The organism is Streptococcus sp. 1004_SSPC, from assembly GCF_001069025.1.
Lineage (GTDB): Bacteria > Bacillota > Bacilli > Lactobacillales > Streptococcaceae > Streptococcus > Streptococcus vestibularis.
The window spans coordinates 1-57,671 of record NZ_JWGQ01000015.1 but is presented as its reverse complement, the minus strand read 5'-3'; the positions used below and the strand labels follow the sequence as shown (position 1 = coordinate 57,671).

57 protein-coding genes and 1 pseudogene (1 of these 58 running past the window's edge) are annotated in these 57,671 nt (G+C 39.7%); 42 read left to right on the top strand and 16 right to left on the bottom strand.

Annotated features, from left to right (window positions below; all coding sequences use genetic code 11):
- From ADF62_RS01735 to ADF62_RS11315, 3 genes and pseudogenes are all read left to right on the top strand, one after another.
- A protein-coding gene (locus ADF62_RS01735) for an energy-coupling factor transporter transmembrane component T family protein (RefSeq protein ID WP_003092123.1) crosses the window boundary here: on the top strand, positions 1-150 show its end. The gene continues 681 nt to the left of window position 1, outside the view; 150 of the gene's 831 nt are visible here — the last part of the coding sequence; its start codon lies off the left edge, out of view; the stop codon is at positions 148-150.
- Positions 151-359: 209 nt separating this feature from the next.
- A complete protein-coding gene (gene tkt, locus ADF62_RS01730) occupies positions 360-2,336 on the top strand; it encodes a transketolase (RefSeq protein WP_048787928.1) in 1,977 nt (658 codons plus the stop codon).
- A gap of 52 nt (positions 2,337-2,388) precedes the next feature.
- Positions 2,389-2,559: pseudogene (locus ADF62_RS11315) on the top strand (ascorbate 6-phosphate lactonase); the annotation flags it as partial.
- A 16-nt stretch (positions 2,560-2,575) separates the two neighbouring features.
- Here the strand turns inward: ADF62_RS11315 and ADF62_RS01725 are convergent.
- From ADF62_RS01725 to rsmG, 3 genes are all read right to left on the bottom strand, one after another.
- Positions 2,576-3,247: a potassium channel family protein gene (locus ADF62_RS01725; RefSeq protein WP_003092220.1), complete on the bottom strand. Its 672-nt coding sequence runs from the start codon at positions 3,245-3,247 to the stop codon at positions 2,576-2,578.
- Positions 3,248-3,286: 39 nt separating this feature from the next.
- Positions 3,287-4,651, bottom strand: coding sequence for a TrkH family potassium uptake protein (locus tag ADF62_RS01720; protein WP_082162571.1), 1,365 nt, complete (start codon positions 4,649-4,651; stop codon positions 3,287-3,289).
- Between the two features lie 68 nt (positions 4,652-4,719).
- On the bottom strand, positions 4,720-5,433 hold the full coding sequence (gene rsmG / locus ADF62_RS01715) for a 16S rRNA (guanine(527)-N(7))-methyltransferase RsmG (protein WP_048787927.1): 714 nt from the start codon (positions 5,431-5,433) through the stop codon (positions 4,720-4,722).
- Between the two features lie 299 nt (positions 5,434-5,732).
- Here rsmG and ADF62_RS01710 point away from each other — a divergent pair, with 299 nt between their 5' ends.
- The 9 genes from ADF62_RS01710 to ADF62_RS01670 all read left to right on the top strand — a co-directional run bounded on the left by ADF62_RS01710 (position 5,733) and on the right by ADF62_RS01670 (position 14,010).
- Entirely contained in the window at positions 5,733-6,269 is a 537-nt protein-coding gene (locus ADF62_RS01710) for a DUF177 domain-containing protein (protein WP_003092254.1), read from the top strand.
- 156 nt (positions 6,270-6,425) lie between these two features.
- Complete coding sequence (locus ADF62_RS01705) at positions 6,426-7,115, top strand: response regulator transcription factor (protein ID WP_003097952.1); 690 nt, start codon at positions 6,426-6,428, stop codon at positions 7,113-7,115.
- On the top strand, positions 7,112-8,629 hold the full coding sequence (locus tag ADF62_RS01700) for a HAMP domain-containing sensor histidine kinase (RefSeq protein WP_003092189.1): 1,518 nt from the start codon (positions 7,112-7,114) through the stop codon (positions 8,627-8,629). Before ADF62_RS01705 ends, ADF62_RS01700 begins: the two co-directional genes overlap by 4 nt.
- 121 nt (positions 8,630-8,750) lie before the next feature.
- On the top strand, positions 8,751-9,230 hold the full coding sequence (nrdR, locus tag ADF62_RS01695) for a transcriptional regulator NrdR (RefSeq protein WP_003092257.1): 480 nt from the start codon (positions 8,751-8,753) through the stop codon (positions 9,228-9,230).
- Positions 9,227-10,402, top strand: coding sequence for a DnaD domain protein (locus ADF62_RS01690; RefSeq protein ID WP_048787926.1), 1,176 nt, complete (start codon positions 9,227-9,229; stop codon positions 10,400-10,402). The genes nrdR and ADF62_RS01690 overlap by 4 nt, the downstream gene beginning before the upstream one ends.
- 3 nt (positions 10,403-10,405) lie before the next feature.
- Positions 10,406-11,308, top strand: coding sequence for a primosomal protein DnaI (gene dnaI / locus ADF62_RS01685; RefSeq protein WP_003092212.1), 903 nt, complete (start codon positions 10,406-10,408; stop codon positions 11,306-11,308).
- Between the two features lie 105 nt (positions 11,309-11,413).
- Complete coding sequence (gene der, locus ADF62_RS01680; protein WP_048787925.1) at positions 11,414-12,724, top strand: ribosome biogenesis GTPase Der; 1,311 nt, start codon at positions 11,414-11,416, stop codon at positions 12,722-12,724.
- Between the two features lie 64 nt (positions 12,725-12,788).
- Entirely contained in the window at positions 12,789-13,436 is a 648-nt protein-coding gene (locus ADF62_RS01675) for a hypothetical protein (protein ID WP_048787924.1), read from the top strand.
- Between the two features lie 19 nt (positions 13,437-13,455).
- The gene (locus tag ADF62_RS01670; protein WP_048787923.1) at positions 13,456-14,010 is read left to right on the top strand and encodes a cysteine hydrolase family protein; all 555 of its coding nucleotides are present in this window, start codon (positions 13,456-13,458) and stop codon (positions 14,008-14,010) included.
- Between the two features lie 301 nt (positions 14,011-14,311).
- On the opposite strand, the gene serS is transcribed toward ADF62_RS01670, so the two are convergent.
- From serS to ADF62_RS01625, 9 genes are all read right to left on the bottom strand, one after another.
- Positions 14,312-15,589 (bottom strand): serine--tRNA ligase, encoded by a 1,278-nt coding sequence (serS, locus tag ADF62_RS01665; protein WP_003092210.1) that lies wholly within the window; start codon positions 15,587-15,589, stop codon positions 14,312-14,314.
- Positions 15,590-15,798: 209 nt separating this feature from the next.
- Positions 15,799-16,173 carry a DUF956 family protein gene (locus ADF62_RS01660; protein ID WP_003092275.1) on the bottom strand — a complete coding sequence of 125 codons (375 nt, stop codon included), beginning with the start codon at positions 16,171-16,173 and terminating at the stop codon, positions 15,799-15,801.
- Positions 16,174-16,251: 78 nt separating this feature from the next.
- Positions 16,252-17,163, bottom strand: coding sequence for a PTS system mannose/fructose/sorbose family transporter subunit IID (locus ADF62_RS01655; RefSeq protein WP_003092230.1), 912 nt, complete (start codon positions 17,161-17,163; stop codon positions 16,252-16,254).
- Positions 17,164-17,177: 14 nt separating this feature from the next.
- Entirely contained in the window at positions 17,178-17,993 is an 816-nt protein-coding gene (locus tag ADF62_RS01650; RefSeq protein WP_003092137.1) for a PTS mannose/fructose/sorbose transporter subunit IIC, read from the bottom strand.
- A gap of 67 nt (positions 17,994-18,060) precedes the next feature.
- Complete coding sequence (locus ADF62_RS01645) at positions 18,061-19,053, bottom strand: PTS sugar transporter subunit IIB (RefSeq protein WP_003092204.1); 993 nt, start codon at positions 19,051-19,053, stop codon at positions 18,061-18,063.
- Positions 19,054-19,317: 264 nt separating this feature from the next.
- Positions 19,318-19,704 (bottom strand): DUF956 family protein, encoded by a 387-nt coding sequence (locus ADF62_RS01640; protein ID WP_048787922.1) that lies wholly within the window; start codon positions 19,702-19,704, stop codon positions 19,318-19,320.
- Positions 19,705-19,716: 12 nt separating this feature from the next.
- Positions 19,717-20,631 carry a PTS system mannose/fructose/sorbose family transporter subunit IID gene (locus tag ADF62_RS01635; protein ID WP_002889176.1) on the bottom strand — a complete coding sequence of 305 codons (915 nt, stop codon included), beginning with the start codon at positions 20,629-20,631 and terminating at the stop codon, positions 19,717-19,719.
- A gap of 15 nt (positions 20,632-20,646) precedes the next feature.
- On the bottom strand, positions 20,647-21,447 hold the full coding sequence (locus ADF62_RS01630) for a PTS mannose/fructose/sorbose transporter subunit IIC (protein WP_048787921.1): 801 nt from the start codon (positions 21,445-21,447) through the stop codon (positions 20,647-20,649).
- Between the two features lie 17 nt (positions 21,448-21,464).
- The gene (locus ADF62_RS01625; RefSeq protein WP_037621576.1) at positions 21,465-22,472 is read right to left on the bottom strand and encodes a PTS sugar transporter subunit IIB; all 1,008 of its coding nucleotides are present in this window, start codon (positions 22,470-22,472) and stop codon (positions 21,465-21,467) included.
- Between the two features lie 368 nt (positions 22,473-22,840).
- Between ADF62_RS01625 and ADF62_RS01620 the strand changes: the two genes are divergently transcribed.
- A complete protein-coding gene (locus tag ADF62_RS01620) occupies positions 22,841-23,572 on the top strand; it encodes a cyclase family protein (RefSeq protein WP_048787920.1) in 732 nt (243 codons plus the stop codon).
- Between the two features lie 44 nt (positions 23,573-23,616).
- Here the strand turns inward: ADF62_RS01620 and ADF62_RS01615 are convergent, their stop codons facing one another.
- The gene (locus ADF62_RS01615; protein WP_048787919.1) at positions 23,617-24,429 is read right to left on the bottom strand and encodes a Cof-type HAD-IIB family hydrolase; all 813 of its coding nucleotides are present in this window, start codon (positions 24,427-24,429) and stop codon (positions 23,617-23,619) included.
- Positions 24,430-24,635: 206 nt separating this feature from the next.
- On the opposite strand from ADF62_RS01615, the gene ADF62_RS01610 reads away from it, so the two are divergent.
- From ADF62_RS01610 to ADF62_RS01555, 12 genes are all read left to right on the top strand, one after another.
- The gene (locus ADF62_RS01610) at positions 24,636-26,057 is read left to right on the top strand and encodes an NCS2 family permease (protein WP_003092171.1); all 1,422 of its coding nucleotides are present in this window, start codon (positions 24,636-24,638) and stop codon (positions 26,055-26,057) included.
- Positions 26,058-26,345: 288 nt separating this feature from the next.
- On the top strand, positions 26,346-26,789 hold the full coding sequence (gene tsaE / locus ADF62_RS01605) for a tRNA (adenosine(37)-N6)-threonylcarbamoyltransferase complex ATPase subunit type 1 TsaE (RefSeq protein ID WP_003092128.1): 444 nt from the start codon (positions 26,346-26,348) through the stop codon (positions 26,787-26,789).
- A complete protein-coding gene (locus ADF62_RS01600) occupies positions 26,782-27,303 on the top strand; it encodes a GNAT family N-acetyltransferase (protein ID WP_003092200.1) in 522 nt (173 codons plus the stop codon). The genes tsaE and ADF62_RS01600 overlap by 8 nt, the downstream gene beginning before the upstream one ends.
- Positions 27,304-27,311: 8 nt before the next feature.
- Positions 27,312-28,565, top strand: coding sequence for a biofilm formation/cell division transcriptional regulator BrpA (brpA, locus tag ADF62_RS01595; protein WP_003092224.1), 1,254 nt, complete (start codon positions 27,312-27,314; stop codon positions 28,563-28,565).
- A gap of 141 nt (positions 28,566-28,706) precedes the next feature.
- A complete protein-coding gene (gene rimP, locus ADF62_RS01590; RefSeq protein ID WP_003092264.1) occupies positions 28,707-29,180 on the top strand; it encodes a ribosome maturation factor RimP in 474 nt (157 codons plus the stop codon).
- A gap of 65 nt (positions 29,181-29,245) precedes the next feature.
- Positions 29,246-30,445, top strand: a complete 1,200-nt coding sequence (nusA, locus tag ADF62_RS01585) for a transcription termination factor NusA (RefSeq protein WP_003092162.1) — start codon at positions 29,246-29,248, stop codon at positions 30,443-30,445.
- Positions 30,446-30,465: 20 nt separating this feature from the next.
- Positions 30,466-30,762: an RNase P modulator RnpM gene (rnpM, locus tag ADF62_RS01580; RefSeq protein ID WP_002883779.1), complete on the top strand. Its 297-nt coding sequence runs from the start codon at positions 30,466-30,468 to the stop codon at positions 30,760-30,762.
- On the top strand, positions 30,755-31,057 hold the full coding sequence (locus ADF62_RS01575) for a YlxQ-related RNA-binding protein (protein WP_002883776.1): 303 nt from the start codon (positions 30,755-30,757) through the stop codon (positions 31,055-31,057). The genes rnpM and ADF62_RS01575 overlap by 8 nt, the downstream gene beginning before the upstream one ends.
- Positions 31,058-31,075: 18 nt before the next feature.
- Positions 31,076-33,910, top strand: coding sequence for a translation initiation factor IF-2 (gene infB, locus ADF62_RS01570; protein ID WP_003092263.1), 2,835 nt, complete (start codon positions 31,076-31,078; stop codon positions 33,908-33,910).
- 93 nt (positions 33,911-34,003) lie between these two features.
- Complete coding sequence (rbfA, locus tag ADF62_RS01565) at positions 34,004-34,357, top strand: 30S ribosome-binding factor RbfA (RefSeq protein WP_003092174.1); 354 nt, start codon at positions 34,004-34,006, stop codon at positions 34,355-34,357.
- Positions 34,358-34,420: 63 nt separating this feature from the next.
- Positions 34,421-34,984: a TIGR00730 family Rossman fold protein gene (locus ADF62_RS01560; protein WP_003092198.1), complete on the top strand. Its 564-nt coding sequence runs from the start codon at positions 34,421-34,423 to the stop codon at positions 34,982-34,984.
- Between the two features lie 290 nt (positions 34,985-35,274).
- On the top strand, positions 35,275-36,507 hold the full coding sequence (locus ADF62_RS01555; RefSeq protein ID WP_003092270.1) for a lipid II:glycine glycyltransferase FemX: 1,233 nt from the start codon (positions 35,275-35,277) through the stop codon (positions 36,505-36,507).
- A 67-nt stretch (positions 36,508-36,574) separates the two neighbouring features.
- Here the strand turns inward: ADF62_RS01555 and ADF62_RS01550 are convergent, their stop codons facing one another.
- Complete coding sequence (locus ADF62_RS01550; RefSeq protein WP_048787918.1) at positions 36,575-38,020, bottom strand: UDP-N-acetylmuramoyl-L-alanyl-D-glutamate--L-lysine ligase; 1,446 nt, start codon at positions 38,018-38,020, stop codon at positions 36,575-36,577.
- Positions 38,021-38,114: 94 nt separating this feature from the next.
- Between ADF62_RS01550 and ADF62_RS01545 the strand changes: the two genes are divergently transcribed.
- From ADF62_RS01545 to ADF62_RS01480, 14 genes are all read left to right on the top strand, one after another.
- The gene (locus tag ADF62_RS01545; protein WP_048787917.1) at positions 38,115-39,746 is read left to right on the top strand and encodes a putative polysaccharide biosynthesis protein; all 1,632 of its coding nucleotides are present in this window, start codon (positions 38,115-38,117) and stop codon (positions 39,744-39,746) included.
- Positions 39,747-39,862: 116 nt separating this feature from the next.
- On the top strand, positions 39,863-42,643 hold the full coding sequence (locus ADF62_RS01540; RefSeq protein WP_048787916.1) for a cation-translocating P-type ATPase: 2,781 nt from the start codon (positions 39,863-39,865) through the stop codon (positions 42,641-42,643).
- A gap of 293 nt (positions 42,644-42,936) precedes the next feature.
- Positions 42,937-44,031 carry a cystathionine gamma-synthase gene (locus tag ADF62_RS01535; protein WP_048787915.1) on the top strand — a complete coding sequence of 365 codons (1,095 nt, stop codon included), beginning with the start codon at positions 42,937-42,939 and terminating at the stop codon, positions 44,029-44,031.
- A 10-nt stretch (positions 44,032-44,041) separates the two neighbouring features.
- A complete protein-coding gene (locus tag ADF62_RS01530; RefSeq protein ID WP_048787914.1) occupies positions 44,042-45,205 on the top strand; it encodes a MalY/PatB family protein in 1,164 nt (387 codons plus the stop codon).
- 202 nt (positions 45,206-45,407) lie between these two features.
- Positions 45,408-46,037, top strand: coding sequence for a uracil phosphoribosyltransferase (gene upp / locus ADF62_RS01525; protein WP_003097908.1), 630 nt, complete (start codon positions 45,408-45,410; stop codon positions 46,035-46,037).
- 184 nt (positions 46,038-46,221) lie between these two features.
- Positions 46,222-46,812 (top strand): ATP-dependent Clp protease proteolytic subunit, encoded by a 591-nt coding sequence (locus ADF62_RS01520; protein WP_003093117.1) that lies wholly within the window; start codon positions 46,222-46,224, stop codon positions 46,810-46,812.
- Positions 46,813-46,898: 86 nt separating this feature from the next.
- Positions 46,899-47,348 carry a YlbF family regulator gene (locus ADF62_RS01515; RefSeq protein WP_003097905.1) on the top strand — a complete coding sequence of 150 codons (450 nt, stop codon included), beginning with the start codon at positions 46,899-46,901 and terminating at the stop codon, positions 47,346-47,348.
- Positions 47,341-47,622 (top strand): DUF2129 domain-containing protein, encoded by a 282-nt coding sequence (locus tag ADF62_RS01510; RefSeq protein ID WP_003093153.1) that lies wholly within the window; start codon positions 47,341-47,343, stop codon positions 47,620-47,622. The genes ADF62_RS01515 and ADF62_RS01510 overlap by 8 nt, the downstream gene beginning before the upstream one ends.
- 154 nt (positions 47,623-47,776) lie before the next feature.
- Positions 47,777-48,952 (top strand): ABC transporter substrate-binding protein, encoded by a 1,176-nt coding sequence (locus tag ADF62_RS01505; RefSeq protein WP_037621571.1) that lies wholly within the window; start codon positions 47,777-47,779, stop codon positions 48,950-48,952.
- Positions 48,953-48,995: 43 nt separating this feature from the next.
- On the top strand, positions 48,996-49,880 hold the full coding sequence (locus tag ADF62_RS01500; RefSeq protein WP_003093154.1) for a branched-chain amino acid ABC transporter permease: 885 nt from the start codon (positions 48,996-48,998) through the stop codon (positions 49,878-49,880).
- Between the two features lie 3 nt (positions 49,881-49,883).
- Entirely contained in the window at positions 49,884-50,834 is a 951-nt protein-coding gene (locus ADF62_RS01495; RefSeq protein WP_003097900.1) for a branched-chain amino acid ABC transporter permease, read from the top strand.
- Between the two features lie 2 nt (positions 50,835-50,836).
- Positions 50,837-51,601 (top strand): ABC transporter ATP-binding protein, encoded by a 765-nt coding sequence (locus tag ADF62_RS01490; RefSeq protein WP_003093115.1) that lies wholly within the window; start codon positions 50,837-50,839, stop codon positions 51,599-51,601.
- Positions 51,601-52,311, top strand: a complete 711-nt coding sequence (locus tag ADF62_RS01485) for an ABC transporter ATP-binding protein (RefSeq protein WP_003093126.1) — start codon at positions 51,601-51,603, stop codon at positions 52,309-52,311. The genes ADF62_RS01490 and ADF62_RS01485 overlap by 1 nt, the downstream gene beginning before the upstream one ends.
- Positions 52,312-52,445: 134 nt before the next feature.
- Positions 52,446-53,105 carry a CBS and ACT domain-containing protein gene (locus tag ADF62_RS01480; RefSeq protein ID WP_003097896.1) on the top strand — a complete coding sequence of 220 codons (660 nt, stop codon included), beginning with the start codon at positions 52,446-52,448 and terminating at the stop codon, positions 53,103-53,105.
- A 164-nt stretch (positions 53,106-53,269) separates the two neighbouring features.
- Here ADF62_RS01480 and cysK read toward each other — a convergent pair whose 3' ends face one another.
- Together cysK and ADF62_RS01470 are read right to left on the bottom strand one after the other, a co-directional pair.
- The gene (cysK, locus tag ADF62_RS01475) at positions 53,270-54,196 is read right to left on the bottom strand and encodes a cysteine synthase A (RefSeq protein ID WP_048787913.1); all 927 of its coding nucleotides are present in this window, start codon (positions 54,194-54,196) and stop codon (positions 53,270-53,272) included.
- Between the two features lie 101 nt (positions 54,197-54,297).
- The gene (locus ADF62_RS01470) at positions 54,298-54,924 is read right to left on the bottom strand and encodes a YigZ family protein (RefSeq protein ID WP_048787912.1); all 627 of its coding nucleotides are present in this window, start codon (positions 54,922-54,924) and stop codon (positions 54,298-54,300) included.
- Between the two features lie 54 nt (positions 54,925-54,978).
- Between ADF62_RS01470 and ADF62_RS01465 the strand changes: the two genes are divergently transcribed.
- From ADF62_RS01465 to hpf, 3 genes are all read left to right on the top strand, one after another.
- Entirely contained in the window at positions 54,979-56,298 is a 1,320-nt protein-coding gene (locus ADF62_RS01465; protein WP_003097890.1) for a DEAD/DEAH box helicase, read from the top strand.
- Positions 56,279-56,941 (top strand): ComF family protein, encoded by a 663-nt coding sequence (locus ADF62_RS01460; RefSeq protein WP_048787911.1) that lies wholly within the window; start codon positions 56,279-56,281, stop codon positions 56,939-56,941. The genes ADF62_RS01465 and ADF62_RS01460 overlap by 20 nt, the downstream gene beginning before the upstream one ends.
- 78 nt (positions 56,942-57,019) lie before the next feature.
- Positions 57,020-57,568 (top strand): ribosome hibernation-promoting factor, HPF/YfiA family, encoded by a 549-nt coding sequence (gene hpf / locus ADF62_RS01455; RefSeq protein WP_003097886.1) that lies wholly within the window; start codon positions 57,020-57,022, stop codon positions 57,566-57,568.
- Positions 57,569-57,671: the final 103 nt, after the last annotated feature.

The following is a 57,671-nucleotide window of genomic DNA, read 5'->3' as shown; positions in this document are numbered from 1 at the left end:
TTTGGTCAATACAAAAAACGTACATGGTATGTGCACAAATCCTTGACTAAACAAGATTATCTTGTAATCGTATCAGCTACTCTTTTATTGGGAATTAGTCTGGAGTTGATTTATCTTAACCATGGGCGTTTTTACAATCCATGGATTTGAAGTTGTCTTTCAGTGAGTTCTAAATAAACGAAAGAGTTCTGAGATGTCTATAGCATCCTCAGAGCTTTTTTAGTTTTTTATTCCCAATTTTTGAACGATATTTATATGAAATTTTCAATAAAGTACTTTATTGTGAAAACGTTTCTGTGATATAATTAAGGGAGTATTGATATAACTAAAAGAGTCTTGATATTATTAAGGAGGAAATTATGTCTAACCTTTCAGTAAATGCTATCCGTTTTCTAGGGGTAGATGCGATTAACCAAGCTAACTCTGGTCACCCTGGTGTGGTAATGGGTGCAGCACCAATGGGTTACACTTTGTTTACTAAGCAAATTCATGTCAATCCTGAAGTTCCAAATTGGATTAATCGTGACCGTTTTGTTTTGTCGGCAGGTCATGGTTCAATGCTTCTTTATGCGCTCCTTCATTTGTCAGGATTTAAAGATTTGAGTATTGAAGAGCTTAAACAATTCCGTCAATGGGGTTCTAAGACACCTGGTCACCCAGAATTTGGTCATACAGTTGGTGTAGATGCTACCTCAGGTCCACTTGGGCAAGGTATTGCTACAGCTGTTGGTATGGCACAAGCGGAGCGTTTCTTGGCTTCTCGTTACAACAAGGAAGGTTTCCCAATCTTTGACCATTATACTTATGTTATTGCGGGGGATGGTTGCTTTATGGAAGGCGTTTCTGGCGAAGCGTCATCTTATGCTGGTCTTCAAAAATTGGATAAATTGATTGTCTTGTACGATTCAAATGATATCAACCTTGACGGTGAAACTAAAGATTCATTTACTGAAGACGTACGTGCACGTTATGAAGCCTATGGTTGGAATACTGAGTTTGTTCAAGATGGAACGGATGTTGAAGCTATCAATGCTGCTATTGAAAGTGCAAAAGCAAGTGGTAAACCATCTTTGATTGAGGTTAAGACTGTTATTGGTCATGGTGCTCCTAATAAACAAGGAACCAACGGTGTTCACGGTGCTCCTCTTGGACCAGATGAAACAGCAGCTGCAAGAGAAAACTTGGGTTGGAACTATGCTCCATTTGAAGTTCCAAAAGAAGTTTATGCTGATTTCAAGGAAAATACAGTTGATCGTGGTCGTCAGGCCTATGACGCTTGGATTGCTTTGGTAGATGAGTACAAACAATCTTACCCAGAACTTGGTGCTGAACTTGAACGCATTCTTGAAGGTAAGGATGCAGTTGAATTCCAAGCTTCAGACTTCCCAGCTCTTGAAAATGGTTATTCACAAGCAACTCGTAATTCAAGTCAAGATGCTTTGAATGTTATTGCTGATAAAGTGCCAACATTCCTAGGTGGTTCTGCGGATTTGGCTCACTCAAATATGACTTACATTAAATCTGACGGTCTACAAGATGATGCACATCGTCTTAACCGTAACATTCAATTTGGTGTACGTGAGTTTACGATGGGAACAGTCTTGAATGGTATGTCTCTCCATGGTGGACTTCGTGTTTACGGTGGTACCTTCTTCGTATTCTCAGACTATGTAAAAGCAGCAGTTCGTTTGTCTGCACTTCAAGGACTTCCAGTTACTTATGTCTTTACTCACGACTCTATTGCAGTCGGTGAAGATGGACCGACTCATGAACCAATCGAACATCTAGCTGGACTTCGTGCTATTCCAAACCTTAATGTTTATCGTCCGGCAGATGCGCGTGAAACACAAGCTGCATGGTATCAAGCTGTAACTTCTAAATCAACACCTACGGCGCTTGTTTTGACACGTCAAAACTTGACTGTTGAAGAAGGAACAGATTTTGATAAAGTCTCAAAAGGTGCTTATGTTGTTCATGAAACAGCAGCAGATTTTGATACTATTCTCCTTGCTTCTGGTTCAGAAGTAAATCTTGCAGTAGCATCAGCAAAAGCTTTGGAATCAGAAGGTTACAAAGTTCGTGTTGTGAGTGTTCCATCAACAGATGTCTTTGATGCACAAGATCAAGCCTACAAAGAGGAAGTTCTTCCAAATGCAGTTCGTCGTCGTGTAGCAATCGAAATGGCAGCAAGTCTACCATGGTATAAATATGTTGGTTTAGACGGTGCTGTGATTGGAATTGATACATTTGGTGCCTCAGCTCCAGCTGCTAAAATTATTGAAGAATATGGCTTTACAGTAGAAAATGTCGTTGAAACAGTAAAAGGTATGAACTAAGATAGTTTGAATTCTTAGACAAAAAAACATTGGTTGTAAGGACCAATGTTTTTTGTCTAATGAAGAAAGGGTACCTAGGGCTGTTAACGATGTATTTGAGACACTGGGTGGCCCAATCTATCATGGTGCAGACTGTCATTTCTCTAACTACTTTGCAAAACATGGTAAGGACTTTGATATTGAAGTAGCTATCAATAACTATCTAGGTATTCAAGAAATGTTAGTCTATCTAAGTCATTTTATTTCAAATATCCTAAATAATCGAATTTTTCTAGTGTTCGATTGTCAGCGACTACTAGAATAATTCCTTCGGTAGGTAGTTTATTTGTTGGGTCAAAGTGAGTGTTTAACCTACCATTTTCCTCATCTCTAAAACCAATAACGTTGACATTATAAGTTTGTCTTAGATTTAAAGTATGCAAGGACTTTCCGGCCCATTCATTAGGGATTTTCAACTCAATTAAAGCCACATCATCCTCTAAATGAAAAACATTTGATATATTATAGCGGAGGATATTTGAAGCCAATTCTTTTGCTGTGCTACGTTCAGGGGTGATTACCCAGTTAGCACCCATTCCGTAAAGGACTTCCTCATAATTGTTATTCGTAGCTTTGGCGATAATATTTGTGATACCAAGTTTTTTACATTGTAGGAGCGCTAGCGCAGACGATTCTAGGTGTTCTCCAGTTGCAATAATGACTGAGTCGCAAGTATCGATACCAGCAGAACGTAGAAATTCAATGTCAGTAATGTCCCCAACAGCAGCCTTAGTCACCTGATCAGCAAGGGAATCAATTGTTGTAGAGTTGTTGTCCAAGGCGATGACATCTTGTCCAAAAGAGGAGAGTTCGGTTGCAATTGTTTGTCCAAAAATTCCTAAACCGAGGACCCCAATAATTTGTGTTTTCATATAAAATCCTTTCAGAATATTGTCAATTAATAAAATAGTTTAGCCGACTGAAATGTCAGTTGGGGCATAAGAAACATGTTTTTCTTTTTTTGTCATCAAGCTCAAGAGAACAGTAATAGGTCCGACACGACCAATGAACATCAGAGCCATGATAACGAAGCGTCCTAGGGTATTTAGATTAGGGGTCAAATCCATTGAAACACCAACGGTCGCAATGGCTGACACACTCTCAAAAAGTAGGCCTAGTGGTGAGAGAGTAGGATTAGTTTCCAGCAAAATAACATAGCCGACAAAGAGCATCGTTAGGAAAAAGAGTATAACTGTGAATGCTTGCAAAATGGTTTTATTAGATATAATACGGTTTCGAAAAACAACGCTCGAGTTACCAGACAGCTCTGACTTAAAAAGTAGGAACATGATAGAGGCAGTTGTCACCTTGATACCACCCGCAGTTCCTCCAGGACCACCCCCAATAATCATCTGAATCATAAAAAGAAGATTTGTAGAAAAATCAGCATTGGTATAGGAAATAGTCGCAAAACCAGCGGTACGCATGGTTACAGTCTGAAAGAAACTTACCAGAAGTTGCTGCCAGACATTGAGAGTACCGATGGTTTTAGAGTTATCCATTTCCAGCAACCAAGCAAGTAGTGTTCCTCCTAATAGGAGACAACCTGTACTTATAAGCACAAGACGGCTTTGATTACTGAAAGGTCTCCAAGCTAATTTCCAATTCCTTGGACGATCTTTAATATAACGTCTCATTAGTTGAATCAAATCAATCCAAACTGCAAATCCCAAGCTTCCAGACATGATGAGAAAAGCTACAGCAAGGTTAATGGTTGGATTGGTTGAATAATCCTGTAAACTGTTAGAACCTAAGTTATCAAATCCAGCATTACAAAAGGCAGAGACAGCTAGAAAGAGACTATTAAAAATGCCATGACCAAGTCCAAAACGAGGAATGAAATCAGTCATAATCACAAGTGATGCCATAGCTTCAATAGAAAAAGTTATTTTATAGACCTTAAAAAGATAAGCCTTCAAATCTTTTTGGCTATCCCTACTAAGTGCGGATTGAAGGAGATCTTGATCGCTCAGTCCTAATTTATTTTTAAGGGTATAGGTACTAAAGGCTACAAGAGAGACTAGTCCAAGTCCTCCCGTCTGCATGAGAAGCATAGAGAGAATTTGACCAAGACCATTGTAAGCCTTACTGACCGGGACAACAGAAAGTCCAGTTACACAGACCATTGACACAGTATTGAAGAGATGGTCTAGGTAGCTTGTTTCTGGACTGTTAACATAGTGGCTTATGGGAAGGCTAAGTAAAATACTCCCCACTATGATGACAAAGACAAAGCTGAGCACAAGCTTTTGCGTGACAGAAAGACGATTGATCAATGAAAACCTCCGAGTTATCATAAGAATAAATAATAATCCAAGAAGCAAGAAACATCCTTGGATAAACGTTATAACGGCTTTTTGTTAGGCATCCCAGCACGACGTGGGTACTTATTTGGGGTTTCTTTTTTCTTATTGACAATGGTGATATTACGTCCATCCCCATTTGGCAGTTTATAGTTCTCGTTGAGAACAGGCTTGGCAAAAAGCAAGTTCAAGGCATTTTTAGCATTGGCTAGCTCTTCGTCAGCTGCTGTAGCTTTAAGTGCAATAAGCTGCCCACCCACTTTTAAGAAAGGAATGGTCAATTCTGAGAGAACCTGCATGCGTGCAACAGCACGGGCAGTTACAATATCAAACTGAGCACGGAAGGCCTTGTCTTGTCCAAAATCCTCTGCACGTCCATGATAGAAGTGAACACCGCTGAGATCAAGTTCATCGGCCAAGAGATTAAGGAAATTGATGCGTTTATTAAGAGAGTCAATGATAGTCACATCAAGTTCAGGACAAAGGATTTTCATAGGGAGACTTGGAAATCCAGCTCCAGCTCCGATATCGAGAAGTCGAATAGTCTGATTTTTAATATGTCCTTGGAGAACAGGAGCTAGGGAATCGTAGAAATGTTTGAGGTAGACCTCGTCTCTTTCTGTGATTGCAGTAAGGTTGATCTTTTCGTTCCATTCTACCAAGAGCTCAAAGTAGCGTTGGAATTGGTCTTTTTGTTTTTGGCTGAGATCGAACCCCAGTTCTTTCAGAGCCTTGTAAAAATCTTCAGGTGTCATTTTATATTCCTTTTATCTAGTTTCAATGCCCCTATTTTACCATAATTAATTTCTTTCATCTAATGGCAAAAGATTGTTTAAGATTAAGTAAGAACCAGTTTTTAATAAGCTGCTAAAAAAAATTCCTAAGTTTAAAATTATGTAATATTAAAGATGTTATTTTCTCTTTAAAATCTGATATAATGTTAATTAAGTCTAAAATCATAATTACTCGCTTTAATGAAAAGTGAATATAGGGGATTATGGTCTTGTGGATTGAAAATAGATCCCTATGGGAAAATTTAATTTGAGGATTAAAAATGATTTATCTTTCAGAAGTTAGAAAGTCTCCAGAGGGGCTAGCCTTTAATGAAGCACCTTCTTTGTTGGAGTCAATTAAAGAACGCTATGACCAAGTTTTAAATCTTGAACAACTTCAAGTAAGTGGTCATGTAGTCTATGATAATGGCTTATATCTTTTAGATTATCAACTTAGCTATGATATTACTTTGCCATCTAGCCGTTCACTTGAGCCTACGACACTTGGGTTTAATTACCCAGTCTCGGAAACCTTTATACAAGAGGCTGATGCTGCTCTTCAAAAGGAATTAGTCGAAGAAAATCTAGTTCTTATCTTGGATGGCGATACTATTAACCTTAATGAGAGTATTTTAGATAATATTCTTCTTAATATTCCTTTGAGAGTGCTGACACCTGAAGAGGAATCAGGACAAATTTCGCTCTCAGGTAATGACTGGGAAGTCTTGTCAGAAGAGGATTTTGAAGCTCTTAAACAAGAGAAGAAAGAGGCAAGTAATCCTTTTGCTCAATTGAATGGACTATTTGATGACAATTAATTCAAAAAAACAAACTAAAAATGTTTGACAATTTTAAAATTCTATATTATTCTATCATTATAAGCTAATTTTCGGATTTTTTCATTGGGTAAATCTAAATACTTTTTGGGGAAATGGAAGTCAAAAAATTTTTTATGAAAGTGGTAAATAGTTATTATGAGCAAACGCATTTTGATTGTTGAAGATGAGAGAAACCTTGCTCGTTTTGTCTCTCTTGAACTTCAACACGAAGGATATGACGTTGTGACAGCAGACAACGGACGCGAAGGACTTGAAATGGCACTTGAGAAAGATTTCGATCTTATTCTCTTGGACCTTATGTTGCCTGAGATGGACGGTTTCGAAGTGACACGTCGTCTCCAACAAGAAAAAAATACTTATATTATGATGATGACAGCTCGCGACTCAATCATGGATATTGTTGCCGGTTTGGACCGTGGAGCTGATGACTATATTGTAAAACCATTTGCGATTGAAGAACTGTTGGCACGTATTCGTGCAACCTTCCGTCGACAAGATATCGAAGCTACTAAGAATGCACCAGCTAAAGCGTCAACCTATCGCGATTTGAAATTGGATGTTCAAAACCGTGCAGTTATTCGTGGTGATGAGGCGATTCCATTGACAAAACGTGAGTTTGATTTGTTGAACACACTTTTAAGCAATATGAACCAAGTAATGACTCGTGAGGAACTCTTGCTTCAAGTCTGGAAATATGATGACGTAATTGAAACAAACGTTGTAGATGTTTATATTCGTTACTTACGTGGGAAAATCGACATTCCAGGTAAGGAATCATATATTCAAACAGTACGAGGGATGGGTTACGTTATCCGTGAAAAATGAGTAAATTATTTGGTAAAGTAACTATTAGAAAAAAGTTGACCATAACAGCTGCTGTGGTCTTCTTTATTGTATTGTCGATGTTCACTCTGGTTGTTGTTCTCTCAGCCAATACGCTTCTTTTGCAACGTGAACGTCAAAATGTAAATAATACAATCTCAAAAGTTGTTACTTATATCGAAAAGGACTGGGACTCTGATGAAGAGTTGAGTCCAGAACCGCTTTTAGCGGCCCTTTATTCACCGAAAGATATCTATGGATCAATGATTAATGGAGTGCTTTCTGAAAAGCATTCCTTAGATGGTCAAGTTGCGGTTTCTAATAAATTATATTCCAATCAGTCTGTCTATGTTTATGACAAAAAGGGAACTTTTATCTTTACTTCTGAGGAGGATACAGACTCACCTCCAGGCATGTCTGAGGTCAATAAACTGAAGTCGGTTTCCTATAAAGGTAAACGTGGTTTCTTATTACAAGTTCCAATCTATGGCAAGGATAAGAAGACCATTGTTGGGTATGCTCAAGTTTTCCATGATTTGGAATTCTACTATGCGTTAAAAAAGCGTCTAATTTTTCTATTGATATTCCTTGAAGTAGGAATAACTGTCTTAGTTATTGCAGTAACTGTAGTTGTCTTGACATCTATTCTTCGTCCGATGAGGCAGTTGCACGAAACGATGGGTATTATTACAGATTCGCCAAGTGACTTGGAGCTTCGTTCTAAGATTGAGAGTCATGATGAGATTGGTGATTTGGCGGTTAACTTTAACCGTATGATGGATAAAATTCAAGAAAATAATCAGATGCAGATGCGTTTCTTGAGTGACGTCAGTCACGAATTACGTACTCCAATTGCAGTTATTAAGGGACATATGGACCTCTTGCAACGTTGGGGTAAAAATGATCCTGAAATCCTTGAAGAAAGTCTTGAAGCTGCAAGTCACGAAGCCAACCGTATGACGATTATGATTAACGATATGTTGGATTCTATTCGTGTTAAAGGGTCATTTGACAATCATAGAAATGATACATGTGATTTGAATTCTTCAATCCGTACGGTTATTGGGAATTTCCGTGTCCTACATGAAGACTACCAATTCTATCTCAATGATTTTGAGAGTTCAGAGCGTCCAGCACAGATTTACAGCCAGCACTTTGAACAGGTTATTACTATTTTGATTGATAATGCAGTCAAGTATTCGCCTGTTAATAAGGAAATCCAGGTTACTATCAAGGCTCTGGAAGATGAGATGTTAGTACAGGTACAGGATAATGGTGAGGGTATCTCCAAAGAAGATATTGAACATATCTTTGAACGCTTCTATCGTTCAGATAAGGCGCGTAACCGTACGACAACCCAATCTGGTGTGGGTATTGGCTTATCAATCCTCTATCAAATTGTGGAAGCTTATCGATGCCATATTGATGTCAGTTCAGAACTTGGTGTGGGTACACGTTTTGACCTCTACATTCCTTTTGCAGGGTCAGAAACTACGACACCTCAACTTGAGGATTAAGTCAATTTACAAGAGATTTATACTAATGCTCAATCATGAGCACGTCTAGTTAAAGACGTGCTTTTTATGTGTTTTTATGGTAAAATAGAGTACTGAATTTCGAAGATTGGTGGTGAAGTGCATGCGTTGTCCAAAATGTCAACATAATAAATCTAATGTTATCGATAGCCGTCAGGCAGAGGATGGAAATACTATTCGTCGTCGTCGAGAGTGTGATGCTTGTCATGCCCGTTTTACTACATTTGAGCGTGTGGAAGAAGTTCCACTTTTAGTTGTCAAAAAAGACGGTACTCGTGAACAATTCTCTCGAGATAAGATTTTCAATGGTATCTTGATGAGTGCTCAGAAGCGCCCAGTTTCAAGTGAGGATATTGAAAATGCCATCACCCGTATAGAGCAAAATATTCGTCGTAACCATGATGGAGAGGTTGATAGTGAAGTTATTGGGAATTTAGTCATGAAGGAACTAGCAGACCTTGATGAAATTACCTATGTCCGTTTTGCCAGCGTCTACCGTTCTTTCAAAGATGTTGATGAGATTGAAAAATTGCTTCAAGAAATCACCAAGACTGTCCGTGCGAAAAAAGAGTCTAAAAAATGAGACCTATTGAAGAATTTGTCTATGTTGGCAATCAGGTTATCGTTCCCGATCAGGCAAGTTTGATGCGTTGCTATTATCCCATTATCGGGAGTGAGGGATACGCACTCTACCAGTATTTTATGGCTTTCTATGACAATGGTAATCACCGCCATAAGTTTGCTGCTATTCTGAATCATCTTAACTTTGGTATGCAGCCTCTTCAGGAATCCCTGGCGGTCCTGACAGCGGTAGACTTGTTGGCTTTCTATCATTCTCCTCAGGGAATTTATGTTGTGGAGCTTAAGTCCCCCCTATCTATCGAGCAGTTTCTAAAGCATGCGGTCTATAATTCACTTCTAGAGCAAAAAATTGGTGAGCCAGCAGTAGATGCTTTAAAACCGACGAGTTTATATGGTTTACAAGATTTATCTAAACGTTTTTCGGATGTTTTTACTGATGAGCGCTTGGCTCAAAAGTCTGTTTCTGAAATTAAGCCTAAAAATTCATTTGATTTAAGTAGTTTCAGGAATCGTATGCAGGCTGATGGACTTGTATTTACAGACGAAAAGACAGATGTTCCAGAAATCTATAAATTGTCTGAAACCTATGACATGAATTGGTATGATACCTATCTCTTGGCTAAAAAGACAGCCGTGAACCACCAGATTATTGTTAAGCGAATGCAAGTGCAATTAGAGCAAGCTCAAGCTCAAAAATTGGGTGGTGATTCTGCATTGACGGATACAGAGGGAAAGATTCTGAAAGCTGTTAAATCTGAAAAACCTGTTGATTACTTACAGAGTGCTAAGGGTCCAGGCGGGACTGTAACTAATTCTGAGAAAAAAATTCTAACAGACTTAGCACAAAGAGGCTTTATGGATGAGGTCATTAATCTCATGGTTGCCTACAGTTTGGGACGGACACGTTCAACAAATGTGAACCGAGAGTATATCTCTAAACTTGCCAACGATTTTGCCTTTAAGAAGATTGTTACTGCTGAACAAGGGCTTTTGGCTTTGCGTAGTGGTTACGACAAAAAATCACAGCGGGCAAAAGATGATTCTAAGAGGAAAACAAATGTACCTAGCTGGAGTGATCCTGATTACGATAATCAAACCAGTCAGGCCGATCAAGCCAAGTTAGACGAAATTAGACGTCGGGCTTTGGCAAAACTAGAAAAAGGAAAGGAGTAGCCAATGGAAAGAGTTGGACAAACCCTCAACCGAACGGGGCATCATGGGTCTGGTAATGCAACAGATTTAATGAAGCAAATTTTGGCGGATCCAAGAGTGGCTAGCTTTATTCAAGAACATGGCTTAAGTCAGGACCAAATCAAGCGTAGTCTTCCAAAGTTCAATCAATTCTTGGTGGAATGCCGTAAGGTCAAAGAAGGTGATGTCACCTACATTGCCAAAGGGTATGAGCCGATTCTGACCATGAATGAAGGCTACGCTGATGTGACCTATAAGGAAACGCGTCAGCTTAAGGAGCAGCAAGAACAACAGGCTATTTCTAAGCGGATTAACTTGCTGAGTTTGCCTCAGTCTTATCGCAAGATTACCTTTGCTGATATCGCACTAGATGATGTCGCTCGTGTTGATACCTTTGAGATACTTGTTGATTTTGTGGCTAATTACCCTAGTCCAGACCAGAAAGGTCTCTATATCTACGGGGATATGGGGGTTGGGAAATCCTTCATGTTGGCAGCTATGGCCCATGAGCTTTCAGAGACTAAGAAGGTTGCAACGACCATTATTCATTATCCATCTTTTGCTATTGATGTTAGAAATGGGATTAAGGACAATTCTGTGAAGGAACAAATTGATGCTGTCAAAGAAGCAGAAGTCCTAGTTTTAGATGATATTGGTGCAGAGCAATTCTCTTCTTGGATTAGGGATGATGTTTTGCAAGTCATTCTCCAGTATCGCATGATTGAGGAGCTACCAACCTTCTTCACATCCAACTATAGTTTTGCAGATTTAGAAGCTAAGCTATCCAATGGTCGTCAAGGAGACGAGACTTGGCAGGCCAAACGTGTGATGGAACGTATTCGTTTTCTAGCTAAAGAGGTTCACTTGAAAGGTGTTAATCGCCGTTAAGGTGATCCTAATAATGATAAAGAACAAGCGTGTTTGCTTTCCTTGGTGGAAGTGAGACTGCTAAATGAAGAAAGGAATCCCTAATTTAATCAGGGACTTAAATATATGACATTACCTACAGTTGCTATCGTGGGTCGCCCAAATGTTGGGAAGTCGACCCTATTTAACCGAATTGCGGGTGAACGTATCTCCATCGTCGAAGACGTTGAAGGGGTAACACGTGACCGTATTTATACCTCTGCTGAGTGGCTTAACCGTCAGTTTAGCTTGATTGATACAGGTGGTATCGATGATGTCGATGCTCCATTCATGGAACAGATTAAGCACCAAGCTGACATTGCCATGACTGAAGCTGATGTTATTGTCTTTGTCGTTTCAGACAAGGAAGGCGTGACAGATGCGGATGAGTACGTTGCCCGTATTCTCTATAAGACCAACAAGCCAGTTATCTTGGCGGTAAATAAAGTGGATAACCCTGAAATGCGTGCAGATATCTATGATTTCTATTCTCTTGGGCTTGGCGACCCCTACCCAGTTTCATCTGTACACGGTATTGGTACGGGGGACGTTCTTGACGCTATCGTTGAAAACCTCCCAACAGAAGTTGAAGAGGAAAACCCAGACATCATTCGTTTCAGTTTGATTGGGCGTCCAAACGTCGGAAAATCAAGTTTGATTAACGCCATTTTAGGTGAGGACCGAGTGATTGCAAGTCCTATTGCTGGTACGACTCGTGATGCCATTGATACAAACTTTGTGGACAGTGACGGTCAAGAGTATACCATGATTGACACTGCTGGAATGCGTAAATCTGGTAAGGTTTATGAAAACACAGAAAAATACTCTGTAATGCGTTCTATGCGTGCCATTGACCGCTCTGATATTGTTCTTATGGTTATCAATGCCGAAGAAGGTATCCGTGAGTATGACAAGCGTATTGCTGGTTTTGCTCATGAAGCTGGTAAAGGGATTATCATTGTAGTTAACAAATGGGATACGATCAAGAAGGACAACCATACTGTTTCCAACTGGGAAGCAGATATCCGTGATCAGTTCCAATTCTTGAGCTATGCCCCAATTATCTTTGTATCAGCTGAGACGAAACAACGTCTTAACAAGTTGCCGGAGATGATTAAACGCATCAGTGAGAGTCAAAACCGTCGTATTTCATCGGCTGTCTTGAATGATGTTATCATGGATGCCATCGCCATCAACCCAACACCAACTGACAAAGGAAAACGCCTTAAGATTTTCTACGGCACACAAGTTTCGGTTAAACCACCAACATTTGTTGTCTTTGTCAATGAAGAAGAGCTTATGCACTTCTCATACATGCGTTTCTTGGAAAATCAAATTCGTCAGGCCTTTGGTTTTGAGGGAACACCAATCCATTTGATTGCCCGTAAACGTAAATAAAAAAGTAGACCAACCAGAATAGAATCTTTATGGGTTGGTCTTTTATCATTGTAAGGAGAAAACGATGTTAGAAAATATTCAAGCTTATTTATCTAAACAAGGAGTTAAGTATATCAAACCTGAAAAAGCGGGTCCGCATCAGGAAGAGATGGAAGCGCTCAAAAATTTGGGACAAGCTGCTCGTAAGGAGATGCAGACTTTAGCAAAACGTCTAGAGGAGCGCCTAGATCCCATGAAAATGGATCGTGTCAGCAATTGGGCTAACCAGGCACAAATATGCCGTCCACATTTCTGGTGCTATTACAGGGAACCTGAGGACAGTTTAGATGATGTTGCTATGGCGATTCGACTCTACGGTCAAGCTGAAGATTGGGGAATATCAGTTGAAGTGAGCTTTGTCGAACGGAAAAAATCAGATACTACTCTAGCGAAGCAACATAAGGTCCTAGACTTACCGATTACTTCTCCACTTTATTATCTTGCTCAAGAAGATGGTGACAGTCATCGTGTGGAAGGGACTGAAGCGAACCGTCATATATTTAAAAAAGCAGTCAAAGATGGTCGTGTTCGAAAGGTCTTGGTTAAATATGATGTTCCTGTGACGGATAGCTTGACTATAGATGACTTGCTAGATCAACTAATGGAAGGCTTTCAACTGCTAAGGCCTTATTATGATAGTTGTCAGGATGCAAATAAGTTGTTGGAAGATTAGTGTAAAAAGGAGAGTAAAAATGCAAGGATTATTAATGATTGATATGCAAAAGGCCTTTGATAATAGTTCATGGGGAGAACGTAATAACCCTCAGCTTGAAGTGAATTCCCAAAAATTACTCAATTTTTTTAGAGAAAAGGGATGGCCAGTACTGCATGTTCAACACGTATCTGAGAATACTCAATCACGTTTTCACGTATCTCAAGGTCAAGATTTTAAAGATGGCTTTCAACCATGCCCAGGTGAACCTGTTTTCCAAAAGATAGTTAATAGTGCTTTCATTGGGACGAATTTAGAAAGCTATTTAAGAGATAAAAGAATTGATAAGTTAGTTATTGCAGGCTTAACCTTGCCACACTGTGTGTCTACCACAACTCGCATGGCGGCTAATTTAGGGTTTAAGACGTTACTTATTTCAGATGCAACGGCCAGTTTTGCCCTACCCAATTTAGATGGTCATTTGATAGATCCAGAGGTCCTGCATACCATAAATCTAGTATCCTTACACGGTGAATTTGCTCAAGTAATGACAACAGAGGAGTTCATGGGGGGGATGATAATGATACATAAGTAGTAAAACTATATAAGTTTATATTACTAGCGTTTTTATCAGATATAATAATCTGAAATGTGATGGGTTATATCTCCAAAAATATGTTACGAGGAACTTGACTTATCATCTTAAAGTCAGGTTCTTTTTTGAATGAGAACTTTAAGTTAGCACTCAAAGGAATCCCTTTCGTAATAACAGCCCTACAAGGTTAACTTGGTTTCTCCTGAGCTAGAAAGTGGACGAAAAGTTCGGTTTACTACTGCATCATTGGTATAAAGTAAAATAAAAACGAGGTTGGAACAATTGTCTCAACCTCATTTATTTATTTCGGTGAAATCACTTCAGCACCACCCATGTAAGGACGAAGAACTTCAGGGATAGTTACTGAACCATCTTCGTTTTGGTAGTTTTCAAGGATAGCGGCCACTGTACGTCCGACAGCAAGCCCTGAACCGTTGAGAGTGTGAAGAAGTTTTACTTTACCATCAGCTTCGTCACGGTAACGGATTTGTGCACGACGAGCTTGGAAATCTTCTGTGTTTGAACATGAAGAAATTTCGCGGTAGGTATTTTGTGCTGGTATCCAAACTTCCAAGTCGTAAGTTTTCGCAGCTGAGAATCCCATATCTCCAGTACACAAAGTGATGACACGGTATGGCAAGTTAAGTTTTTGAAGGATATTTTCAGCGTTAACTACCATTTTTTCCAATTCATCGTATGAGCTTTCTGGTTTTGAGAATTTGACCATTTCAACCTTGTGGAATTGGTGAAGGCGAATCAAACCACGTGTGTCACGACCTGCTGAACCAGCTTCTGAACGGAATGAAGGGCTCATAGCTGTGAAGTAGATTGGCAATTCTTTACCGTCAAGAATCTCACCGCGGTAGTAGTTAGTCAAAGGAACTTCAGCTGTTGGGATAAGGACGTAATCAGTGCCATCAAGCTCGAAAGTATCTTCTTTGAATTTTGGATATTGACCAGTACCAAACATAGAGTCGTGGTTAACCATGTAAGGTGTGATCATTTCAGTGTAACCTTCTTTAGCGTGCTCATCCAACATGAAGTTGTAAATCGCACGTTCTAATTTTGCTCCTAAGCCTTTGTAGAAGAGGAAGCGAGAACCAGTAACTTTAGCGCCACGTTCCCAATCAAGAATACCAAGGTCTTCACCAAGATCCCAGTGAGGTTTAATCTCAAAATCAAAGTCACGAGGTGTTCCCCAACGACGAACTTCTACATTCTCATCCTCGTCAGTACCAACTGGTACAGTCTCGTGTGGTGTGTTTGGAAGTGTCACAACGATATTGTTAAGTTTTTCATCAATAGCAGCAAGTTCAGAATCAATTTCTTTAATTTCTGCAGAAACTTTTTGCATGGCTGCAATTTGTTCTGAGGCGTCTTCTTTATTACGTTTTGCCTGAGCAATACCGTCTGAAGCAATATTACGTTGAGCTTTGAGTTCTTCAGATTTGATAAGAAGTTCACGGCGTTTAACATCAAGCTCTTTTAGTTCATTTAAAGTCTCAGCAACGACACCACGTGTAGCCAATTTCTCGGAAAGGGCATCAAAGTCGTTACGAATACGTTTTACATCTAACATAAGTTCCTCCAAAAAATAAAACACCCGGTGAAAGTGTTGGAGTGACATGGGCCACGGTTCCATCCAACTTCACAGGAGTGCACTTGTTTATGTTTTTAATTATTAGAAACGGTAGAATTTCGTAGGTCAACCCTACCTGCTCACAGCAACCGCAGGCTTTCTGTAAAGGTCTAGCTATTACTTATCCGTCCTTTACAATTATACAAAAATTATGATTTTTTGGCAAATAAACCTTTGATACGAGCACCAATGGTTTGGATGAGAGTAGGTAATTTAACAACTTTTTCATTGCCAAGATGTTCCCTAGCAATCTTTAGAATCTTCCCAGAATCTTTAGAGGCAAAGAGGAATTTACTCTTGTCGGTTAATATTTCAAAATGACGGCTGATTCTCTTTCCTGATACATTTGCACCGATTTGTGTAATGCTAGTCCATGGAATTTGAATGTATTGTTCGACATTGACATCAGGGTAGAATTCAAGAGCTACATCTCCAATTAGAAATTTACCGACTTTACCTCCGATAGCCATGTAGGAAACGCCTGTTGTATGCAGTTCAACTGTTTTGTTTAGTGATTGTGCCATATCTATCTCGCTTTTTGATTGTAGTACCTTTATTATAGCATAAGAAAAGAGTTCAGCTTTGCTAAACTCTTACTCTTTTTACATGATTCCGAAGAAGCTTGCAACAATACCAACTACAAAGAGTCCGATGATGATTGTGATTGGTGAAACTTTCTTCTTAAGCAACCACATACATGCAAAAGTAAGGAGAAGTCCCATCAAACCTGGAATTAATGAATCCAATTGTTTTTGTAGGGTATCGACTTGAATCTTATCAAAGCTAAGCTTATCGTTGGCTTGACCAAGGATAGTTTTTAGTTGGTCACCAGTAACATTTCCTTTAGGCCACTCGATATAGGCACCTTTAGACAAAACTTTACCTGGAAGATTTACAGTGAAGACGATAGAGACCCAACGTTCAACGAGGACGGCCAAGATGAACATACCAAGGATTGATGCCCCTTTAGTAATATCTTTCAAGATACCACCAGACATGTCTTTAGTGATTTCTGAACCTGCTTTGTAACCAAGTTCTTGAGTGTACCACAAGAAGGCCATACGGATAAGGTTCCAACCGATGAAGAAGATAAGTGGACCAGCGATGTTACCAGCTTGTGCCAATGATGCACCAAGGGCACCAAGGATTGGACGAACTGTGAACCAGAAGACAGGGTCACCAATACCGGCAAGTGGTCCCATCATACCGATTTTAACCCCTTGGATAGCCGCATCTTCGATTTCAGTACCATTAGCTTTTTCTTCTTCAAGAGCTAAGGTAACCCCCATGATAGGAGCAGCTACGTAAGGGTGAGTGTTGAAGAATTCCAAGTGACGTTTAAGAGCTGCGGCTTGGTCTTCTTTGTTAGTATAAAGTTTTTTGATAGCAGGAATGAGTGAGTAAGCCCAACCCAAGTTTTGCATACGTTCATAGTTCCATGAACCTTGCAAGAATTGTGAGCGCCACCAAACCTTTTTACGATCTGCTTGAGATAATTGAATTTTTTCAGCCATGAGAGCACCCCTTCCTAGTAGTCTTCCAAGATATCGCCGATTGGGTCGCCTGAACCAGATGAAGTTCCGCCACCATTTCCGCCACCTTGTTTAGAAAGGTTGAGGTAGATGAAGGCAATTGCAACACCAATGGCACCAAGAGCGATAAGTGTCAATTGGCTAATTGCTGCGAAAGCAAAACCGATGGCAAAGAATGGCCAAACTTCACGAGTAGCCATCATGTTGATAACCATGGCGTAACCAACGGCTACGACCATACCACCACCGACAACCATACCATGGTTAAGCCAGTCAGGCATCAAGCCAAGGGCATGTTGAACAGATTGGGCCGGAATAGCAAGAAGAAGGGCTGCTGGCACAGCAATACGCAAACCTTGAAGAAGGAGAGCAAGGTAGTGTGCACGTTCAACACCAGCGATGTTTCCGTGTTCTGCAGCTTTATCTGCAGCATGAACAAGGGCAACAGATGCTGTACGAACAAGCATAGTTAGGAAGAGACCTGCAACCGCAAGCGGGATAGCTGTTGCAGTCGCAACACCGATACCTTCAGTTGTGAAGTTACCACCTTTAACCAAAATGATGGCAGCAGCAACAGATGCAAGGGCGGCGTCAGGAGCTACGGCAGCACCGATGTTTGCCCAAGCAAGGGCAATCATTTGAAGGGAACCACCAAGCATGATACCTGCAGTGAGGTTACCTGTAGCAGCACCAATAAGAGTACAAGCAACAAGTGGTTGGTGGAATTGGAATTGGTCAAGGATACCTTCAAGACCAGCAAGGAAGGCAACAACTACGACCAAAATAGCAGAAATAATTGACATATCTGACATGGTTATAATTCCTTTTCTATTGAGTTGTGATTAGCTGAGTTTATCAACTAATTTATCCGAATGAAGGTTATTGAACGTTAGCTTTTTTGATAAGGTCAAACAAATCTTTTTTAGAATCATTTGGAACCTTACGGACGTCGAATTCAACGCCAAGGTCACGCAATTTTTCGAAGCAAGCAACATCGTCTTTGTCCATAGACAAAACGTTGTTAACCATTGTTTTACCAGTTGAGTGAGCCATAGAACCAACGTTAAGTTCTTTGATTGGCACGCCACCTTCGATAGCACGAAGTGCGTCTTGAACAGTTTCGAACAAGATAAGCGCGTGTGTGTTACCAAAGCGTGGGTCCTTAGAAGCATCAATCAATTTTTGAATTGGAACAACGTTTGCTTTAACCCCATTTGGTGCTGCTTGTTTAATCAATTCCTTACGCAATTCGTCTTTAGCAACATCATCTGATGCTACAATGATGCGGTCTGCTTTAGATGCAGGTGTCCAGTTAGTCGCAACCTGACCATGCAAAAGACGTGTATCCAAACGTGCCAAGTTAATCTTGAGCTTACCATCTCCAATAACTGTCCCTTCAGGGATAGCTCCTTGAGGTGCTGCTGCTTCTTGAGGTGCTGCTGTAGTTTCTTCCGCAGGATTAAGCTCCTCTGGAAGTGCTTTAATACCACCCTTAGCTTCCTTGATGATATTACCAGCAACTTGCTCCGCTGTAGCGTTAGCATCCATCATACGTTCTGTGTATGCTTGGATTAGCATTGGCAAGTTAAGTCCTGTGATGATGGCAATCTTGCGATCTGGATTTTCTCCAGCGATACGGCTGGCTTGGTTAAATGGTGAACCACTCCAAAGGTCAGCCAAAACAAGAATTTCATCATCAGCATCGAATTGTGCAATGGCATCGTTGAAGTGGGCGTAAAGGTCATCAGGACCTTCACTTGGCATAAAGGTAACGACTTGAACCTTCTCTTGGTCTCCAAAAATCATAGATCCTGATTGGTGGATTCCCTCAGCGAACTTACCATGGCTGGCGATAATAATACCGATACCCATTCGTGTTCTCCTCCTTTAAAATATTTTTTTCCTAGGCTTAAAAAGACTATCTCCGATTTCATTAAGACGGCAAAAAAAGCGCCTCTCAATCTTTTTGAACATAAGAAATCAAGAACAATTATATTCTAAAAGGCTTCCACTAAAATGTCAATAGCTAGTGAAACAAAAATGTAAAACAGACTAATCGCTGTCAGGAATGAGCGAAAAATTATAAAAAGATTATCAGATGATTAAATCTGATAATCTTTTTATGCTATTCGAAGACTAGTTCTTCTTAACAATGTGTCGGAAAAGATTTTTAAAGCCTTGCTTAAGAACAGCTAGAAAGCTAGGAGCCTTTCTTAAGCTTTCACGTGGAATTCTTTTTTGAATTTCTTTTAAGGTTGTTCTGCTTTTTCGACTGGCAAAACGGAAACGTCCATTTTGCTTTGTACGGATTTCAAAGCGTGGGATGAACTTACCACCTAAGTAAACATCAGCAATCACATAAGTGATTTCATCCCAAGGAATCTGAACATAGTCTTGTAGTTTTGTGTCATTGTAAAACTCGAAAGCCTTATCTCCAACCATGATATTTCCGTAAATTGGCCCTTCACGGAACCAAGTTCCCTTAGTTGTGTGAGCCATTTCCATATTGAGTGATTTAACCATGATTTGCTCCGATTAAAGTAGACCAATGATGTGGAGCAAGATAGCAAGGACAAAGATACCCAAGATGATGATGATTGGAGAAACTTTTCTCTTAAGAAGATACATACAAAGGAAAGTCAATCCAAGGGCAGCCAAACCAGGAATCAATTGGTTTAAGTTATCTTGCAAGGTTGTTACCTTGTTAGCTTCAAGTGATTTACCAGCAGCTTGTTGAAGAAAGGCTTCTTTGACACCGGCAATCCCTTTTGGTAGTTTATCCCAATGAATGAATGCTTCATCTTGTTGTTTAACAGTAGAAACAACTGGTGTAAAGGTGATGCTTACCCAACGTTGAATAAGAGAACCGATAACGAACATCCCCATCATTGAAGCTCCACGAGTGACTTGTTGAAGGAGGTTACCTGACAAGTCGTCCGTAATCGCAGTACCAGCACGATAACCGAATTCTTGAGTATACCACTTAACGGCAGCTACCATAACGTTCCAAAGAACGAAGAAAACGATTGGGCCCATGATGTTACCTGAAACAGCCAAGCCTGCTCCGAGTGAGAGGAAGATTGGACGAAGGGTAAACCAGAAGAGAGGGTCACCGGCACCTGCAAGAGGTCCCATCATACCGACCTTAACCCCTGAGATAGCAGCATCGTCAATGTCAGCGCCGTTGGCACGTTCTTCTTCCAAGGCAAGTGTAACCCCAAAGATTGGGTTGGCCATGAATGGTTGTGTATTGAAGAATTCCAAGTGACGTTTAAGGGCAGCTGCACGTTCTTCTTTTGATTGATAAAGTTTTTTGATTGCAGGAATAAGGGTGTAAGCCACACCACCATTTTGCATACGTTCATAGTTGAATGAAGCTAAAAGAAAGTATGAGCGCAAGAAAGCTTTAAAACGATCTGCTTTTGTTAATTTAATTTTTGAATCAGCCATTTTCTTTCCTCCTAATTAAAAGTCTTCGAGAATTTCACCGAGGGGATCACCTGATCCTCCATCATTTGAAGAACCATTTGAACCACTAGCTTCGAGCGCAAGGTACATCACGGCAAGACAGAGACCGATAACGCCCAAGCTAATTAAGGTTAATTCTTTGAGAGCAGCCAAAGCAAAACCAAGGAAGAAGAATGGCCAAACTTCACGACTAGACATCATGTTGATAACCATGGCATAACCAACGGCTACAACCATACCACCACCGATTGTCATACCTGATGTTAACCATTCAGGCATAGCTTCAAGACCCGTTTGGACGATGTGTGCGGGAATCAAGAGCAAGAGGAGGGCAGGGATAGCAACACGGAGACCTTGGAGGGCCATACCAATAAAGTGCCATCTTTCAATTCCAGCAATATCAGCTGCTTCAGCACGACTATCCATAACGTGAGCGATGAAGACTGTAGCAGTACGGACAAACATTGTCAAGGCAAGACCGGCAACAGCCAATGGAACTGCAAGGGCGATGGCAGGACCAATCCCTTTAGCTCCTTGACCACCCAAGATAAGGATAATGGTAGAAGCTACTGCGGCAAGTGAAGCGTCTGGTGCCATGGCAGCACCAACGTTAGCCCACCCCATAGTGATCAACTGCAAGCTACCACCCAACATAACGCCGAGTTCGAGGTGGCCAGTAACCAAACCAATGAGGGAACAGGCCACAACTGGTTGGTAAGTTTCGATTTGGTCGTTAACTGAGCTACAACCAATGATGAAAGCAACAATTACGACTAAAATAATTTGTACTAAACTCATTTATGCATCCTCCAAAATTATTTCTTCTCTGCTAATTTAGTTTCAGCTGACTTAATCAAGGCATCAACGTTTGTTGGGCTATCACTTGGTACCCCGCGGACGTCAAATTTGACACCCAATGATTGCAATTCTTTGATAGCATCCACATCTGTTTGGTCAAATGAAAGAGCCTTAGTAACGTTGACTTTTCCTTCCTTATAAGCTGAAGAACCAAGGTTGATTTCTGTAACGTCAACACCAGCTTTAACAGCAGCAAGAGCATCTTCAACAGATTCAAAGAGAAGCATAGCGCGTGTATCGCCAAAACGTGGGTCATTGTTTGCTTTAACCATGTTTTTAATTGGGATAACGTGAACTTGAACACCAGATGGAGCAGCTTGTTTAATCATGTTTGTACGAAGTTTATCATGACAAACAGTGTCTGAAACAACGATGATACGGTCTGGGTGAGTTGAGTGAGTCCAACCAGTTGCGACCTGACCGTGGAGGAGACGTGTGTCAACACGAGCCAAAACGTATTTGATTTTGCCATCACCAAGAACTGTTCCTTCAGGAATAGTGCCTTTAGGAATAGAAGGTTTAGCGTCAGTTGATTTGGCGTCTTCTTCAGGAATGAGGCCGTCTGGAAGGACTTTAACACCTTCTTTAGTTTCCTTATAAATATTTGCGACAACCTCCTCAACGCTTGCATCAGGAGCTACCATACGTTCCGTATATGCTTGGATAAGCATTGGCAAGTTGAGCCCTGTTACGATAACCATCTTGCGATCAGGATTTTCTTCCTTAATTCGGCTTGCCTGATTAAATGGTGACCCAGACCAAAGGTCTGCAAGGACTAGAATTTCGTCGTCTGTGTCAAATTGAGCGATGGCATCTTTGAAGTGAGCGTACAAGTCGTCAGGACCTTCATTTGGCATGAAAGTAACGACTTGAACTTTCTCTTGTTCACCAAAAATCATAGAACCTGATTGGTGAATACCTTCAGCGAATTTACCATGGCTAGCAATAATAATACCGATACCCATTAGTGTTCTTCCTCCTTTAATATAATGTTTCTTAGGAATAGAAAAATAATTATTGGTATTACCATCCCTCAGCATGAAAATGACAACAATATTTTTTAAACCTTCGAAATTAGAACAGATTAATTATAAAACGCTTTCATTACTATGTCAATAAGTTTTGCGCAAAAAGTACCAAAAAACTTCAAAAACTTCCAATTTTTATTTTAAATCAGGCTAAAAACAATCATATATAGTTAATAACTATATTTAAATAGAGGAAATGGGATTATGCAAAATAACAATAAACGCTTGTAACGTCTGCTTGTGACTGATATAATAGCTCCAATTAACTATTTAATGTTAAATCTATAAGAAAAGAGGACCTCCTTATGTCAGATTTACTAAGTATTTACAATGAATTGCAAACTAAAAAGTGGGTAGACTTGACCCACAAGATTAATGCGGAAAGCCCACACTTTCCGGCTCTTCCAGCTTTGAAACAAGAAGACCTTTTCACATTAAAAGATGGTTTCCATGTTCAAAAATTTACAGTAGTTGGTCAATACGGAACCCATATCGATGCACCGATTCACTTTGTAGAAGGTGGTCGTTGGTTGGATGAGATTGACCTTAAAGACCTTCTCTTGCCACTTTATGTTATCGACAAGTCTAAAGAAGTTGCTGCTAATCCAAACTTTATCTTGAGCAAACAAGATATCTTAGACTTTGAAGCAGAACATGGACAAATTACCGAAGGGGCCTTTGTCGCTTTCCGTAGTGATTGGTCAAAACGTTGGCCAAGTCAAGATGCTATGCGTAACCTGGATGACAACGGGGTTCAGCAAAGTCCAGGTTGGAGCCGTGAAGCCCTAGAATTCTTGATTCATGAACGCCATGTCAAAGCAGTAGGCCATGAAACCTTTGATACAGATGCCGGTATTCCGGCAGCAGAACATGGATTGGTTAACGAATACTATCTCTTGGATCAAGACATTTATCAAGTAGAGGTCCTGAATCAATTAGATCAAGTTCCAGCCGTTGGTGCTTTGATTTCAATTGCATTTCCTCACTGGGACAAGGCGACAGGTTCCCCAGTGCGTGCAGTAGCTATTTTACCTTGATTATAAGAAAAGACACCGAAGAATTCTTCAGTGTCTTTACCTGTTTATAAAAATAGATCTTGAAGTTTACGGGCAACGCCGTCCTCCTCATTAGTCCACTTAATTTGTTCGTTAGCGTGGGGGAGAAGGACAGAACTGGCATTTTTCATGGCATAGCCAGTCTTGGCAAGCTCCAACATCTCTGTATCATTGTGTTCGTCCCCAAAGGCAATCAAATCATCTGGAGATTTTCGCATGGCTTTGAGTAGGTAGTTCAGGGCATAAGCTTTATTAATTCCTTTAGGTGAAAACTCCAAGATATTAAGTGGTCCACCCCAAGAATCAACCTCAATTTCTTCTTTGAAATCTTTCTTAATATCTCTGGCTAGTTGGTACTTGTCTTCGTGACGGGTCTGCATAAGAAGAGCGTTAGGATTGCGTGTGATTTTAGCTGGCTCTAAACGCATAGCCTCAATGATTTTATCAACCCCAAAGAGTTGTGGTTGAATACGCTCTGGGTGCTCCATAGTGATATAAAAGTGCTTGCGGTATTCACTAGCAAGAAAATCCATCTCTAACTCATCGTGTCGTTGTAAGAGGTTAACTAGGTATTTTTTGTCCAACTTGACCGAGTGCTCGTAAGCCCATTCTCGGTCTGGGAGATTGGTCAAGGAGCCATTAAAGGTAATGAGCGGTGTCTCTAAGTCTAATGTTTTGTAATGATCAATAGCCATACGGTAAGGACGACCGGTAGCGATAACGACTTGATGCCCTTTGTTTTGTACATCTTTAATAGTTGTTTTTGTAAATTCTGAAATAGTTCCATCTGGTCGCAAAAGCGTTCCATCGAGATCTAGTGCAATCAATTTTTTTGTCATGTTTCTATTATAACAGAAATCAGTTCTTTGTTGGGGTTTGAGCCAGGTCTGTGGTGGAATGTTCGGTTTTTAGCGATAAAACTATCAGAAAATAAACCTTGCACCATCAAATGATTTCATGTAGAATGGTGATGTAGCATTCTACGTGAGAATGTTCCGATATCATTCGGATTTTGACAATTTTTTATTAAGGAGTATAAACTTTCATGGAAAAGTTTTTCAAATTAAAAGAGCATGGTACTGATGTTCGTACAGAGGTTACAGCAGGTTTGACAACCTTCTTTGCCATGTCTTATATCCTCTTTGTCAACCCATCTATGTTAGCCCAGACTGGCATGCCTGCTCAAGGTGTGTTCTTGGCTACCATCATTGGTGCGGTTGCAGGAACGTTGATGATGGCGTTTTATGCTAACCTACCTTACGCTCAAGCGCCTGGTATGGGGCTCAATGCCTTCTTTACCTACACAGTGGTCTTTTCTTTGGGCTACACTTGGCAAGAAGCCTTGGCTATGGTCTTTTTGTGTGGTGTTATTTCTTTGATTATCACAGTTACTAAAGTACGTAAGATGATTATTGAATCTATTCCGACAGCGCTTAAGTCCGCCATTTCAGCAGGTATTGGTATTTTCCTTGCTTATGTAGGTATTAAAAATGCAGGTTTCTTGAAGTTTGCAATTGATCCAGGTACTTATACTGTAAGCGGAAAGGGAGCTGATATGGCTCAAGCTTCAATTACAGCTTCATCAGCTGCTACACCTGGTTTGGTAGCTTTCAATAATCCAACTGTTATTGTAGGTTTGATTGGGCTTGCAGTTGCGATTTTCTTTATTGTTAAGGGAATTCGTGGAGGTGTCCTCCTTTCAATTGTTGTAACAACTGTTATCGCAATTTTTGCTGGTGTAGTTGACCTTGGTAGTATTGACTGGCATGCTGCTAGTTTGACTGCTTCTATTAAGGATTTGGGGCAAGTCTTTGGTGTAGCTCTGGGTTCTAAAGGTTTGGGTTCTCTCTTCTCAGACGTGTCACGTTTGCCAGGTGTCTTTATGGCTATTCTTGCCTTCTCATTAACTGATATCTTTGATACTATCGGTACTTTGATTGGTACTGGTGAGAAGGTTGGTATCATCGCTTCAACAGGTGATAACAATGAATCTAAAGCTCTTGACCGTGCCCTTTACTCTGACCTCGTTGGTACAAGTATTGGTGCCATTGCCGGGACTTCAAACGTTACAACTTACATTGAATCTGCAGCAGGTATTGGTGCTGGTGGACGTACTGGTTTGACAGCTCTTGTGGTTGCAGCACTCTTTGCGATTTCAAGTTTCTTTAGCCCACTTGTCTCAATTGTTCCTAGTGCAGCAACTGCACCTATTCTTATCATTGTAGGTGTTATGATGCTCTCTAACCTTAAGGGTGTGGATTGGGAAGATTTGTCTGAAGCGATTCCTGCCTTTTTCACTTCTATTTTTATGGGATTCTCATATAGCATTACCTACGGTATTGCAGCTGGTTTCCTTACTTACACTTTGGTCAAAATTATCAAAGGTCAAGCAAAAGATGTTCATCTTGTCATGTGGATTTTGGATATCTTGTTTATCCTTAATTTCATTAGCATGGCTGTTCTCTAATATCTAATATCTAATATTTATAAGCAAAAAAGTCTGTCCTTTTGTCAGGCTTTTTTAGTTTTTTTACGAGTGATGATTTGATGTTTACTTTCACGACTGTTTTAAGTTAAGATTGAAATTTTGTTAGAAATATTAACTTTATGGAGGTTTGACTTAATATAAGTAAGTGTTAAATTAAGAGGAGTTGTTATATCTAAATTATTCTTTCTACCTCAATATTTATAAGTTTTTGATGGTTTTTGACAGTGGATTATAGTCCAGATTTTTATTTTTTGATATAATGAAAACATGATTTACAGTCAAAATGAAGAGGAATTGATTAGCATAGGCCGAAAGTTAGGTCGATTGCTCAATTCTGGAGATATAATTGTTCTTTCAGGTGATCTGGGAGCTGGTAAAACCACTTTAACTAAGGGAATTGCTAAAGGTTTGGATGTTTCGCAGATGATAAAGAGCCCAACCTATACTATTGTTAGAGAATATGAGGGGCGTTCGCCGCTATACCATTTAGATGTTTATCGTATTGGTGATGATCCAGATTCTATTGACTTAGATGATTTTCTATACGGTGACGGTGTGACGATTATCGAGTGGGGAGAACTTTTGGATGACAGTCTCCTGGGAGACTATCTTTTAATTTCGATAAAACATCATGGTGATGGACGTCAACTGCTTCTGGAATCTTTTGGTCCTAGAAGTGAAGAAATCCAGGAGGCGATGGCAAATGGCTGAGTACGAATTAGTCATTGAGGAAGCCCAAAGAGATGATTCCGTATCCTTAGCAAAATTACTAAAGACGGTAGCTCTAGAGTCAGATTTTTTGGCTCAGGATGCTAGGAGCTCTGTACTGAATGCCGAACAGTTAGCCTCCTATATTGATAGCCGTCAAAGTGTCCCAAATGAGATTTGTTTAGTCGCAAAATTGAATCATGAGGTCATTGGTGTTTGTAATGTTACTTCTGATCAAGACACGAAGACCAGTCATATTGGTGATGTTTTCATTGCGGTTGCTAAACCCTATTGGGGTAATGGTATTGGTCAGTTTCTTATGGAAATAATGATTGACTGGGCAAACAACACACCAGCTATCTGTCGCTTAGAGTTGACTGTTCAAGCACGCAATGAACGGGCAGTACATCTCTATCAAAAATTTGGATTTGATATTGAAGGCACTAAGAAACGTGGTGCCAGAACTAAAAATGGAGAATTTCTAGATGTTTACCTGATGGCTAAACTCATAGATTAGGAAAAAACATGAAACTTGGACGAAAAATTTTATTGATGTTGTTGGCAATTTTTGCCACCACAGTAGTAGCTGTTGGTATTTACCTAACGACAACTTACAATTATGCTACAGGCGAATTGTCAAAAACCTTTAGAGTTTCAAAGGCAACGTCAGGAAATAGTAAGGCCATTCAACAGACTAAGCCTATAACGATTCTGTTGATGGGGGTGGATACAGGATCCGAAGGACGTAAGGAAACCTGGGAAGGAAATTCTGATACTATGATTTTGGTAACAGTGAATCCTAAGACTAAGAGAACTACTATGACCAGTTTGGAACGTGACCTTTTGACAGATGTTGAGGGATCGGGTGAAGTAAAACTAAACGCAGCCTATGCCGAGGGTGGAGCTGACTTAGCTATTTCAACCATTCAAAAGGTTTTAGATATTGATATTGACTACTATGCGCTGATTAATATGCAGGGTATGATTGATTTGGTGGATGCCGTAGGTGGTATCGAGGTAACGAACCATTTTGATTTCCCAATTTCGATTGCAGAAAACGAACCAGAATTTCAGGCGAAGGTAGAGCCTGGAACCCATAAAATCAATGGAGAACAGGCCTTAGTGTATTCACGTATGCGTTATGATGATCCCGATGGAGACTATGGTCGTCAAAAACGTCAACGTGAGGTTATTCAAAAGATTGTGGCTAAGCTCTTGAAGATGGGCTCGATAGGTTCTTATAAGAAAATTTTGTCTGCTGTCAGTTCAAATGTACAAACAAGTATTGATCTTGGTGATAGCACTACTCTGCGTGGTTTGATGGGCTATAGTGAGGCCTTTAAAAATATCAAGTCTTACCAGTTGGCTGGTTCGGATGCGACGATCAATGGTGGAAGCTACCAAGTAGCCTCAACTGAGGATATTCTTAAGGTGCAAAATCGTATTAAGAAGGAAGTTGGCAAGAAGGAAGTTTCTGAATCTAAACTTAAGACTAGTCTGGTACTCAATGGTTTTGGGACTTCTAGCTATGGTTCAGATGATTTCGTTAACTCTAAAGGAAGTTTGACTTTGAGTGAGGTATCTGGGAGTTATGAGTCTGGATCATCTGAGGCAGTAGGAGGTGGATCGGTAAGTACCTATAATGGAGGTGCTACCTACAGCAATAATTACAGTGATAATGTTGGTAATTATGTTCAGGACCAAGGTGCAACAGCTCCTACATACAATTATAATGGTTCAGGTGTAACTACTTATAGCACGATTCCAGCAGCACAATAGAAAGGTTAGGAGACTCTCGGCCTTTTTTGCTGTCATATGGTTATTCCTTGCAATAGTTTTTAAGCTATGCTATAATATAGGAAAATAACGAAAGAGAGGCGGAGTAGAAACTTCGTCTCTTGTGTGTGTAAGGAGGTCATAATGTCGCAAAAAATTATTGATCTCGTGACGGCTGTCGTAGCTCCAGCAATTCCTGAGCCCTACGAATTGGTCGATATCGAGTATGAAAAGATTGGCAGTGACTATATCTTGTCCGTTTTGATTGATAAGCCAGGTGGAATTACTGTCGAAGATACTGCAGACCTGACTGAAATTATCAGTCCTCTCTTGGATACTATTCAGCCTGACCCTTTCCCGGATCAATACATGCTGGAAGTGTCTAGCCCTGGATTAGAGCGTCCCTTGAAGACTAAAGAAGCTTTGAAAAATGCTGTTGGTCAGTATATTAATGTTAGTCTTTACAAGGCTATTGATAAAATCAAGATTTTCCAAGGTGACTTGTTGACCTTCGATGGCGAAACTCTAACAATTGATTATCTTGATAAGACTCGCCATAAGACTGTTGAGATTCCCTATCAAACAGTTGCTAAAGCTCGTTTGGCAGTCAAACTCTAAAACTCTTAGTGTAAATAAAGAAAGGATGCCAGTTTTGGCTCTTAAAGGCTAAAACGACAAATAATATGAGCAAAGAAATGCTAGAAGCCTTCCGTGTCTTGGAAGAAGAAAAACACATTAACAAGGAAGATATCATCGATGCTGTGGTTGAATCACTTAAATCAGCTTACAAGCGTCGTTATGGTCAGTCTGAATCAGCAGTCGTTGAATTCAATGAAAAAACAGGTGATTTTCAAGTTTTTACCGTTCGTGAAGTTGTAGACGAAGTCTTCGATAGTCGTTTGGAAATTAGCTTGAAAGATGCGCTTGCTATTAGCTCAGCTTACGAGCTTGGCGACAAGATTCGCTTTGAAGAGTCAGTCGATGAATTTGGTCGTGTTGCAGCGCAATCTGCTAAACAAACGATTATGGAAAAAATGCGTAAGCAAATGCGTGAGATTACTTATAATGACTATAAGCAACATGAAGGTGAAATCATGCAAGGAACAGTTGAACGCTTTGACCAACGTTTCATTTATGTTAATCTTGGAGCGCTCGAAGCTCAATTGTCACGCCAAGACCAAATTCCTGGTGAAAGCTTTAAGTCACACGACGTCATCGATGTTTATGTTTATAAAGTTGAAAACAACCCTAAAGGTGTTAACGTCTTTGTAAGTCGTAGCCATCCAGAATTCATCAAACGTATCATGGAACAAGAAATTCCTGAAGTCTTTGATGGAACTGTAGAAATCATGAGCGTATCTCGTGAAGCTGGTGATCGTACGAAAGTTGCTGTTCGCAGTCATAACCCTAACGTTGATGCTATTGGTACTATCGTTGGTCGTGGTGGAAGCAATATTAAGAAAGTTGTCAGCCGTTTCCACCCAACACGTTTGGATGCTAAGACAGGAATTGAAGTTCCTGTTGAGGAAAATATTGATGTTATTCAATGGGTTGAAGATCCAGCTGAATTCATCTACAATGCTATTGCACCGGCTGAAGTGGACTATGTTCTCTTCGACGAAGATGATAGCAAACGTGCGACAGTAGTTGTGCCAGATAACAAATTATCTCTTGCAATTGGTCGTCGTGGGCAAAACGTTCGTTTGGCAGCGCATTTGACTGGTTACCGTATTGACATCAAGTCAGCTTCTGAATACGAAGCACTCGAAGCTGAAAAATCCGAGGCTGCTACTGAGGAAGTTGTTGATGAGATTGTTGCAGAAGAGGCTACACCTGTTGAAGTCACAACAGAAGAAGTAACTGAAACAACAGAAGCAGAATAAGAAGAACATAGAGGTGTTTGATGGCTAAAACACGAAAAATACCTTTACGCAAATCAGTTGTCTCAGGAGAAATCATTGATAAACGTGATTTGCTCCGCATTGTAAAAACTAAAGATGGTGAAATTTTCATTGATCCAACAGGAAAGAAAAATGGCCGAGGTGCTTACATTAAACTAGATAATGAAGAAGCTCTCCAAGCTAAAAAGAAACGTGCTTTTAACCATAGTTTCTCCATGGATGTTCCTGAAAGTTTTTATGATGAACTCATCGCTTATGTGGATCACAAGGTCAAAAGAAGAGAGTTAGGTCTTGAATAACACAGAAAAATTGTCAAATATGTTGGGACTAGCACAAAGAGCTGGAAAGCTTATTTCTGGCGAAGAACTTGTCATCAAGGCAGTTCAATCAGGGCAGGCGAGACTAGTTTTTCTTGCCAATGATGCTGGTAGTAACGTGACTAAAAAGACGACTGATAAATGTAACTACTATAATATAGAAGTCTCCACAGTGTTTAACGCACTGGAATTAAGCATGGCTATTGGTAAACCAAGAAAAACGGTTGCTGTAGTTGATGCTGGATTTTCAAAGAAAATGAGGACTCTTATGGACTAAAGAATAGGAGGACATCACGTGTCAAAGAAACGATTATATGAAATCGCAAAAGAGGTTGGTGTAGAAAGTAAGGTTGTTGTTGCGAAAGCTCAAGAACTTGGTCTTTCTGTGAAGAGCCATTCCTCATCAGTTGAAGAAGCTGATGCTAATCGTATCGCTTCAAGTTTAAAAGGGGGAACAGCTAAGGCTGAAAGTAAGCCAGCTCCTAAAGCGACACCAACTCCTAAAGAGGAAAAGGTAGCGCCTAAGGTTGATAAGGCACCTGTTGCCAAATCAGCTCCAGCTAAAGAGGCATCAAAGGCTGAAGTTAAAGAAGCCCCTGCGACTCCGAAAAAACCACAAAGCCGTAATTTTAAGGCAGAACGTGAAGCACGTGCCAAGGCAGAAGCAGAGCGTCGTCAAAATGGCGGAGGCCGTGACAACCGTAATCGTAACCGAAATCAACAAGGAAACGATCAAGGTAAACGTCAGAATAATGATCGTCGCAACCAAAATGGAAATGGTCAAGGGAACCGTAATAATGGAAACCGCGATAACAATAGTAATCGTGACCGTAATTTCCAAGGTAAACAGCGCAATGATCAAGATCGAAATAAACGTAACGATGCTGCCCGAAACAATCAGGCAGGTCCACGTATTGACTTTAAAGCGCGTGCAGCAGCCTTGAAAGCAGAGCAAAATGCAGAATATTCACGTCAAAGTGAAACACGCTTCCGTGAAGAAAAAGCTGCAGAGCAACGCCGTGCGAAAGAACAGGAAAAGGCAAGAAAAGAAAAACAACAGGCGGAAGTCGCTGCTCAAAAAGCAGTTGCTGAAGCTAAGCCAGCTCCCAAACCAGCACCGGCTGCTCAACCAGCTCCAGCTGCACAAGTACAAGATACACGTCGTAAAAAAGCACGTCCAGATAAATCACGTGATAATCGTCGCGAGAATGAAGATGGACCTAAGCAAACAAGAAATAATAAGTGGAATAATCAAAACCAAGTGAGAAATCAACGAAATAGTAACTGGAATAAAAACAAAAATAAAAAAGGTAAAAATAACCGAGGTAATTCAGCTCCGAAACCAGTAACAGAGCGTAAATTCCATGAATTACCAAAAGAATTCGAATACACGGAAGGCATGACGGTTGCAGAAATCGCAAAACGTATTAAACGTGAGCCAGCTGAAATCGTTAAGAAACTCTTCATGATGGGCGTTATGGCAACTCAGAACCAATCTCTTGATGGGGATACTATTGAGTTGTTGATGGTTGACTATGGTATTGAGGCAACCAAAAAAGAAGAGGTCGATAATGCTGATATCGAACGTTTCTTTGTTGATGAAGATTACCTCAATAAGGATGCTATGGTAGAGCGTGCACCAGTTGTTACTATCATGGGGCACGTTGACCACGGTAAAACAACCCTTCTTGATACTCTTCGTAATTCTCGTGTTGCTACAGGTGAAGCAGGTGGTATCACACAGCACATTGGTGCCTACCAAATTGAAGAGGGTGGTAAGAAGATTACCTTCCTTGATACCCCTGGACACGCGGCCTTTACATCTATGCGTGCTCGCGGTGCCTCTGTTACAGATATTACTATCTTGATTGTAGCTGCGGATGATGGTGTTATGCCACAAACGATTGAAGCCATTAACCACTCTAAAGCTGCGGGTGTTCCAATCATTGTTGCGATTAACAAGATTGATAAACCAGGTGCAAACCCAGAACGTGTTATCGGTGAATTAGCAGAGCATGGCGTTATCTCAACAGCTTGGGGTGGTGATAGCGAATTCGTTGAGATTTCAGCGAAATTTGGTCAAAACATTGAAGAATTACTTGAAACTGTTCTTCTTGTAGCAGAAGTTGAAGAACTTAAGGCTGATCCAACAGTTCGTGCCATCGGTACTGTTATCGAAGCTCGCTTGGATAAAGGTAAAGGTGCGGTTGCTACCCTTCTTGTACAACAAGGTACTTTGAATGTTCAAGATCCAATCGTTGTTGGTAACACCTTCGGACGTGTTCGTGCTATGACCAATGACCTTGGTCGTCGCATTAAGACTGCAGCACCATCAACACCAGTTTCAATTACTGGTTTGAATGAAGCACCAATGGCTGGTGACCATTTTGCGGTTTATGAAGATGAAAAGGCAGCTCGTGCTGCTGGTGAAGAGCGTGCAAAACGTGCTCTTATGAAACAACGTCAACAAACACACCGTGTTAGTCTTGATAACCTCTTTGATACCCTTAAAGCTGGTGAAATGAAGACCGTTAATGTTATCATCAAGGCTGACGTACAAGGTTCTGTTGAAGCCTTGGCAGCATCACTTCTTAAGATTGATGTTGAGGGTGTTCGTGTAAATGTTGTTCACTCAGCAGTAGGTGCTATTAACGAATCTGATATTACGCTTGCCGAAGCTTCAGATGCTGTTGTTATCGGATTTAACGTTCGTCCTACACCACAGGCGCGTCAACAAGCAGAAACTGATGAAGTTGAAATTCGCCTTCATAGCATCATCTATAAGGTTATCGAAGAAATCGAAGATGCCATGAAAGGAATGCTTGATCCTGAATTTGAAGAAAAAATCATTGGTGAAGCAGTTATCCGTGAAACCTTCAAAGTTTCTAAAGTCGGAACAATCGGTGGATTCATGGTTACTAATGGTAAAATCACTCGTGATTCAAGTGCCCGTGTCATTCGTGATGGTGTGGTTATTTTTGATGGTAAATTGGCAAGCTTGAAACACTATAAAGATGACGTTAAAGAAGTCGGAAATGCTCAAGAGGGTGGTTTGATGATTGAAAACTATAACGATATTAAAGTTGATGACGTTATCGAAGCTTACATCATGGAAGAGATCAAACGTTAATCACATCAGATTTCTAAGGAAGCTTATTTAGGGGACAAAGCTGGGTCATCTGGCCTGGCTTTTGTTCCATTATAAAAAAGAAAGGATAAGACTATGGGAAATTCATTTCGTGTAGATCGCGTTGGAATGGAAATCAAACGTGAAGTCAACGAAATTCTTCAAAAGAAGGTTCGTGATCCACGTGTTCAAGATGTAACCATCACAGATGTTCAAATGCTTGGTGATTTGTCGGCGGCTAAGGTTTTCTATACCATTCACTCTACTTTAGCGTCAGACAACCAAAAAGCACAAACTGGTCTTGAAAAGGCTACTGGGACAATCAAGCGAGAACTTGGTAAAAGTCTGACTATGTATAAGATTCCGGATTTGACCTTTATTAAAGATGAGTCTATCGAATACGGTAATAAAATTGATGAAATGCTTCGTAATTTGGAGCGTAAAGACTAAGCAAAAATTCCTGTCAGTTATGGCAGGAATTTTGCGTTATAATAGAGTAAGAGGAGGACTTCGATGAAAGTAACAGTCTATTTGGGAGCTAATATGGGTGACAATCCTAGTTTTAAAGAAGCAACGATTGCCTTGGGGAGATGGATTGCTAAAAATGGGCATATCCTAGTCTATGGTGGCAGTAAGATGGGACTTATGGGAGTTCTTGGTGATACAGTTTTAGAAAATGGAGGTCAGGCTCATGGTATCATGCCGCAATTTCTTAAGGATAGAGAAATTGCTTATGAGGGATTGACCTCAATGACTATAGTAGAAACGATGGCAGAGCGCAAGACTGCCATGTTAGAGCAAGGCGAGCTCTTTATAGCCCTTCCAGGAGGTCTTGGAACCCTTGAAGAAATCTCAGAAGCTATTGCAGCTGCTCGTGTGGGTAAGTTGGACAAACCCTGTGTTTTCTTTAATCTCAACGGCTATTACGATGCCATGAAGGCCATGTTAGGTACCATGGTTGCTCATGATTTTTTAGAGGCTGAAACGGCTGCAAAATTTCTTTTTACAGATAATTTTTCTGAAATTGAGGCCTTTGTTCAGTCTTATACCCCACCTCAATTGCGACGTTATAGGTAAGCATCAGTGAATAAAGGTTCTTCCACATTCAAGTGGAAGGACTTTTTATAATCAAATGAAAAGTCGTGTAAGTTTCAGAAAATATCGCAAAAGGATTAACAAAAGTGATAATTTAGTATATAATGATGCTTGTAATTTTAATAATCAAATTAATTTTTCTCTCCATCTGTGAGTAACATTCATAATCACCAGATGCCCCTCTTGGTTTGGAAAATTTTCCCAATCATTAAAAGCAGTTAATGATTTTAGGAAAATGTGGGATATAGGTTGAAACGGAAGGGATGATAGTAATGTCTATTAGGGTTAAAAGTGTTAGTTTTGAGGATTATCAAAACACACAGGTAACTGCAAAGTGTGCCAATTTTCTGCAGTCTGCTGAAATGGCCAAACTTCAGGAAAGTCAAGACTATATAGAAAAAGTAGAAGCTCTGGTTTTCGAAAGAGATGGCTTAAGGGTAGGTCAAGCAATAGTTGTTTATAAGAAGAGCTTTCGTATATTTAAAAAGGCCCTCTTGTTACATGGTCCCCTGTTAGATTACCACTCTCTGGCTAGTTTGACAGAGCTACTCGAGGCTTTAATACTCTATTTAAGAAAGAAAAATATTGCCACACTTTCTATACACCCTTACCTGGCAAATCTTATTAGAAATGAAAAACTTGAAAATATTGAAGTGGATATAGCTAGTGATGTTCTAGAGGTTTTTGAAACATTAGGTTTTGAGCACTCTCTGGATTCGGAACAATCTCTTGTGGTTAACCAGATGTTCGTGAAATCAATAGAAAGTTTTGCTAGTTCTGATGAAATCCATGCTGCCTTTTCTCCATCATTGAAGCGAGACCTCAAAAAATTCACTGATATGAATGTTAAGACTGAAGAACTTGATGAGCATCAACTTGACCAGTTCTACGATATTTTAAGTCGAACAGCAGAGAGAAAGGGATTTTCTGTTCATCCGCTAGTTTATTTTCAAAATCTAAAAAAATATTTTGGCGAATCTGCCAAGTTTATGTTGGCTTATTTAGATTGTCCAGCCTATCTAGCTTATCTTGACAAGAACATTCAGTCTTTTGAAGCCAAGATTCAGGCTTTAAAAGAAGGACCTCAGAAAAAACGTACCAAAGGTCAAATAGCAGATGCGGAGGATCAATTGAGAAGCTACTATAAGCGGTTAGAACAATTCAAGTCTTACCAAATCAAGACTGACAAATTACCGCTTTCAGCTTATCTTTTCATGGATTATGGTCCGGAAATTGTCAGCTTTTACGGGGGTAATGATGAAGCTTACCTTAATTTCGGTGGAGCGGTTTTGCTTCATTGGGAGATGATAAAATATGCTAAAAGTAAGGCTAAAAAGCGTTTTAACTTTTACGGTACTATTGAAACTGAGGCAGCTAGTTCTGGCAAAGGAAACTTTAATTTTAAGCGTCAGTTTGGCGGACAATTAGAGACGCTTGTTGGCTCATTTGATAAGACCCTCAATCCCTTCTACGATATTTTTAAGAAGACACTAGGTAGACACTAGTGTTTAGATAGTAAAAAAGCCAATTGAGATGATGATCTTCATCTCAATTGGCTTTTTAAGTTATTATTTACAAATATTTTTTAGCGACTTCAATATCACCAGCATAATCAGTGCGTTTACCATTCACAATTTGAAAGGCATCAGCACCTTTACCGGCAATAACGACAGCATCCTCTGAGTCTGTAGTCTCGACCATAGCTGTTTTAATAGCTTCCTCTCGATCAACAATGATACGAACCTTGCGACTGATATGGCTAGCAATTTCTTGACAGATCGCAAGGGGATCCTCCTTGTTAGGATCATCAGCAGATAAGGTGACATCTACTTCGGGGTAAGTGTTGAGGACGTGACCAAAGTCTTTACGACGACTTTCACCTTTATTTCCAGGAGCTCCTAGAATCAAACTAATCTTACCTTTTTGGTGATCAGTTACGACTTGCAAGAGCTTGTCTAGGCTGTCACCATTGTGAGCATAGTCGACGAATACCTTAGCACCATTGGCCTGAGTGAGAATTTCCATACGGCCTGGAACGGAGGTTTGAGCAATCCCTTGTTTAATGTCTTCAAGACTGGCTCCAAGACGTAGGCAGGATAAACCAGCAGCCATGGCATTATCCTGATTAAAGTCACCAATGAGTTGGATATCGTAATCACCAGCTAGTTTACCTTTGGCTTTAAAGCTAAATCCTGAGCTATGTTTAACGGTATTTTCAGAGTCCTTACCATAGAAGTCGTGGTCTTTATCAGCGACTTCTTCAGCAACAAAACCGAAGTGATTCATACCACTATTGACAATAACTGCTCGACTATTTTCCAAGAGGAGACGCTTGTGGTAGAAGTAGTCTTCAAAGGTTGGGTGTTCAATAGGACCAATGTGGTCTGGGCTGATGTTAAGAAAGACACCGACATCAAAGATCAAACCATAGACACGCTTGGTTAGATAAGCTTGGCTTGAGACCTCCATAATCAGATGGGTCATGCCATTATCAACAGCTTCAGCCATCATACGGAAAAGGTCCAAACTCTCAGGTGTAGTTAAGTTAGACTTGAAGAAGTTTTTTCCATCCAGTGTCGTGTTCATGGTTGAGAGCATGGCAGGCTTATGACTTTGCTTAAGTATGTTAAAAGCAAAGTAAGCCGCTGTTGTCTTCCCTTTTGTCCCAGTAAAGGCTAGTAATTTTAGTTTGTCTTGAGGGTGTTGGTAGAAGGCCTGTGCAATGAGACTCATGGCTTGCTTGATATCTGAAACGATAATAGCGGGGATTCCTACTTGGTAATCTTTTTCAGTCACGTAGAAGCCTAATCCAGCTTGGACAGCACTCTTCAAAAACTCAGGTTTGAAGGCAGCTCCTTTAGCAAAAAATAGGGTAGATGGTGTGACATCACGACTGTCGTAAGAAAGATGATCAAAGGTCACACCAGTCCATGAATAGTAGTAGTTGTCTTGGTCGATAATATCTCTAAAATTATGGTCCTTTTTAAGAACCTCTAGAACTTGTTCAATAGTAATCATAGTTCCTATTTTAGCCTTAATGTTCTTGTTTTACAAGTCAGAGCCAAAAGTTTATAATTAACTAGATTGTATTTTATTATCTAGAAAGAAAGTTATGACTGAAACTAAAACTGACACACAGCAGCAACAGATGCTAAGAGGGACGGCATGGATGACAGCATCCAATATTATCAGTCGTCTCTTAGGGGCACTCTATATTATTCCTTGGTATGCTTGGATGGGCAAACAGGGCGACCAAGCCAATGCTCTCTTTGGTCAGGGGTATAATATTTATGCCCTTTTCCTTTTGATTTCGACAGCAGGGATTCCAGTCGCTATTGCCAAGCAGGTGTCAAAATATAACACGCTTGGAAAGATGGAAACGAGTTTCTTCTTGCTCAAACGTATCTTGTATTATATGATTGGGCTTGGACTGATTTTTGGTATTTTCATGTATTTTGCTTCTCCGTGGATGTCTTATCTTTCAGGGGGAGATGAAGACTTGGTTCGAGTGATGCGCAGCCTTTCTTGGGCGGTTGTTATTTTCCCATCTATGTCTGTTTTACGAGGCTTTTTCCAGGGCTTTAACAACATGAAGCCCTATGCCCTAAGTCAGATCGCAGAGCAGATTATCCGTGTTATTTGGATGCTCTTGGCGACTTTCTTCATCATGAAAATTGGTACAGGGGACTACGTGACTGCAGTTGTCCAATCGACTTTTGCCGCTTTCATCGGTATGTTGGCTAGTTATGGGGTACTTTTCTTCTATCTTTGGAAAGAAGGCAAGCTCAAGAGCCTTTTTGGTAAGCAGGCCGTTCATCCTGATATCAATCCAACTGCAATTGTTATTGAGACATTTAAGGAAGCCATTCCCTTCATTATTACTGGATCAGCGGTTCAACTTTTCCAGTTGATTGATCAATGGACCTTTATCCGTACTATGGAGAATTTTACAAGCTATAGTAATAGTCAGCTTCAGGTTCTCTATGCTTATTTGTCTTCAAACCCAAGTAAGATTACTATGATTTTGATTGCTGTTGCTATTTCTATTGCTGGGGTAGGAATCCCACTACTGACAGAAAATATGGTTAAAAAGGACCTTTGGGGAGCAGCCAAACTCATTATTAATAATCTCCAGTTACTCTTGCTCTTTATTGTACCTGCCATTGCGGGTTCAGTGATTTTGGCCAAACCATTATATACGGTCTTTTATGGAGCACCAGACAGTCAGGCTCATTTGCTCTTTGTAGCTAGTTTGATTCAAGTTATTTTCTTGGCTTTGTATAGCGTTTTAGCGCCAATGCTTCAAGCTATCTTTGAGACCCGTAAAGCTATCAATTATTTTTCGATTGGGGTGCTTGTTAAGGCCATTCTACAGCTACCATTGATTATTTTCTTAGGAGCCCTCGGTCCGGTTATTTCAACAGCTATCGGCTTAGGTGTTCCCATTGCTCTCATGTATAAGCGCCTTCACACAGTTACTCACTTTAGCCGTAAGACAGTCTTTAGAAAAGCTTTACTCATTTGTATTCTTACAATGCTCATGGCTATTCCAGTTGCTGTTTTCTATTGGTTATTCCAATTTGTCCTATCTCCAACAAGTCGTATGGGTAGTGTGATTCACTTAGTGATTGGAGGAGGTCTTGGCGTTTTAGTCTATGGAGTGCTTGCTCTTGTGACACGTATGGCTGACCAATTGCTTGGCGCACGAGCAGCTAGCCTACGTGCTAAATTACATATTAAATAGTATTTGAAACCAAGTCATGTGGCTTGGTTTTTCTTTTCAACCTTTTTTGAAAAAAGGAGTATAATAGGTGTGAAAATATGAAATCGCTTTAATGATTTAGAATCGAGGAAAGGATTATGAGTAATTCTAGACAGAAAGGTACTAAATTAGGGACCTGTTCCCCTGATCAGGTTTATCAGGTGTTGCAAACCAGTCCCCAAGGGTTAAACTCACAAGAAGTAAAAAAGAGACAAGCAACTTATGGTCCTAACCAGTTGAAAGAAAGTAAGAAAGAACCTATTTGGTTGACCTTTTTCAGGCATTTTACCAGTCTCATGGCCCTTTTATTGTGGGTTGGTGGCTTTATCGCTATGCTTTCCCATAGCCTGGAGTTGGGGATTGCTATCTGGTTGGTCAACATTATTAATGGTCTCTTTAGTTTTATTCAAGAATATAGAGCAAGTCAGGCTACGGCAGCCCTTAATAAGCTTCTTCCATCTTACACACGGGTTCTTCGGGATGGGAAAGAAGATAAGATTCTTGCTCAGGACTTGGTGCCAGGGGACTTGGTTTTCATTGAAGAAGGAGACAGTATTTCTGCAGATGGACGCTTGATTGACGTGACAGATTTGCGGGTTAATCAGTCTGCTCTTACTGGTGAGTCTAATCCTATTTATAAGTCAAATCAAGCGGATTTAGATCCTGAAAAAGCCGAGTTAGAATATGACAATATGGTGTTTGCTGGAACTACAGTTTCTTCTGGTTCTGGGCATTTTATAGTATCTGCTATCGGGATGAAAACTGAGTTTGGACAGATTGCGGATTTGACACAGAATTTTGCTCAGGGAAAGAGTCCCCTTCAGAAAGAATTAGACCATTTAACTAAACAGATTTCAGTTATTGCGGTGTCTGTGGGTCTCTTCTTTATGGTGGCAGCGACTCTATTTGTCCACCAACCTTTGTCCCAAGCTTTTATCTTTGCCCTGGGTATGATTGTTGCCTTTATTCCTGAGGGGCTTCTTCCCACAGTTACCCTATCTCTAGCCATGGCTGTTCAGCGTATGGCTAAGGATCATGCTTTAGTGAAGAAATTATCTTCGGTTGAGACTCTTGGAGCCACCTCTGTTATTTGTTCAGATAAAACGGGAACCTTAACTCAAAATGCCATGACAGTAAATCATTTATGGACTTTGTCAGGGAATTATGAGGTAACTGGGCTTGGTTACGCACCAGAAGGGCATATTGAGAAGGAAGGACAATCCGTTCTTCTTAAAGATAATAACCTTCTGAATCGTCTGGTTCGCTTTTCTCATTTGGCTAGTAATGCTCAAGTGGTTTCTCCAAGTGCTGACAGTCCCAATTATACGGTTTTGGGAGACCCGACTGAAGCTTGTCTTAATGTTTTAGCTGAAAAAGCAGGGATTAATTTAAACGAAAATCACATTTGGGCTCCTCGTATCAAAGAAATTCCCTTTGATTCTGATCGTAAACGAATGACAACGGTACATAGTCTCGAAAAAAGTCTGGATGGCAGTCACCATATTTCTATCACTAAGGGTGCACCTAAAGAAGTGATGGAACTTTGCTCAGACTATTCTGATGGTCAAGGGGCAATCAAATCTATGACCACTACAGAACGTCAAGCTATTCTTGCTGCTAACGACCAATTTGCTCGTGACGGCTTGCGTGTTTTAGCTGTCGCTTATAGACCCTTAGAAAGTGAGCATATTGGAGAAGACAAGTGGAATATGCAGACCTTGGAGGATAATATGGTCTTTCTAGGCTTGGTGGCCATGAGTGATCCGCCACGTCAGGGTGTTCGTGAAGCCATTGAAAAATGTCACAGAGCTAGTATTCGTATAATCATGGTGACAGGTGACTATGGTTTGACAGCTCTCAGTATTGCCAAGAAAATCGGAATTGTACAAGGGGATGACGCACGTGTTGTTTCAGGACTTGAACTAGCTGGTATGGATGATGACCAGCTCAAAGAAGTGCTTAAAGGGGAGGTTGTTTTTGCTCGTGTGGCTCCTGAACAAAAATACCGTGTGGTAAATGCACTTCAGGAACTTGGCGAAGTCGTCGCTGTTACTGGTGATGGAGTAAATGATGCCCCTGCTCTGAAAAAGGCTGATATCGGAGTAGCTATGGGAATATCTGGGACTGATGTAGCTAAGGAATCTGCTGATATGATTTTAACGGATGATCACTTTGCTTCTATTGTCCATGCTGTTGAAGAAGGACGTGCCGTTTATCGAAATATTCAAAAATTCTTAACCTATATTTTTAATTCCAATACTCCAGAAGCTGTACCCTCTGCCTTCTTCTTGTTTTCTCTGGGACGCATTCCTCTTCCTTTAACCGTTATGCAAATCCTAGCTATTGACTTAGGAACAGATATGGTACCTGCTTTGGGATTGGGGGTTGAACCACCTGAAGAAGGAGTGATGGATAAGCCACCAAGACGCCTATCAGATAGACTGCTCAATCGACAATTGTTGATTAAGGCTTTTGTCTGGTATGGACTGATTGAAGCAGCCTTAGCTATGGGGGCTTTCTTCCTTAATTATTGGGTTAATCAAGGTAACTTAAACCATTTGGCTAGCTCAGGTCCTCTCTACCGAGAGGCAACCACAATGACCTTAGGTGCTATTATCTTTACCCAAATTGGTATGGCTATGAATAGTCGCAAAGGTAGAGGATCTATTTTCCAAATCAAACCATTTGCAAATAAGATTATTAGTCTGGGGATTGTCTTAGAAATCATTCTCTTTATTATCCTGTCTTATGTGCCTTTCTTCCACACGCTATTTAACACTGCGCCTATTGGACTTGATGATTGGCTCTATTTACTCGCTTGTCCGTTTGTTATTATGGCTTTGGAAGAAATTAGATATCGCTTATTTGATAAAAAGTAAGTCAGTGGCTAACCTCAGATTGAAGCAAGACTTTTAAATCATTTCCTAGTGCTTGAAACTATAATGTTTTAGGCACTTTTTGACGTTTGAAAACTTATTTTCGACATTCTCAAAAATTGGGCTTATTTTAAATTATAGCCAGTAGCTATCTGTATTTTTAGGTTATAGAAATAAACTATAACTAACTATCAAGAATCCGTATGATGAACTTACCATTATTTTCAGAAAATAGTGATAAAATAGAGGTCATAGATATGGAGTATATCCACTTTACCATGTAGAAAGGGCATATTATGACACAAGAATATCAATTAGAAACCATTTTGGCACACGCAGGAATCAATTCGGATGAAGCAACAGGAGCCTTGGCTTCACCAATTCATTTTTCAACAACTTACCAACATCCAGAATTTGGCCATTCTACTGGTTTTGACTATACACGAACTAAAAACCCAACACGCGCAACAGTGGAAAAAACACTTGCAGCTATTGAAAAAGCAGATTATGCTATTGCGACAAGTTCAGGGATGAGCGCCATTGTTTTGGCCTTTGAAATTTTCCCGGTAGGCAGTAAGGTTGTAGCTGCGCGTGACCTTTACGGAGGTTCTTTCCGTTGGTTTAATGACAAGGAAAAAGAAGGTCGTTTCTTTTTTGAATACACTAATACAGAAGACGAGATGATTGCGGCCATCACTGATGATACTGATATTGTCTACATCGAAACACCGACAAACCCACTTATGATTGAGTTTGACATTGAAAAAGTGGCAAAAATTGCTCATGATAAGGGTGCAGTGGTTATTGTTGATAATACTTTCTATAGCCCAATCTATCAAACACCGATTACTCAAGGTGCTGATATCGTTGTTCATTCAGCTACTAAATACCTATCAGGTCATAATGATGTTTTGGCTGGTGTTGTTGTGACTAGCAACCAAGAATTTTACGATAAACTTTATTATAACCTCAATACTACGGGTCCTACCTTATCACCATTTGATAGCTATATGCTCATGCGTGGTCTTAAGACCTTAAAACTTCGTATGGAAGCGTCGACAGCTAATGCCCAAGAAGTTGTAGCTTTCTTAGAAAAGTCACCGGCTGTTAAGGAAGTTCTCTATCCAGGCAAGGGTGGGATGATTTCCTTCAAAGTGGCTGATCAAGACAAGATTCCAACCATTATCAATTCTCTAAAGGTCTTTACCTTTGCGGAGAGCCTAGGTGGTGTCGAAAGCTTGATTACCTACCCAACGACACAAACTCACGCAGATATTCCAAGTGAAGTGCGTGCTTCCTATGGTTTGACAGACGACTTGCTTCGTCTTTCAATTGGTATTGAAGCAGCACAAGATTTGATTGCTGACTTGGAAAATGCCCTTAGTCTTTAAGGAGTTATCTATGACACGTTATGATTTTACAACACAACCAGATCGCTTAAATCAAAACACTATGAAATGGCACGAAGCCGAAAGTGATCCAGAACTACTTGAGCTTTGGGTTGCTGACATGGACTTCTTACCTGTTCCTGAAATTAGAGATGCGGTCATCAACTATGCTGAAACGCATATCTTTGGTTACCCTTATCCAAGTGATGAGCTTTACCAATCCATCATAGATTGGGAAAAAAATCAACATGGTTACGTCGTTGATAAAGAGAGTATTGTGCTTATTGAAGGGGTTGTCCCAGCTATTTCAACAGCTATTCAAGCCTTTACGAAAGAAGGCGATGCTGTTCTCATTAATACACCAGTTTATCCGCCTTTTGCTCGTTCTGTCCGCTTGAATAATCGCAAGTTGATTGAGAATAGTCTTGTTAAGGTTAACGGGCATTTTGAAATTGATTTTGAGCAATTGGAACGTGATATTGTAGGCGATGATGTAAAACTCTATGTCTTCTGTAGTCCACATAATCCAGGTGGTCGTGTCTGGACTAAGGAAGAATTGACCAAGGTAGCAGACCTTTGCCAGAAACATGGTGTTCTCTTGGTATCTGATGAAATCCATCAAGACTTGGCCTTGTATGGCAATAAGCATATCTCTCTAAATACAATTTCAGACGCCTATAAGGATTTCACTTTGGTCCTTAGTTCAGCGACAAAAACCTTTAATATTGCTGGTACCAAGAATAGTTTTACCATCATTGAAAATGAAGACTTGCGTAAGTCCTTTAAACAAAAACAATTGGCTAATAATCAACATGAAATTCCAACCATTGGTTTGATTACAACCCAAGCTGCCTTTACCTACGGTCAACCTTGGCTAGAGGAATTGAAGACAGTTTTTGAAACTAATATTGACCTTTTAACTAAGGAGCTTAGTGAAAAGACTAATATCGAAGTTATGAAACCTGAGGGAACTTATTTGGTCTGGCTTGATTTTTCAGCTTATAATCAAGATCATAATGAACTTGGACGTTTGCTTAAAGAAGAAGCTAAGGTAGTGCTAAATGACGGTATTACTTTTGGTTCCGAAGGAGAAAAACATTTTCGATTTAACGTAGCTACGCCAACTAAAGTTGTTGCTGAAGGTGTGAAACGTTTGGTTTCTGTCTTTGGAAATTAGTCAAAACCACCCGTGAGAACGGGTGGTTTTGACTGCGGCTATTGGTAGCTTAGCAGTTCTTGGCTATGGTTTAGTAACAGGTAAGATTCATCTATCTAAAAATAAAATCGGATCCTTTCCAAAAACGTTTGTAATTAAAGCAAGCGTTTTTTTTGTGTTTTTGATATAATGGAGTGAATATAAAGCAAAGGAAGAAACTATTATGGGTAAATTTCAAGTTATTTCACATCCATTGATTCAACATAAACTCTCAATCTTACGTCGTGAGGATACCTCTACTAAGGACTTCCGTGAGTTGGTTGATGAAATCGCTATGCTTATGGGTTATGAAGTATCGCGTGATCTCCCTCTTGAAGAGGTTGAAATTCAAACACCAATTACAAAAACAGTTCAAAAACAACTTTCTGGTAAAAAATTGGCAATTGTTCCAATCCTTCGTGCGGGTATTGGTATGGTCGATGGTTTGCTTAGCCTCGTACCTGCAGCAAAAGTTGGTCATATTGGTATGTACCGTGATGAAGAAACACTTGAGCCAGTTGAGTACTTGGTTAAATTGCCGGAAGATATTGATCAACGTCAGATTTTTGTAGTGGACCCAATGCTTGCAACTGGTGGTTCAGCAATTTTGGCGGTGGATTCACTAAAAAAACGTGGAGCAGCTAATATCAAGTTTGTATGTTTAGTTGCCGCACCAGAAGGTGTAAAAAAATTGCAAGATGCTCACCCAGATATTGATATATACACAGCATCTTTGGATGAGAAACTTAATGAGAATGGTTATATTGTTCCAGGTCTTGGAGATGCAGGTGACCGTCTGTTTGGTACAAAATAAGTTGAAAAGGGAAAATTTCCCTTTTTTTAATAGGGTAATGACTTAGGAAAATCTTAATAATAACCTGTTTTTTTACTTATTTAGCACTCTTTTTAAATGAGTGCTAATAAAAATGTTTTTTATTTGACCTAATTTGACTAAAATCATATAATAACATCAAGACAATATTAAAAGGAGAATTCATATGATTCCTGTAGTTATTGAACAAACATCACGTGGTGAACGTTCTTATGACATTTACTCACGTTTGCTCAAGGATCGTATTATCATGTTAACAGGTCCTGTAGAAGATAATATGGCAAACTCAATTATCGCTCAACTCTTGTTCTTAGATGCCCAAGACAATACAAAAGATATCTATCTTTATGTTAATACACCTGGTGGGTCAGTTTCAGCAGGTCTTGCCATTGTCGATACAATGAACTTCATCAAGTCTGATGTTCAAACCATCGTTATGGGTATGGCAGCATCAATGGGTACAATTATCGCTTCAAGCGGTACTAAAGGTAAACGTTTCATGTTGCCAAATGCAGAATACATGATTCACCAACCAATGGGTGGTACTGGTGGCGGTACGCAACAAACAGATATGGCCATCGCAGCTGAACACTTGCTCAAGACTCGTAATAACTTGGAGCAAATCTTGGCTGATAATTCTGGTCAGTCAATTGAAAAAGTTCATGTTGATGCTGAACGTGATAATTGGATGAGTGCCCAAGAAACACTTGAATATGGCTTCATTGATGAAATCATGACCAACAACCAATTAAAATAAGCCTAGCTTATCTAAGATAAAAGTCAGATGCTAATCGGTTTATATAAGAACCGTTTCATCTGACTTTTTGTGTTATAATAGGAAACATGTTAATAATCAATGAGGAGCTACTTGCTATTGATCAAGCAATAGACAGTCTTGTTTTACATTTTCTAAGACTGCCAGAAGTAGAAAATTACCGTTTAAAACGGCAGAAATTAGAAAATACCAGAGAACTTCAAGAGCTACTTTTGGAATTTCAGGAATTAAAGGAAAGCTATGATAAGGCTAAGGAGTATGAGTCTTTTAGACCAGATGTGAGAGACTTGAAACGTCAGGTTTTGCGAATGAAGCGCCAAATTGATCTAAACGAGGTGATTATAGGCTATCGTCAGGCGGAGTTCGATTTGCAGATAATACTAGCTTCACTTGGCGAGGAGGTTGCTCAAGCTATCTCAAATCAGATTTTCATTGATACTGGGCTACCTCTTGCACCTCATAAACCTCATCATAAAAAGGGTGATACTAACATAAAGGAGAAGATGAGTCATGATTAAGCGTCAAGGAATTATTGTTTATTTATACTATAATAGAGACTTACGTAAAATTGCCAAGTTTGGCGATGTTATCTACCATTCTTATAAGATGCGTTATGTGCACCTTTATGTAGATCAAGACAGGGTTAAGGACATCTTGACAGAGCTTGAAGGAATGAAGGCGGTCAAAAAAGTTCTTCCTTCTTATTATTCTGATATTGATATGGATTTTGTAGGTAGTCTGGAACGCTACGACACCTCTGTCCCTGAACATTTTAAAAACTTTTCTCTTTAGCTAGGAGAAAAGTTTTTTATTCTTAAAGTGTTATTTTAAAAGCAATGGAAACGATTACTGTGGTTGAAGCTTGGTTATGTGTAGTTGACAATTGTCTGATAATTCTGTAATCTATAAAGTGGACTTTTTTAAGAAAATATTAAGGAGAAATCTTATGTCTAAAAAGATCACACTTATTGTGTTAGCCTTTTTTGCTTCCATTTTCTTGGTTGCCTGTGGCAAGTCACCAGATGTGACTGCTAATGCCAAAGGTACTAAGATTGGGGATACAATCAAAATTGGTGTTAACATGGAGTTGACAGGTGCTGTTGCGGCCTATGGTAAGGCAGAGCAGAATGGTATTAAGTTGGCTGTTGATGAAATTAATAAAGCAGGTGGCGTCGATGGCAAGAAACTTGAGCTTGTCACAAAAGATAATAAATCTGAAAACGCTGAAGCTTCAACATCCTCAACAAACTTGGCTATTCAGAGTAATGTAAATGCTATAGTTGGTCCAGCGACATCAGGTGCTGTCGCTGCGGCTAGCCTCGTCTCACAAAAAACAGGGGTTCCTTTGCTGACACCTTCAGGTACGCAGGATGACCTTACGGTAGATACTAACGGAGCTAAGAAATTTGTTTTCCGTACAACCTTTAAGGACAGCTACCAAGGTAAAGTTTTGGCAGCTTATTCTTACAGTAATTTGAATGCTAAGAAAGTAGTTCTCTACTATGATAATGCCTCAGACTATGCCAAAGGTATTGCAGACGAGTTTAAACGCGAATATAAGGGGCAAATTGTTACTGAGGCTACCTTTGCGTCAGGTGACAAGGACTATCAGTCAGCTTTGACTAAATTTAAAGACCTTGACTATGATGCGATTGTAATGCCTGGTTACTATACTGAGACTGGTATTATCACTAAACAAGCACGTGACCTTGGAATTGATAAACCAATCCTTGGACCTGATGGGTTCAGTGATGCGAAATTTACTGAGCTTGCAGGTAAAAAGAATGCTTCAAACGTCTACTATGTATCAGGATATTCAACAAATGTTGCTCTTTCTGACAAGGCATCAGGTTTCATTGAAGCATATAAGAAAGCTTACAACACTGAACCAAATATGTTTGCTGCTCTAGCTTACGATTCTGTTTATATGATTGCAGAAGCATCAAAAGATACGAAAACTTCAGTTGATATTGCCGATAACTTAGCACATTTGAAAAACTTTGTCGGGGTTACTGGTAAAATGACGATTGATAAGGATCATAACCCTATTAAAGCAGCTCTTATGGTTAAAAGAGATAATGGTGAAGAAGTTTCAGCGGAAGCCGTTGAAATTGAAAAATAATCTGTTATCTATACTGAAAATGAACTAGAAAGTTTGGTTATATATGTTTTTTGAACAACTTCCCCAACAACTAGTCAATGGTATTATCTTGGGTAGTATCTATGCCCTACTTGCCCTTGGATATACCATGGTTTATGGGATTATCAAATTGATTAACTTTGCCCATGGAGACATCTATATGATGGGTGCCTTCGTTGGTTACTATGCGATTAACAGCTTGAAGATGAACTTCTGGATTGCCCTTGTGTTTTCTATGATTGTCTGTGCAATTTTAGGGGTAGTTATTGAATTCTTGGCTTATCGTCCACTCCGTAATTCAACACGTATTTCTGCCTTGATAACGGCCATTGGTGTGTCATTCTTTCTTGAGTACATCATGGTTTACTTTGTAGGTGCAGATACACGTTCATTCCCACAATCAATCAAGATGCATACTTATCATCTTGGGTCAATTTCTGTGACAAATGTGCAGTTGCTCATTTTGGTAGTTGCTCTTGTACTTATGGTTGCTCTTCAGTTGATCGTTAAGAAGACTAAGATGGGTAAAGCTATGCGTGCTGTATCTGTAGATAGCGACGCAGCAGAGTTGATGGGTATTAATGTTAATAATACGATTAGTTTCACTTTTGCTCTTGGATCATCACTTGCAGGGGCTGCCGGTGTCCTCATTGGTCTTTACTATAACTCAATTGAACCTCTTATGGGGATGACTCCGGGTATTAAAGCTTTTGTTGCCGCTGTTCTTGGTGGTATCGGTATTATTCCTGGTGCAGCACTCGGTGGTTTTGTTATCGGTATTTTAGAGACTTTGTCAACTGCAATTGGTTTATCAAGTTACCGTGATGCCATTGTTTATGGTGTCTTGATAGTTATCCTCTTGCTTCGTCCAGCGGGTATTCTCGGTAAAAATGTGAAAGAGAAGGTGTAAGACATGAAAAAAAATCTAAAAGTAAACCTTATTTGGTTTGGTCTTATCATTGGACTCTTCCTTATCTTGAAAGGTCTTGAACTTTCAGGTATTATGAATCTTTACTACATCCAAATCTTAATGGGAATTGGGATTTCAATCCTTATGGGACTTGGTACTAACTTAGTTCTTGGTTTCTCCGGACAATTTACACTTGGACAAGCCGGTTTCATGGCAATCGGTGCGTACTCATCAGCTATCATCACTGGCATGATGCCAACTTATGATGGTTTCTACCTCTCAATGGTTGTAGGTGTCATCATCGCAGCTGTCGTTGCCCTTATTTTTGGTATACCTACCCTTCGTTTGAAAGGTGACTATCTTGCTATTGCAACTCTCGGTATGGCTGAAATTATCCGTATCATTATCGTTAATGGTGGTGAATTGACCAATGGTGCCGCTGGTTTGACTGGAATTCTTCCTTATACAAGCTGGCCTGTCATCTATTTCTTTGTAGTTATCATTACAATCTTGGTACTCAATTTCTTGCGTTCAGCAACTGGTCGCCAAGCAATCACTCTTCGTGAAGATGAAATTGCTGCAGAGTCAATGGGTGTCAATGTTACAAAAATGAAGGTTATTATATTCGTTATCGGTGCCATGATTTCAGCGATTGCTGGTTCACTTTATGTCAGCTATATCGGGACTGTCGTGCCAAAAGACTTCACAATCATGAAGTCAATTGATTACCTTATCATTGCCGTTCTTGGAGGTCTTGGATCAATTACAGGTACTATCATTGCTGCTGTTGTTCTTGGTATTATCAACATGTTCCTCCAAAACGTTTCAAACCTTCGTATGATTATTTACGCCTTGGCTTTGATTCTTGTAATGCTCTTCCGTCCAGGTGGGCTTCTTGGAACAAAAGAACTCTATCTCTCAAAATTCTTCAATAAATCTAAGGAGGGCAAATAAAAATGGCACTTCTTGAAGTTAAAAATTTAACTAAAAACTTTGGTGGTTTGACTGCTGTTGGTGACGTTTCAATGGAACTCAATGAAGGTGAGTTGGTTGGGCTTATCGGGCCAAACGGTGCTGGTAAAACAACCTTGTTCAACCTTTTGACTGGTGTCTATGAGCCAAGTGAAGGGACTGTAACGCTTGATGGTACAGTTCTCAACGGTAAAGCACCTTATAAAATCGCTTCACTCGGTTTGTCACGTACTTTCCAAAATATCCGCCTTTTCAAAGACATGACTGTACTTGAAAATGTTCTTGTTGGTTTATCAAATAAGCAACCTTCAAACTTCTTCGCATCACTTTTACGTTTGCCTAAGTACTATTCAAGTGAGGACGAGTTGAAAGACAAAGCTATGAAACTTTTGGCTATCTTTAACTTGGATGATGAGGCAGATACACTTGCGAAAAACTTGGCTTATGGACAACAACGTCACTTGGAAATTGTTCGTGCACTTGCAACGGAACCTAAAATTCTTTTCCTTGATGAACCAGCTGCGGGTATGAACCCACAAGAAACAGCTGAGTTGACTGCCCATATTCGTCAAATTCAAAAAGACTTTGGTATTACAATTATCTTGATTGAGCATGATATGAGTTTGGTTATGGATGTCACTGAGCGTATCTATGTTTTAGAATATGGACGCTTGATTGCAGAAGGAACACCTGATGAAATTAAGAATAACAAGCGTGTTATCGAAGCTTACTTGGGAGGTGAAGCGTAATGGCTATGTTAAAGGTTGAAAATCTCTCAATTAAATATGGTTCTATTGAGGCTGTTAAAAACGTTAGCTTTGAGGTTAATGAAGGTGAAGTTGTAACTCTTATCGGAGCCAATGGAGCAGGTAAAACATCTATTCTTCGTACAATCTCAGGTCTTGTTCGTCCAACTGAAGGAATTATTTCTTACCTTGGAAATGACATTCACAAAACACCAGCTCGAAAGATTGTTGCAGAAGGTTTGGCACAAGTGCCTGAAGGACGTCACGTCTTTGCAGGATTAACCGTAATGGAAAATCTTGAAATGGGTGCTTTCCTTCATAAAAATAAAGAAGAAAATACAACTCTATTGAAAAAAGTCTTCCAACGTTTCCCACGTCTAGAAGAGCGTAAGAATCAAGACGCCGCAACACTTTCTGGTGGTGAGCAACAGATGTTGGCGATGGGTCGTGCCCTTATGAGTCGTCCGAAACTTTTGCTTTTGGATGAGCCTTCAATGGGGCTTGCTCCAATCTTTATTCAAGAAATTTTTGATATTATCGAAGATATCAAGGCGCAAGGAACTACAGTTCTTTTGATTGAACAAAATGCCAATAAGGCTTTATCAATTGCGGATCGAGGTTACGTTCTTGAAACTGGTAAAGTGGTTCTTTCAGGTACTGGTAAAGAACTTCTTGCATCAGACGAAGTTCGTAAAGCCTATCTTGGAGGATAAGAAAAAGCGCCCAAGGGCGTTTTTCTATAGCCTCATACTGATTGTAAGGTACTAATTTTTCAGCAAAATAATGCAATCGGTTTCAATTAGTGTGGTATAATACAAGTAAGAAATCATTCGGAGGAAAATGAAACATGGCAGTAAAAGATTTTATGACGAAACGTGTAGTTTATGTCTCACCAGAAACAACAGTTGCAGCAGCTACAGACATTATGCGTGACAAAGGTTTGCGCCGTTTGCCAGTAATTGAACACGATAAATTGGTTGGTCTTATTACAGAAGGTACAATGGCGGAGGCTTCACCATCAAAAGCAACTAGCTTGTCCATTTATGAAATGAACTATCTCCTTAATAAGACAAAAGTAGGAGATATCATGATTAAGAATGTCCTTACTGTTTCCAAATATGCTAGCCTTGAGGATGCTATCTACATTATGCTGCAAAACAAGGTTGGAGTTCTTCCAGTAGTAGACAATGACCAAATTTCTGGAATTATTACAGATAAAGATGTCTTTCGTGCTTTCTTGGAAATTTCTGGTTATGGTCAAGCCGGAATCCGTATTGGGCTTGAAGTCTTAGACACACCACGTATCCTAGAAAAAATTGCCAACCTCATTTCTAGTGAAAATCTCAACATTGAACGTACAATTGTTGCACCAAAAACTGATACCGTGCTTCGCGTCGAACTACAAGTTGAAGGGGATGTAGAACCAGAATACCTTAAAAAAGTTTTTGTAGAAGCAGGGTTTACAGTTGTTGAAATTGCTGAAACAGAAGCAAAAGAATTAGACTAATAAGAAAAGGAGTCAAGACTAAACGAGTTTATTTCGGTGTCCTACTCCTATAGGTCAGTATATTAACAACAGGTTGTTTTTTCTATTGGAACGATCAGCATCTGGCTATAAGTTTTTAACAACAAAAAAGAAGCTAGAACATTAAATGTTCAGCTTCTTTTTTGTTAGTTTTGGAAATCATAAAGTGTTGTAGAAAGGTAACGTTCACCATTATCAGGCAAAAGTGTCAATACTTTTTTACCTTCGCCGAGTTCAGCAGCAACTTTAAGAGCAGCAGCAATAGCAGCACCTGATGAGATACCAGCTAGGAAACCTTCCTTGCTACCCAATGTACGTGATGTTGAGATAGCCTCATCAGAAGGAATACGTACAACGCTATCATATGATTTTGTATCCAATGTGTCAGGGATAAAGCCGGTTGAGATACCTTGGATTTTGTGTGGTCCTGGTTTATCACCGTTCAAGACAGCAGATTCGTCAGCTTCAATACCATAAACTTTGATGTTTGGGTTAGCAGCTTTCAGAGTTTTAGAAACACCCGAAATAGTACCACCGGTACCGATACCAGCTACGAATGCATCCAAACCATCTGCCCCAAAATCTTCCAGAATTTCTTGACCGGTTGTGGCAGCATGAACAGCAGGGTTTGATGGGTTAGCAAATTGGAGTGGCACCCAACCATTGCGCTCAGCAGCAACTTCTTTAGCCTTAGCGATAGCACCTTTCATTCCTTCGCTACCAGGAGTCAAAACAAGTTCAGCACCGTAGGCTTGGATGATTTTACGACGTTCAACACTCATTGTGTCAGGCATTACGATGACTACCTTGTAACCTTTAGCAGCACCAACCCAAGCGAGACCGATACCGGTATTACCTGAAGTTGGTTCAATAATAGTATTACCAGGTTTAATCGTACCAGCTTTTTCAGCGTCTTCAATCATACGAAGAGCAATACGGTCTTTAACTGAAGAACCAGGATTAAATGCTTCGAGTTTAACATAAACATCTGCTGATCCTTCTGGAACAATAGAATTGAGTTTAATAACAGGTGTTTTTCCAACAAGTTCAGTGATTGAATTGTAAATTGCCATATTTAAAATCCTCTTAATCTTTGATTGATGGTTTTAAGTATACGACGGTAGAACTAACTTGTAAAATACATCTTCTTTATCACTGTGATAATGTTTGACTATCAGACAGGAATCTCAACAATCTTCTTTCCAGATTTTTCATAATTAACTTTTCCCTGATAGAACTCAGTGAGCTCTTGACCGAGTCTTTCAATCTCAGACTCTTCAACAAACAAAGTGGTAGAAACTTCTGATAAGAAAGTTGTATCAAATTCTTGGAGACCTTCTTTTTCAAGGAAGTTAGAGAAAACTTGGTATTGAGAGTAGGTCAACTTTACAATTAGGCCCGCTAACTCTTTGATTTCCACTCGTCCAATTTCTTCGATTGCATGGGTAACACTACCAGAGTAAGCGCGTATAAGACCACCTGCCCCAAGTTTGATTCCACCAAAATAGCGAGTCACAACTGCTACGACATTAGTAAGTCCTTGTTTTTCTAGAACAGTAAGCATGGGCACCCCAGCGGTTCCAGAAGGTTCGCCATCATCACTAGAACGCTTAATTTGACCATCGTCTCCGACAATCATTGCAGAGCAAGAGTGATTGGCCTTGTGATGTTTTTTCTTAATCTGGGCGATATACTCTCTCCCTTCTTCTTCATTACTAATGCATTTCAAATGACAAATGAAACGAGATTTTTTGATTTCTTTTTCAACGATTCCATCGTTGGCAATTGTTTTGTAATCCATAAAAAAATTTTATCATAAAAAGGTAAATTCAAACATATTTTCGAATAGAAAGATATGATACCTAAAGAATATTATGGACGACTATTTACGAAAGCACAGTTACCAGTGGACTATCTCTCAGAGGCTGTAAAATTAGAAAGTATGATAAAGGTTGATAAAAAACTTAGATGTAAAAGATGTTATAGTCAAATAGAGGAAGATTGGCAATTACCGAATGGTCAGTATTATTGTAGAGCGTGTATTGTCTTTGGTCGAAACCAAGAAGGTAAAGAACTCTATTACTTTCCTTCAGAAAAATCAGAAGTAGATTTTCCTGTCTTGAAATGGTTAGGAAAACTGACTCCTTATCAAAATGAGGTCTCGGAAAAGCTTTTAAAGACTTATAAAAACAAAAAACACAGTCTTGTTCATGCAGTGACTGGTGCTGGTAAGACAGAGATGATTTATAAGATTGTTGCCTATGTTCTTGAAAATAAAAATCGTGTCGCCATTGCAAGTCCCCGAGTTGATGTTTGTCGAGAATTGTTTCTACGTATGCAGAAAGATTTTACTTGTAGTATTTCTCTGCTTCATGCTGATAGTGAACCATATGATGGTAGTCCGCTCGTTATAGCTACCACTCATCAATTACTAAAATTTTATCATAGTTTTGACTTGATTATTGTTGACGAAGTTGATGCCTTCCCCTTTGTAGGGAATGTCATGTTAAATCATGCTGTTAAACAAGCAAAGACGGAAACAGGTCGATATATTTACTTAACAGCAACTTCTACATTAGCTTTAGAGGAGCAAGTTCGCCTTGGAGCTTTAGAAAAGCATCACCTTGCCAGACGCTTCCATGGAAATCCTTTAGTCCTTCCTCGTTTCTTTTGGCAAGGAAGGTTACAAAAGTCGTTGACGAACGGCAAGCTCCCAAGCCTTCTAATTCACCAGATTAAGAAGCAGCGTAAATCAAATTTTCCTCTATTAATCTTTTTTCCCAATATAGCAGTAGGTGAAAAGTTTAGTATTACCCTAAAAAAATACCTCCCTACTGAAAACATAGCCTTTGTTTCATCAAAAAGTGAGGAGCGTTCAACCATCGTAGAGAAATTCCGAAAAAAAGAACTGTCAATCTTAGTGACAACAACTATTCTCGAACGTGGTGTTACCTTTCCACAAGTAGATGTTTTTGTTTGTATGGCAAATCATCACTTATATACTAGTTCGAGTCTTATTCAGATTGGTGGTAGGGTGGGGCGTTCGCCCGAGAGACCTACAGGGAAACTCTATTTCTTTCATGAAGGATTATCTAAATCAATGTTGCAATGTCGGAAAGAAATAAATGCAATGAATAAAAAAGGAGGCTTTGAAAATGAAGTGTCTACTATGTAATGAATGGATTGAATCAGTAGCTCAATTAAGTGATTTAATTATGTTTAAACAAAGAAGAGAGTATTCTTGTGAAGATTGTAAAGGTCAATTTAAAAAGCTTGGGAAGGCGAGATGTTCAAATTGTTATAAAATAATAGATGGAAATAGTTGCATTGATTGCAAAATTTGGGCGAAAAAAGGCTATATTCCAAAACATTTTGCCATTTATTGTTATGAAGAAAATATTAAAGAGTATTTTAGTCGCTATAAATTTATGGGAGATTATTGCCTTAGAAAAATATTTCAACAAGAAATTAAAGCCAATTTAAAGCCTTTTTTAAAGAAAGGTTATATCTTAGTACCTGTCCCCTTGTCGGAAGAACGGCTGGAAGATAGAGGATTCAATCAAGTTAAAGGATTACTAGAGGGAATCCCCTATAAAAACATTTTTGAAAAAAGAGACATCGAGAAGCAATCCTCGAGAACACGCGAAGAGAGGTTAAGTCAAGATAATCCTTTCAGTTTGAAGAAAGGTATTGAGCTGCCAAGTAAGATCATCATAATCGATGATATTTACACAACAGGATCTACCCTGTATCAAATGGTCAAACTATTGGATGACTTAGATGTCAAAGAAGTTTTGACCTTTTCCTTAGCTAGATAATAAAAACCCTTGCAAATTTTCATGAAAAGGATATAATAAAGATAAAGAAAACGCTAACAAGCGAGAAAGAGGTCTTTTATGATTAAATATAGTATCCGTGGCGAAAACATCGAAGTAACTGAAGCACTTCGTGACTATGTTGAAAGTAAACTTAGCAAAGTTGAAAAATACTTCAACGAAGACCAAGAACTACATGCACGTGTAAATCTTAAGGTTTATCGCGAAAAGACAGCTAAAGTAGAAGTTACTATCCCTACAGGTTCTGTAACACTACGTGCAGAAGATGTTTCACAAGATATGTATGGTTCTATTGACTTAGTGGTCGATAAGATTGAAAGACAAATCCGTAAAAACAAAACAAAAATTGCACGTAAGCATCGTGAGAAAGTTTCAAGAGGTGAAGTGTTCTCAGCTGAATTTAATAAAGAAGAAATTGAAGAAGCACCAACTGTTGAAGTTGTAAGAACTAAAAATATTGAGTTGAAACCAATGGATGTTGAAGAAGCAATTCTTCAAATGGAGTTGTTGGGACATGATTTCTTTATCTATACTGATAGCAAAGATCATATGACTAACGTACTGTATAAGCGTGAAGATGGTAACTATGGCTTGATTGAAGCAAAATAATAAGCAGGTTTATACCCTGCTTATTATTTTTTAAAAAATATCTTGACAGCTATCCAAAAGGGTGCTAAGATATAAAAGTTGTCTTAAGTGATTTGTCTCTAAC

Coding starts and splice junctions, on each gene's coding strand:
- ADF62_RS01485 (WP_003093126.1), top strand. CDS start 51,601: ATGGCTATGTTAAAGGTTGAAAATCTCTCAATTAAATATGGTTCTATT.
- ADF62_RS01645 (WP_003092204.1), bottom strand. CDS start 19,053: ATGGGTATCGGTATTATTATCGCCAGCCATGGTAAGTTCGCTGAGGGA.
- ADF62_RS01505 (WP_037621571.1), top strand. CDS start 47,777: ATGTCTAAAAAGATCACACTTATTGTGTTAGCCTTTTTTGCTTCCATT.
- ADF62_RS01675 (WP_048787924.1), top strand. CDS start 12,789: ATGTTAGAAAATATTCAAGCTTATTTATCTAAACAAGGAGTTAAGTAT.
- cysK (WP_048787913.1), bottom strand. CDS start 54,196: ATGGCAATTTACAATTCAATCACTGAACTTGTTGGAAAAACACCTGTT.
- upp (WP_003097908.1), top strand. CDS start 45,408: ATGGGTAAATTTCAAGTTATTTCACATCCATTGATTCAACATAAACTC.
- ADF62_RS01540 (WP_048787916.1), top strand. CDS start 39,863: ATGAGTAATTCTAGACAGAAAGGTACTAAATTAGGGACCTGTTCCCCT.
- der (WP_048787925.1), top strand. CDS start 11,414: ATGACATTACCTACAGTTGCTATCGTGGGTCGCCCAAATGTTGGGAAG.
- ADF62_RS01625 (WP_037621576.1), bottom strand. CDS start 22,472: ATGGGTATCGGTATTATTATTGCTAGCCATGGTAAATTCGCTGAAGGT.
- ADF62_RS01640 (WP_048787922.1), bottom strand. CDS start 19,704: ATGGTTAAATCACTCAATATGGAAATGGCTCACACAACTAAGGGAACT.
- rnpM (WP_002883779.1), top strand. CDS start 30,466: ATGGCTAAAACACGAAAAATACCTTTACGCAAATCAGTTGTCTCAGGA.
- ADF62_RS01530 (WP_048787914.1), top strand. CDS start 44,042: ATGACACGTTATGATTTTACAACACAACCAGATCGCTTAAATCAAAAC.
- nrdR (WP_003092257.1), top strand. CDS start 8,751: ATGCGTTGTCCAAAATGTCAACATAATAAATCTAATGTTATCGATAGC.
- nusA (WP_003092162.1), top strand. CDS start 29,246: ATGAGCAAAGAAATGCTAGAAGCCTTCCGTGTCTTGGAAGAAGAAAAA.
- ADF62_RS01710 (WP_003092254.1), top strand. CDS start 5,733: ATGATTTATCTTTCAGAAGTTAGAAAGTCTCCAGAGGGGCTAGCCTTT.
- ADF62_RS01545 (WP_048787917.1), top strand. CDS start 38,115: ATGACTGAAACTAAAACTGACACACAGCAGCAACAGATGCTAAGAGGG.
- tkt (WP_048787928.1), top strand. CDS start 360: ATGTCTAACCTTTCAGTAAATGCTATCCGTTTTCTAGGGGTAGATGCG.
- ADF62_RS01635 (WP_002889176.1), bottom strand. CDS start 20,631: ATGGCTGATTCAAAAATTAAATTAACAAAAGCAGATCGTTTTAAAGCT.
- ADF62_RS01460 (WP_048787911.1), top strand. CDS start 56,279: ATGAAGTGTCTACTATGTAATGAATGGATTGAATCAGTAGCTCAATTA.
- rbfA (WP_003092174.1), top strand. CDS start 34,004: ATGGGAAATTCATTTCGTGTAGATCGCGTTGGAATGGAAATCAAACGT.
- ADF62_RS01650 (WP_003092137.1), bottom strand. CDS start 17,993: ATGTCAGATATGTCAATTATTTCTGCTATTTTGGTCGTAGTTGTTGCC.
- ADF62_RS01535 (WP_048787915.1), top strand. CDS start 42,937: ATGACACAAGAATATCAATTAGAAACCATTTTGGCACACGCAGGAATC.
- ADF62_RS01480 (WP_003097896.1), top strand. CDS start 52,446: ATGGCAGTAAAAGATTTTATGACGAAACGTGTAGTTTATGTCTCACCA.
- tsaE (WP_003092128.1), top strand. CDS start 26,346: ATGATTTACAGTCAAAATGAAGAGGAATTGATTAGCATAGGCCGAAAG.
- ADF62_RS01630 (WP_048787921.1), bottom strand. CDS start 21,447: ATGAGTTTAGTACAAATTATTTTAGTCGTAATTGTTGCTTTCATCATT.
- ADF62_RS01700 (WP_003092189.1), top strand. CDS start 7,112: ATGAGTAAATTATTTGGTAAAGTAACTATTAGAAAAAAGTTGACCATA.
- ADF62_RS01465 (WP_003097890.1), top strand. CDS start 54,979: ATGATACCTAAAGAATATTATGGACGACTATTTACGAAAGCACAGTTA.
- rsmG (WP_048787927.1), bottom strand. CDS start 5,433: ATGACACCTGAAGATTTTTACAAGGCTCTGAAAGAACTGGGGTTCGAT.
- ADF62_RS01660 (WP_003092275.1), bottom strand. CDS start 16,173: ATGGCACAATCACTAAACAAAACAGTTGAACTGCATACAACAGGCGTT.
- ADF62_RS01490 (WP_003093115.1), top strand. CDS start 50,837: ATGGCACTTCTTGAAGTTAAAAATTTAACTAAAAACTTTGGTGGTTTG.
- ADF62_RS01520 (WP_003093117.1), top strand. CDS start 46,222: ATGATTCCTGTAGTTATTGAACAAACATCACGTGGTGAACGTTCTTAT.
- ADF62_RS01690 (WP_048787926.1), top strand. CDS start 9,227: ATGAGACCTATTGAAGAATTTGTCTATGTTGGCAATCAGGTTATCGTT.
- ADF62_RS01615 (WP_048787919.1), bottom strand. CDS start 24,429: ATGACAAAAAAATTGATTGCACTAGATCTCGATGGAACGCTTTTGCGA.
- ADF62_RS01495 (WP_003097900.1), top strand. CDS start 49,884: ATGAAAAAAAATCTAAAAGTAAACCTTATTTGGTTTGGTCTTATCATT.
- ADF62_RS01550 (WP_048787918.1), bottom strand. CDS start 38,020: ATGATTACTATTGAACAAGTTCTAGAGGTTCTTAAAAAGGACCATAAT.
- ADF62_RS01555 (WP_003092270.1), top strand. CDS start 35,275: ATGTCTATTAGGGTTAAAAGTGTTAGTTTTGAGGATTATCAAAACACA.
- ADF62_RS01610 (WP_003092171.1), top strand. CDS start 24,636: ATGGAAAAGTTTTTCAAATTAAAAGAGCATGGTACTGATGTTCGTACA.
- dnaI (WP_003092212.1), top strand. CDS start 10,406: ATGGAAAGAGTTGGACAAACCCTCAACCGAACGGGGCATCATGGGTCT.
- rimP (WP_003092264.1), top strand. CDS start 28,707: ATGTCGCAAAAAATTATTGATCTCGTGACGGCTGTCGTAGCTCCAGCA.
- serS (WP_003092210.1), bottom strand. CDS start 15,589: ATGTTAGATGTAAAACGTATTCGTAACGACTTTGATGCCCTTTCCGAG.
- ADF62_RS01655 (WP_003092230.1), bottom strand. CDS start 17,163: ATGGCTGAAAAAATTCAATTATCTCAAGCAGATCGTAAAAAGGTTTGG.
- ADF62_RS01510 (WP_003093153.1), top strand. CDS start 47,341: ATGATTAAGCGTCAAGGAATTATTGTTTATTTATACTATAATAGAGAC.
- ADF62_RS01600 (WP_003092200.1), top strand. CDS start 26,782: ATGGCTGAGTACGAATTAGTCATTGAGGAAGCCCAAAGAGATGATTCC.
- ADF62_RS01500 (WP_003093154.1), top strand. CDS start 48,996: ATGTTTTTTGAACAACTTCCCCAACAACTAGTCAATGGTATTATCTTG.
- ADF62_RS01515 (WP_003097905.1), top strand. CDS start 46,899: ATGTTAATAATCAATGAGGAGCTACTTGCTATTGATCAAGCAATAGAC.
- ADF62_RS01705 (WP_003097952.1), top strand. CDS start 6,426: ATGAGCAAACGCATTTTGATTGTTGAAGATGAGAGAAACCTTGCTCGT.
- ADF62_RS01560 (WP_003092198.1), top strand. CDS start 34,421: ATGAAAGTAACAGTCTATTTGGGAGCTAATATGGGTGACAATCCTAGT.
- brpA (WP_003092224.1), top strand. CDS start 27,312: ATGAAACTTGGACGAAAAATTTTATTGATGTTGTTGGCAATTTTTGCC.
- hpf (WP_003097886.1), top strand. CDS start 57,020: ATGATTAAATATAGTATCCGTGGCGAAAACATCGAAGTAACTGAAGCA.
- ADF62_RS01725 (WP_003092220.1), bottom strand. CDS start 3,247: ATGAAAACACAAATTATTGGGGTCCTCGGTTTAGGAATTTTTGGACAA.
- ADF62_RS01670 (WP_048787923.1), top strand. CDS start 13,456: ATGCAAGGATTATTAATGATTGATATGCAAAAGGCCTTTGATAATAGT.
- ADF62_RS01620 (WP_048787920.1), top strand. CDS start 22,841: ATGTCAGATTTACTAAGTATTTACAATGAATTGCAAACTAAAAAGTGG.
- ADF62_RS01470 (WP_048787912.1), bottom strand. CDS start 54,924: ATGGATTACAAAACAATTGCCAACGATGGAATCGTTGAAAAAGAAATC.